35 protein-coding genes and 1 pseudogene are annotated in these 41642 nt (G+C 73.7%); 19 read left to right on the top strand and 17 right to left on the bottom strand.

From position 1 onward, the window contains the following. Window positions 1–655: 655 nt before the first annotated feature. From AB0883_RS26565 to AB0883_RS26555, 3 genes and pseudogenes are all read right to left on the bottom strand, one after another. The gene (locus AB0883_RS26565) at window positions 656–3652 is read right to left on the bottom strand and encodes an ATP-binding protein (protein WP_366644053.1); all 2997 of its coding nucleotides are present in this window, start codon (window positions 3650–3652) and stop codon (window positions 656–658) included. A gap of 632 nt (window positions 3653–4284) precedes the next feature. Then, window positions 4285–4671: pseudogene (locus AB0883_RS26560) on the bottom strand (hypothetical protein); the annotation flags it as partial. Between the two features lie 184 nt (window positions 4672–4855). After that, the gene (locus tag AB0883_RS26555; protein ID WP_148710088.1) at window positions 4856–5224 is read right to left on the bottom strand and encodes a hypothetical protein; all 369 of its coding nucleotides are present in this window, start codon (window positions 5222–5224) and stop codon (window positions 4856–4858) included. A gap of 206 nt (window positions 5225–5430) precedes the next feature. Here AB0883_RS26555 and htpG point away from each other — a divergent pair, with 206 nt between their 5' ends. The 12 genes from htpG (at window position 5431) to AB0883_RS26495 (ending at window position 19560) form a co-directional block, all read left to right on the top strand. Next, complete coding sequence (gene htpG, locus AB0883_RS26550; protein WP_366644052.1) at window positions 5431–7344, top strand: molecular chaperone HtpG; 1914 nt, start codon at window positions 5431–5433, stop codon at window positions 7342–7344. Between the two features lie 629 nt (window positions 7345–7973). Next, the gene (locus AB0883_RS26545) at window positions 7974–9245 is read left to right on the top strand and encodes a cytochrome P450 (RefSeq protein ID WP_366644051.1); all 1272 of its coding nucleotides are present in this window, start codon (window positions 7974–7976) and stop codon (window positions 9243–9245) included. 262 nt (window positions 9246–9507) lie between these two features. Continuing rightward, entirely contained in the window at window positions 9508–9978 is a 471-nt protein-coding gene (locus AB0883_RS26540; protein WP_366644050.1) for a helix-turn-helix transcriptional regulator, read from the top strand. Between the two features lie 253 nt (window positions 9979–10231). Next, complete coding sequence (locus AB0883_RS26535; RefSeq protein ID WP_366644049.1) at window positions 10232–12631, top strand: nitrate- and nitrite sensing domain-containing protein; 2400 nt, start codon at window positions 10232–10234, stop codon at window positions 12629–12631. A gap of 17 nt (window positions 12632–12648) precedes the next feature. Beyond that, a complete protein-coding gene (locus tag AB0883_RS26530) occupies window positions 12649–13053 on the top strand; it encodes a roadblock/LC7 domain-containing protein (RefSeq protein ID WP_121398599.1) in 405 nt (134 codons plus the stop codon). A 47-nt stretch (window positions 13054–13100) separates the two neighbouring features. Continuing rightward, window positions 13101–14294, top strand: coding sequence for an ABC transporter substrate-binding protein (locus tag AB0883_RS26525; RefSeq protein ID WP_366644048.1), 1194 nt, complete (start codon window positions 13101–13103; stop codon window positions 14292–14294). Then, complete coding sequence (locus AB0883_RS26520; RefSeq protein ID WP_366644047.1) at window positions 14291–15184, top strand: branched-chain amino acid ABC transporter permease; 894 nt, start codon at window positions 14291–14293, stop codon at window positions 15182–15184. The genes AB0883_RS26525 and AB0883_RS26520 overlap by 4 nt, the downstream gene beginning before the upstream one ends. Next, window positions 15181–16194: a branched-chain amino acid ABC transporter permease gene (locus tag AB0883_RS26515; protein ID WP_366644046.1), complete on the top strand. Its 1014-nt coding sequence runs from the start codon at window positions 15181–15183 to the stop codon at window positions 16192–16194. The genes AB0883_RS26520 and AB0883_RS26515 overlap by 4 nt, the downstream gene beginning before the upstream one ends. Continuing rightward, window positions 16191–16934, top strand: a complete 744-nt coding sequence (locus AB0883_RS26510) for an ABC transporter ATP-binding protein (protein ID WP_366644045.1) — start codon at window positions 16191–16193, stop codon at window positions 16932–16934. Before AB0883_RS26515 ends, AB0883_RS26510 begins: the two co-directional genes overlap by 4 nt. Next, window positions 16934–17758, top strand: coding sequence for an ABC transporter ATP-binding protein (locus AB0883_RS26505; protein WP_366644044.1), 825 nt, complete (start codon window positions 16934–16936; stop codon window positions 17756–17758). The genes AB0883_RS26510 and AB0883_RS26505 overlap by 1 nt, the downstream gene beginning before the upstream one ends. Beyond that, complete coding sequence (locus AB0883_RS26500; RefSeq protein ID WP_366644043.1) at window positions 17739–18548, top strand: methyltransferase domain-containing protein; 810 nt, start codon at window positions 17739–17741, stop codon at window positions 18546–18548. The genes AB0883_RS26505 and AB0883_RS26500 overlap by 20 nt, the downstream gene beginning before the upstream one ends. Before the next feature lie 79 nt (window positions 18549–18627). Next, entirely contained in the window at window positions 18628–19560 is a 933-nt protein-coding gene (locus tag AB0883_RS26495; protein WP_366644042.1) for a diacylglycerol kinase family protein, read from the top strand. A 70-nt stretch (window positions 19561–19630) separates the two neighbouring features. On the opposite strand, the gene AB0883_RS26490 is transcribed toward AB0883_RS26495, so the two are convergent. Then, window positions 19631–20443, bottom strand: coding sequence for a helix-turn-helix transcriptional regulator (locus tag AB0883_RS26490; protein WP_366644041.1), 813 nt, complete (start codon window positions 20441–20443; stop codon window positions 19631–19633). Between the two features lie 35 nt (window positions 20444–20478). Here AB0883_RS26490 and AB0883_RS26485 point away from each other — a divergent pair, with 35 nt between their 5' ends. After that, entirely contained in the window at window positions 20479–20868 is a 390-nt protein-coding gene (locus tag AB0883_RS26485) for a nuclear transport factor 2 family protein (RefSeq protein ID WP_366644040.1), read from the top strand. A 78-nt stretch (window positions 20869–20946) separates the two neighbouring features. Here AB0883_RS26485 and AB0883_RS26480 read toward each other — a convergent pair whose 3' ends face one another. From AB0883_RS26480 to AB0883_RS26450, 7 genes are read right to left on the bottom strand one after another with little or no spacing between them, the layout of a single operon-like run. Further along, entirely contained in the window at window positions 20947–21642 is a 696-nt protein-coding gene (locus AB0883_RS26480) for a putative N-acetylmannosamine-6-phosphate 2-epimerase (protein ID WP_366644039.1), read from the bottom strand. Then, complete coding sequence (locus AB0883_RS26475) at window positions 21639–22598, bottom strand: ROK family protein (RefSeq protein WP_366644038.1); 960 nt, start codon at window positions 22596–22598, stop codon at window positions 21639–21641. Before AB0883_RS26475 ends, AB0883_RS26480 begins: the two co-directional genes overlap by 4 nt. 2 nt (window positions 22599–22600) lie before the next feature. Next, window positions 22601–23443: a carbohydrate ABC transporter permease gene (locus AB0883_RS26470; protein ID WP_132239790.1), complete on the bottom strand. Its 843-nt coding sequence runs from the start codon at window positions 23441–23443 to the stop codon at window positions 22601–22603. Continuing rightward, window positions 23433–24380 carry a sugar ABC transporter permease gene (locus tag AB0883_RS26465; RefSeq protein WP_366644037.1) on the bottom strand — a complete coding sequence of 316 codons (948 nt, stop codon included), beginning with the start codon at window positions 24378–24380 and terminating at the stop codon, window positions 23433–23435. Before AB0883_RS26465 ends, AB0883_RS26470 begins: the two co-directional genes overlap by 11 nt. Window positions 24381–24392: 12 nt before the next feature. Further along, window positions 24393–25676, bottom strand: coding sequence for a sugar ABC transporter substrate-binding protein (locus AB0883_RS26460; RefSeq protein ID WP_366644036.1), 1284 nt, complete (start codon window positions 25674–25676; stop codon window positions 24393–24395). Window positions 25677–25699: 23 nt separating this feature from the next. Further along, complete coding sequence (locus AB0883_RS26455) at window positions 25700–27295, bottom strand: FAD-dependent oxidoreductase (RefSeq protein WP_366644035.1); 1596 nt, start codon at window positions 27293–27295, stop codon at window positions 25700–25702. A gap of 32 nt (window positions 27296–27327) precedes the next feature. Then, a complete protein-coding gene (locus AB0883_RS26450) occupies window positions 27328–28380 on the bottom strand; it encodes a LacI family DNA-binding transcriptional regulator (RefSeq protein ID WP_366644034.1) in 1053 nt (350 codons plus the stop codon). A gap of 497 nt (window positions 28381–28877) precedes the next feature. Between AB0883_RS26450 and AB0883_RS26445 the strand changes: the two genes are divergently transcribed. Both AB0883_RS26445 and AB0883_RS26440 read left to right on the top strand, forming a co-directional pair. After that, on the top strand, window positions 28878–30236 hold the full coding sequence (locus AB0883_RS26445) for a hypothetical protein (RefSeq protein ID WP_366644033.1): 1359 nt from the start codon (window positions 28878–28880) through the stop codon (window positions 30234–30236). Between the two features lie 168 nt (window positions 30237–30404). Continuing rightward, a complete protein-coding gene (locus AB0883_RS26440) occupies window positions 30405–31232 on the top strand; it encodes a DUF72 domain-containing protein (RefSeq protein ID WP_366644056.1) in 828 nt (275 codons plus the stop codon). Between the two features lie 153 nt (window positions 31233–31385). Here the strand turns inward: AB0883_RS26440 and AB0883_RS26435 are convergent, their stop codons facing one another. Next, window positions 31386–32351, bottom strand: a complete 966-nt coding sequence (locus AB0883_RS26435) for a zinc-binding dehydrogenase (protein WP_366644032.1) — start codon at window positions 32349–32351, stop codon at window positions 31386–31388. A gap of 329 nt (window positions 32352–32680) precedes the next feature. Between AB0883_RS26435 and AB0883_RS26430 the strand changes: the two genes are divergently transcribed. Further along, window positions 32681–33907, top strand: a complete 1227-nt coding sequence (locus AB0883_RS26430; protein ID WP_366644031.1) for a peptidoglycan DD-metalloendopeptidase family protein — start codon at window positions 32681–32683, stop codon at window positions 33905–33907. Window positions 33908–33992: 85 nt separating this feature from the next. On the opposite strand, the gene AB0883_RS26425 is transcribed toward AB0883_RS26430, so the two are convergent. After that, entirely contained in the window at window positions 33993–34781 is a 789-nt protein-coding gene (locus AB0883_RS26425; protein WP_366644030.1) for a class I SAM-dependent methyltransferase, read from the bottom strand. 45 nt (window positions 34782–34826) lie between these two features. Continuing rightward, window positions 34827–35594, bottom strand: a complete 768-nt coding sequence (locus tag AB0883_RS26420; protein WP_366644029.1) for a hypothetical protein — start codon at window positions 35592–35594, stop codon at window positions 34827–34829. Window positions 35595–35863: 269 nt separating this feature from the next. Between AB0883_RS26420 and AB0883_RS26415 the strand changes: the two genes are divergently transcribed. After that, on the top strand, window positions 35864–36916 hold the full coding sequence (locus AB0883_RS26415) for a hypothetical protein (RefSeq protein WP_366644028.1): 1053 nt from the start codon (window positions 35864–35866) through the stop codon (window positions 36914–36916). A 45-nt stretch (window positions 36917–36961) separates the two neighbouring features. Here the strand turns inward: AB0883_RS26415 and AB0883_RS26410 are convergent, their stop codons facing one another. Then, window positions 36962–38119 carry a citrate/2-methylcitrate synthase gene (locus AB0883_RS26410; RefSeq protein WP_366644027.1) on the bottom strand — a complete coding sequence of 386 codons (1158 nt, stop codon included), beginning with the start codon at window positions 38117–38119 and terminating at the stop codon, window positions 36962–36964. A 68-nt stretch (window positions 38120–38187) separates the two neighbouring features. Here AB0883_RS26410 and AB0883_RS26405 point away from each other — a divergent pair, with 68 nt between their 5' ends. Further along, on the top strand, window positions 38188–39387 hold the full coding sequence (locus tag AB0883_RS26405; RefSeq protein ID WP_366644026.1) for a citrate synthase: 1200 nt from the start codon (window positions 38188–38190) through the stop codon (window positions 39385–39387). Window positions 39388–39393: 6 nt separating this feature from the next. Here the strand turns inward: AB0883_RS26405 and AB0883_RS26400 are convergent, their stop codons facing one another. Next, window positions 39394–39885: an FBP domain-containing protein gene (locus AB0883_RS26400; protein WP_366644025.1), complete on the bottom strand. Its 492-nt coding sequence runs from the start codon at window positions 39883–39885 to the stop codon at window positions 39394–39396. 70 nt (window positions 39886–39955) lie between these two features. Between AB0883_RS26400 and AB0883_RS26395 the strand changes: the two genes are divergently transcribed. After that, window positions 39956–40543, top strand: a complete 588-nt coding sequence (locus tag AB0883_RS26395; RefSeq protein ID WP_366644024.1) for a WHG domain-containing protein — start codon at window positions 39956–39958, stop codon at window positions 40541–40543. On the opposite strand, the gene AB0883_RS26390 is transcribed toward AB0883_RS26395, so the two are convergent. After that, window positions 40540–41283 carry an N-acetyltransferase gene (locus AB0883_RS26390; protein ID WP_366644023.1) on the bottom strand — a complete coding sequence of 248 codons (744 nt, stop codon included), beginning with the start codon at window positions 41281–41283 and terminating at the stop codon, window positions 40540–40542. The genes AB0883_RS26395 and AB0883_RS26390 overlap by 4 nt on opposite strands. Between the last annotated feature and the right edge of the window lie 359 nt (window positions 41284–41642).

The raw sequence follows: 41642 nt of genomic DNA, 5'->3' as shown, positions 1-41642 counted from the left end.
GTACGCATGATTCGTCTGCACCTTTCGATCGGGGGCACGCGACACACACCAAGGGGGGCGGGTGCGCCACGGAAGAGGAAAGGTCGAGATATCAAAGGGGGCCTGCGGCCGAAGGAGCCGGCGGGCTCGTCCCTGCGGGGGATGCAACCCGCCGGGCCGGCCACCCATTCCCACGGCCACCCGGCTCGCGGTCCGCCTGGACGCGGCGGTCATCCGCTCGGTGGCCCGGGGATGTAACCACCGTGGGCGGCCGGTCATTCCGGCGCCCGGTCGTCCCGACGCGGGTACTCGGTGGTCCGCCGGGTGTAACCACGCCGGGCCGGTCCGCATTCCGCCGACCACCGGGCCGACGAGCGGCCGGGTCACGCGGCCACGACGGTTACAACGACCCGGCACCCCGACCCATGCCCACCCCACCCGTGGCGCCCGCCACCACAAACCCGACATAAACGCCTGATGGGCCCAATCCGTCGCGGCAAGGCGAATACGCGCCCCTCGTGATGAGGTGCGAAACGCCCAGACCGGCCACCAGCCGACACCACGCCCCGCATGGCCGGCCGGGGTGTGCGGGGGACGGGCGGCCGGACGCGGCCGGGCGGGCCACCCGCACGGCAGTGCCGCCGCGCGGGTGGAGCCGCGCAGTGCGGGAGGCGGGTCAGGTGGTGGGCGGCAGGCGGCGTTCGATGGTGACGGTGGTGCCCTCGGCGGTGGAGACCAGGCGGACGTCGCCGTACGCGTTCATCAGCGTGGCGCCCCGCCCCCGGTCCATGGCCGGACGACGGTCCCGCCAGGTGCCGAAGTCGCGCACCGAGATCAGTACCGCGCCATCGGTCACCCGCAGTCGTACCCGCACCTCCGGACGGGTGGGGCGTTGGGCGTGCTCGACGGCGTTGTTGACCGCCTCGGAGGCGGCCAGCAGGAGATCGGCCACGGTGTCCGGATCGACGTCCAGGTTCTCCAGCGAGGCCCGCACGTCCCGGCGCATCGCGGCGGCGGAGGTGGGCTGCGAGGGGTAGGTCCAGCCGGTGTCCAGCGCGGCCGGGTGCTCGGGGGCCGTCCGCCGGGTCCCGTTGTGCGCGTCCTCCCCGCTCCGACCGACCGACGCGCCGACTCCGGGCGCGGCAGGTGCGCCGCTCACCGGATCGCCGGCCACGTCCACGGAACCGGCACCCGGGGCCGGTGACCCGGCCGGGGCACCCGGTGTGTCCGGGGTGCCGCCGCCCACGGAGTCGGCCGAGGTCGCCGGGCGCGCCCCGGACGCCGGCTCGGGCGCGGTCCCGCCGGGACCGTCCGCGTCGGCCGTCGTGCCGCCGGGGCTGTCCGCGTCGCGTGCCGTGCCGCCGGGGCCACCCGGTCCGCGTGGCGTGCCGCCGGGGCTGTCCGCTGCGGGCGCCGTCTCGTTCCGGCGGTGCCCCCGGGTGCGGGCGCCGTGCAGGGCGGACCGGATCCGGGCGATCAGTTCGGCGGCGGCGAAGGGCTTGACGACGTAGTCGTCGGCACCCAGGTCGAGCCCCTCCACGCTGGCGTCCCCGCCGGCGCGCGCGGAGAGCACCACGACCGGCAGCGTCCGGGTGCCGGCCTGCCCGCGCAGCCGACGGACCAGCTCGAAGCCGTCGATCCCGGGCATCATCACGTCGGTGAGCACCAGGTCCGGCTGTTCCCGGCGGATCGCCTCCAGGGCCTGCCGGCCGTCACCGACCGTCTCCACCCGCCAGCCCTGCTCGCCCAGCAACCGGGCCAGGTACGCGCGCATGTCGGCGTTGTCGTCGGCCACGAGGATCCGCGCGTGCCGCAGGGCGTCCGCGCCACCGTACGCCGGCACCGGCGGCCCGGCCGGCGCGGACGCCCCCGCCTGCGCCGGGTCGGCCAGCCAGCCGACCGCCTCCTGGACGGCGGCCCGGGCGGCGTCCCCGACCCCGTCGACGTCGGCGGCCGGCCGGGCGGTCCGTCGCGCGGCGGACCAGGGCAGCGCCACCGTGAACGTCGTTCCCGTCCCGACCCGGCTCTCCACCCGTACGTCGCCGCCTTCGAGGCGGGCCAGCTCGCGGACCAGGGCGAGTCCGATGCCGGTGCCCTCGTGGCTGCGCGACCGGGTGCCCTGCACCCGGTGGAAGCGTTCGAAGAGCCGGGGCAGATCCTCCTCGGCGATGCCGATGCCCGTGTCGGCGACGGTCAGCCGCACCTCCTCGTCGTCGGCGGTCAGCCCGACCCGGATCCGGCCGACGAAGGTGTACTTCAGCGCGTTCGACAGCAGGTTGGTGACGATGCGTTCCCAGTTGACCGGGTCGACGGAGACCGCGCGGGGCAGCGGCGGGCAGTCGACCTCCAGGCGCAGCCCGGCGCGTTCGACGGCCGCCCGGAAGACGCTCGCCAGCTCGGCGGTGAGCCCGGCCAGGTCGACCTCGCGAGCGTGGCTGTGTGCCTGCCCGGCCTCCAGGCTGGAGAAGGTGAGCAGACTGTTGACGAGGGTGAGCAGCCGGGTGGCGTTGCGCCAGGCGGTGTCGACCCGGTCCCGCTGCGTCGCCGGCAGGGGATGCTCGTTGTCGTTGAGGGCGTCGGCCAGCGGGCCGAGCATCAGCGTCAGCGGGGTCCGGAACTCGTGGCTGACGTTGGTGAAGAAGCCCGTCTTGACCCGGTCCAGCTCGGCGAGCGCCTCGGCCCGCCGACGCTCCTCCTCGTACGCCTGCGCGTTGCGCACGGCGACGGCCACCTGCTGGGCCAGCAGCGCGTGGAACGACCGGTATGCCTCGTCCAGCCCTCGGCTCGGACTGACTCCGACCAGCAGCACCCCGAGGGGCTGGCCCGCCTCGGCGGACGGCAGCGGCAGGGCGAGGGCGGTGTCGACCGGGTCGCCCCACGGCCCCGCGGGCAGGGCGAGCCGCCGGTCGACGCCGGCCACCTCGGTCGTCGTGCCGGCTGCGGCGGCCGCCAGCCCCCACTCGTGCTCCTCGCCCGCCGGCAGCGTGCCGGGCAGGGCGGCGGCCACGGGACCCCCGCCGACGTGAGCGGCGCGGCGCAGCAGCTCGCCCTCGCGCAGGTAGATCGCGGCGAACGGGACGTCCAGCGGGTGCCCGCCGATGGCCTCGACGAGCCGCGCGCAGGTGCTCTCGACGTCGACGGTCCGCCCGTCGCCGCCGACGGACAGGTCGCGCAGCAGGCGCAGCCGGCGCTCGCCGACGACCTGTTCGGTGACCTCGCTGCACACGGTGAGCACCCCCACCGTGCGTCCCTCGTCGTCGCGGGCGGGGGCGTGCGAGACGCTGAAGTACGCCTCCTCGCGGTAGCCGGCGCGGTCGAGCAGCAGTTGCAGGGCCGGCACCCAGCTGGCGACCCCGGTCGCCATCGCCTCGTCGATCAGGGGGGCCAGCACGTCCCAGCCCTCGGCCAGGGTGACCCGCACGTCGCCGCCGAGCGCGTCGGGGTGCTTGTCGCCGATCAGGGCGGAGTACGCGTCGTTGTAGAGCTGGGTGAAGTGGTCCCCCCACAGCAGCAGCATCGGGTAGCGGGAGGAGAGGACCATCCGGACGGCGGCGCGCAGGCTCTGCGGCCAGCCGTCGACCGGGCCGAGTGGGGTGGCGGCCCAGTCCAGGCGCGCCATCAGCCGCCCGGTCCCACCGCCGTCGGCGAACAGGTCCCCCGTGGGCCGTGTCACCCTCGGTCGCACCCCATCGCAGCCCTCACTTCCGGGCCCCGACGACCCTTGCTGGCGTTACCCGAACATCCTGGCACCCGGCTTCAGCTGCACGCCCGCCGGCACCCCAGCGGGTGTCTGTACCCAGGCCTCCGCGTTTTCACACCTCGACCCACCAGGTCGGGTCGCAGGGGGCGGGACGGGGGTCAGCCCTCGGCGGCCGCCCGGCGGCGCAGCAGCTCGACCGCCTCGTCGACCAGGCCGCCTTCGGTGAGCAGCGTCAGCAGCAGCGGCAGGTGCCGCCAGTCGCCGCCGTCGACCGCCTGGCGCAGCAGGTCGATCGCCTCGTCGCGCCGGCCCCGGGCGGCCAGCATGGCGGCCAGCTCGTCTCGGGCGCGCGGATCACCCTGCTCGGCGGCGATCCGCCAGTACCGTTCGGCCCCGTCGGTGCGGCCCTCCTCGGCGAGCAGCGCGGCGAGCCGGGCGGCGGCGTGCCAGTCGCCGTGCTCGGCGCGGATCCGCAGCTCATCCGTCCGCCCCCGGTCCGCCAGCAGGTCGACCAGGACGCTGCCCGCCCCGTTCGCGCCGGCCCGGTCGAGGTCGCGCAGGTAACCGGTCGGGTCGGGCACCGCCACCAGCCCGGCGGACTCCGGGCCGAAGAAGCGGCTGCCGCCGAACTCCCGCCGGAGCTGGTCGTCGAGGTCGTCGGCGAGCGCGATCATGGCCCGCAGGGCCAGCAGCAGATGGGTGGGGGCGAAGTCCTGCCCGAAGACGGGGATGGACGCCCAGACGGTGTCGCCGGTGCAGTAGACGCGCCCGACCACGAGCCCGTTGGTGAGGTCGGAGAGCCTGCGGTACAGGGACTCGGTCGGGTCGACGCCGGTGAGCAGCGGGGAGAACACGTCGACCAGCGGCGGGTCGTCCTGCGCCCGTACGAAGATCATGGCCGAGCCGGCGCGGATGCCGACGTCGCCGTCGGCGTCGACGCGCAACTGGTCGGTGGTGACGCCGAGGAGGCCGGCGAGCACCGCCCTGACGCGGTGGGTCAGCTTCCCGCCGCCGTCGTCCCCGGCGTCGGGGCGGGGGAGCGGCCCGGTGCTGCGGGCGGTGACCGGCCGCGCGGCCAGCGCGGCGGCGAGCCTCGTCCGGGCCGGTACGGGAACGGCCGTGGCGGTGGTGGCCGGGCGGGCGGCCAGTGCGGAGACGAACCTGCCCAGCAGGTCCTCACGCGGCGTCATCGTGCTCGCCGCTCGTGCCGCTCGTGCCGTCTCGACCGCTGTCGGCCGGTCGTTCCGCCACCCGGACCTGGTCGAACATCTTGGCGATCACCAGCGGGGCCGCGACCCCGAACGTGAAGCTGGCGAAGGCCGTGGTGGCCAGGCCACCCGCCCCGGCCGCGGCGGCGAGGCCGGTGCCGGCCACGGTCCTGAGCAGCACCGCGAACACGACGATCGGGGCGTCCCGCCGGTCCCGCCACGGCCACTGCCACCGGCCCCCGGACTCGCTGGTCGGGCGCATCATCCCGGAGAGGTTCAGCGCCTCGGCCACCGCGCTGCCGACCAGTCCCCACATCGCGGCCATCCATAGAGACACATCCCTACCGTACTGACCGCCCGCCGCGGCGGTCGCACCAGCCCTCGGCTTCTCCCGGCGGCCACGTCGACGCCATCCCCGACGGTAGGGCGCGGGGGCAACGCGACGCCAGTCGACGCTCCGCGGTCCCGTCTTCTCGCCGTCGGCGACGGCTCGTATCCTTTCCGCGAACCTTCGGTGGGCTTTCGAGGATGAAAGGACACGGTGTGAGCAACCGGGCCGAGACGTTGGAGTTCCAGGCCGAGGCGCGTCAGCTGCTCCAGCTGATGGTCCACTCGATCTATTCGAACAAGGACGTCTTCCTGCGTGAACTGATCTCGAACGCCTCGGACGCGCTGGACAAGCTGCGCCTGGCGTCGATGGTCGACAAGGAGCTGGAGGTCGACACCTCCGACCTGCACATCGAGATCGAGGTCGACAAGGCGGCGCGCACGCTGACCGTGCGGGACAACGGCATCGGCATGTCCCGCGACGAGGTGGTCCAGGTGATCGGCACGATCGCCAAGTCCGGGACGGCCGAGCTGCTGCGCAAGCTGCGCGAGTCCTCCGACGCCGGGGCGCGGCAGGAGCTGATCGGCCAGTTCGGCGTGGGCTTCTACGCGGCGTTCATGGTCGCCGACCGGGTGGAGCTGGTGACCCGCCGGGCGGGGGAGAGCGGCGGCACCCGGTGGGAGTCGGCCGGTGAGGGCACGTACTCCGTCGAGTCGGTCGAACAGGCGCCGCAGGGCACCTCGGTGACCCTGCACCTCAAGCCCGCCGACGACGAGGACAACCTGCACGACTACACCGCCGAGTGGACGATCCGGGAGATCGTCAAGCGGTACTCGGACTTCATCGCCTGGCCGATCCGGATGACCGTCGAGCGCCCCGGCGAGGGCGACCAGACCAGCACCGAGACCCAGACGCTCAACTCGATGAAGGCGCTCTGGGCCCGGTCCCGCGACGAGGTCGACGAGGCCGAGTACAAGGAGTTCTACAAGCACGTCAGCCACGACTGGGCCGACCCGCTGGACATCGTGCACATGAAGGGCGAGGGCACCTTCGAGTACGAGGCCCTGCTGTTCATCCCGTCGCACGCGCCGCTGGACCTGTTCGCCCCGCAGGGCCGCCGCGGCGTGCAGCTCTACGTCAAGCGCGTCTTCATCATGGACGACTGCGAAGCGCTCATGCCGAACTACCTGCGCTTCGTCAAGGGCGTCGTGGACGCGCACGACCTGTCGCTGAACATCTCCCGGGAGATCCTCCAGCAGGACCGGCAGATCCAGGTCGTCCGCCGCCGGCTGGTCAAGAAGATCCTGTCCACCGTCAAGGACATGAAGGCCAACCACGCCGAGCGTTACCGGACCTTCTGGACCGAGTTCGGACCCGCCGTCAAGGAGGGCCTGATCGACGACACGGAGAACCGCGACACCCTCCTGGAGATCCTGTCGGTCGCCTCCACCCACGACCCGGCCGAGCCCACCGACCTCGCCGGCTACGTCGGCCGGATGAAGGACGGGCAGACCGACATCTACTACGCCACCGGCGACTCGCGCACGATGATCGAGAACTCGCCGCACATGGAGGCGTTCCGCGCCAAGGGCTACGAGGTGCTGCTGCTCACCGACCCGGTCGACGAGGTGTGGATCGAGCGTGTCGGCCAGTACGACGGCAGGACGCTGCGCTCCATCGCCAAGGGCCAGGTCGACCTGGACACCGAGGAGGAGAAGAAGGAGGCCGAGGCCGAGCGCGAGCAGCAGCGCAAGGACTTCGCCGACCTGCTCACCTGGATGGGCGCCACCCTCGCCGACTCCGTCAAGGAGGTCCGCCTCTCCTCCCGGCTGACCACCTCGCCCGCCTGCGTCGTCGGCGACGCCCACGACATCACCCCGACCCTGGAAAAGATGTACCGGGCGATGGGGCACGAGGTGCCGACGGTGAAGCGGATCCTGGAGCTCAACCCCGGGCACCCGCTGGTCACCGGCCTGCGCAAGGCACACGAGCAGGACGGCGCCGAGGAGTCGCTGAAGGAGACCGCCGAGCTGCTCTACGGTCTGGCGCTGCTCGCCGAGGGCGGGGAACTGGCCGACCCGTCCCGGTTCACCCGCGTGCTCGCCGACCGCCTCGCCCGTACCCTCTAGCACCACGCACGGGCCGGTCGGCGGAGCGCCGCCGGCCGGCCCGTGACCGGTCTGCTCCCACGCCCCGGCGGACCGCGGGCCGGCCCGTCGCCGGTCGCCGGAGCGGGCCGACCGCGTCGTCCTGCTCGACGGGCACACCGCCGTTCGCGTCGCGCCACGCGCGCGGACCCGAGTCGCCCCCGGAATCCGCCGCGTCCCACCGGGGAAAACTCCTGCCGGCATTCGGGCGGCCGTCCACGAACGCATCGTGAGCCACGTTTCTGTTTCTGGTACGCGTACGAGCGCCCGTCGGCCTTTCACGGCCACACCATCGGCCGATGTCGAACCGCCTTTCCGTCCGGCCGCCCGGGACACGCGGGACCGTGGCGCGACGGAGTGCCCGATGCCGGCGGCTGCGTCGTCTACCCTGTTCATCGCCGCGACCGGCGAGCAAGGAACACCCCGCAACTTGCAGGACGACGTGGTGCGTGCGTGACCGAAGGCGTGGAAATTGCGTATCGGCACATTGAAGAACGCTGATATTGACTTGCTCCCGGAATGGGCGCACCGTGAAGGCGTGCGGCGATAACCGGATCCTCGGAAGTCGTTCGGCAATTCCGTTCGTGGCCATGGCACTCCAGGAGGCGGTCATGCGATTGGATCCGTTCGCGGGGGCGTATCTCGTCGATCCGGCGCAGGTGTGGCGGCGGCTGCTCGACGAGCCCGAGAGGGTGCACCACGACCCGGATCTGGGGCTGTGGCTGATCACCCGGCACGCCGACGTCCGCCGCGCGTTGAGTGACGCGGAGGCCTTCGGCAACGCCCTCACCCTCGCTCCGATCTACGACGTCTGCCCCGAGGCGATGGAGTTCGTCGCCCGCATCGACGCGCCGCCCACCACCGCCGCCGCGGACCCCCCGGTGCACCCCCGGACCCGCCGGGCCCTGCGGGCGACCTTCGCCAACACCGCCGAACGCGTGGAGCGCCGGTACGGTGCGATCGTCCAGCGTCGGGTCGACGAGCTGGTGTCCCGGCTCGTCGACCGCCCCGACGGGCGGGCGGACCTCGTCGGCGAGTTCACCACCGAGCTGCCCCTGCTGGTCCTGCTCGACATCCTCGGCGTGCCGGAGGAGGACATCGGGCGGGTCAGGGCCTGGGGGGACGGTCAGATCGCGTTGCTCTGGGGGCGGCCGGAGCCGGCCGAACAGGTCCGGCTGGCCCGGGGTCTGTGGGAGTTCTGGTGCTACTGCGAGCAGTTGGTCGGCGCCCGGCTCGGCGGTGGCGGGTACGGCGACGACTACGTCAGTCAGTTGCTGGCGTACCGCGACGGCGACGACGAGGTGCTCACGCTGGCCGAGGTGTCGAGCATCGTGTTCAACCTCCTGGTCGCCGGGCACGAGACCACGGCCGGGCTGCTCGCCCACGCGCTGGACCAGGCGCTGTCGAGCCCGGACAGGTGGCGGGAGCTCAGCGAGGACCCGCGACGGATACCCGCGTTCCTGACCGAGACGCTGCGCTTCGCGCCCGCCATCGACGGTTGGCTGCGGGTGACCCGCCGACCCGTGACCCTGGACGGCGTCCCCATTCCGGCGGGTGCGCGCTGCCTGCTGCTGATTGGCGCCGCGAATCGGGATCCGGCGGTGTTCGCCCGTCCGGAACAGTTCGATCCGCACCGGCCCGACGCGGACGGGCACCTGTCGTTCGGGCACGGGCCGCATTTCTGTATCGGCGCGGCGCTGGCCCGGCTGGAGGCGGGGGTGGCGTTGACCCGGCTCTGCCGGGCGGCTCCCGGACTGCGCCTGAGCCCCGACCATCGCCGTTCGTACAAGGTCAACATCGCCTTCCGCGCGCACCGGAGCCTGCCGGTGGTCGTCGACGCGACGGTGCCGTCCGGTGGTCCGGCGGCGCCCGTCGCCGGGTGACCGGTCGCCTCGCCGCGGCGCCGATCCTCACCCCCCGGGCGGGTGCGCGTCGGCCCGTGCCGCGCGGTGCTCCGCCGGCTGTGCGCGGACCCGTCGGTTCGGTGGGGTGGGCCCGGTGGCCTCCGGCGGGCGGCTACCCTCCGAAGTCACGTCTTCACACCCGTCGGCTGATGGGTTAAGAATTGTCCCCTGCGAATACCCATTCATCGCCCAATGTCTATTGATGCCGACGCCGGCCGGTCGGCGTCGTGAAGGTGAACACATGGATCGCACGCCCCCGTCGAGCGCCGACCGCTCCGGTGCCATCCACCGGTTCCGCTCCGAGCTGCGCACCTGGCGTACCCGTCAGGGGTTGACCCAGCGGGCGCTCGCGGAGCGGGTGCGGTTCAGCCGCGAGACGGTCGCGGCGGTCGAGTCCGGTCGCCGGTACGGCAGTCACGAGTTCGCCGTCCGCTGCGACGAGGTGCTCGGCACCGGCGGTTGCCTGGCGGCGTTGTGGCCGCAGGTCGCGGCGGAGCAGTTGGCGGCGGACGGCCGCCGGGGCCCCCGGTTCACAGTGGCAGGGCTCGACCAGACCCCCGCGCCGCCGGCGGCGCGGCGGGACGCGCGCGACCCGGAGGCGGTCGTGGCCGCGATCGACGAACTGCGGGAGTTGATCGGCCAGGTGCTCGGCGGGCAGCCGGAGGCGGACCTTCCGCCGCACCCGTCAGGCGAGCGGTCCGGACGTCCCTGACCTGCCCGGGGTCGGGATCGCGGGGCGGGCCCGGCGCTGCTGACGCTGGGTACAGATGCCGGTACGGGCCGTTTGTACCACCGTCAGGTCTTCTCTGCGGGCGCGGGTTCCGGCGGAATGAGACGTGCAAATGGCAAGGTGCGCATTGGCCGTCCTGAATGAGTCGCGGGAGTCAATCTTGGCGTCGAGCACGAGGTCCCACGCGGCCCGACCCTACCCGAACGGCCGCCGCGGCTGGAAGATCGGCACCCGGATGCGCCTCATCGTGGCGGCCCCGCTGGTCGCCGTGATGGGATTCGCCGGGCTCGCGCTGACCGAGAGCGTCCGCCAGACGACCCGCGCGAGCGACCTCGGACTCCTGGCGCACCTCGGCGCCGACGCGGGAGACCTGGCCCACCGGCTGCAACGCGAGCGCGTCGTCGCCGCCGACCTGCTCAGCCGGGGCGCGGCCGAGCAACAGGAAGCCTTCGCCGACGCCACCGGGAGCACCGACGACGCCGTCGCCCGCTACCGCCGGCAGCGGGCGACGGTGCCCCCCGGACCCGCCGCCGGTCAGCCCGCGCTCCAGCGGATCGACCTGGCGCTGGAGGGCCTGCCGCCGCTGCGCGCGCAGGTGCGTACGGCGGCGCACGCCTCGGTGTCGGCGATGACCTTCAGCTACCGGATCGTGATCGCCGACCTGCTCAGCCTCCGCGAGAGCATCACCCTCGGCGCGGTCAACGCCCGGATCACCGACGGCATGCGTGCCTCGGCGGCGCTGTCCAAGGCGGCCGAGGCGGCCGGCCAGCAGCAGGTCGCCGTCCTGCGCGCGGTCGCGGCCGACCAGCTGACCCCCGCCATGCAGCAGGACATCACCGCCGCCCGGTCCGGCTTCACCGAGTCCAGCCTGTCCTTCCTGGCCCTCGCCCGGCCCGCCTGGCGGGGCTGGTGGGAACAGGCCGGCAGCGGCGAGGACGCCCTGCTGCTCCAGCGGCTGCAGGACGAGGTGTCCAGGACCCGCGCGGGGAGCCGGTTGCGGCTGGACCTCGGCGCCTGGGTCGCCGCGACCCAGCAGTGGTCCGTCCGCCTGGCCGAGCTGCGTCAACGGGTCGACGCGGCGGTGCTCGACGACATCCGGTCCGCCCACGCCGACCAGCGGCGGCGCACGGCCGTTGAGGCGGCGGCCGTGGTGCTGGCCCTGCTGCTCACGGCCCTGGTCACCTGGGCGGTGGCCCGGCAGATCACGCGGCGCCTCCGTCGGCTGCGGGACGCGGCGAACGCCGTCGCCTTCGAACGGCTGCCGCAGGTGGTGGCCCGGCTCCAACACCCGGACAGCTCGTCGGTGGACCCGGACGAGCTGGCCCGCCGGCAGTCCGAGGACGCGCTGGAGCCGTCGCGCGGCGACGAGATCGGCGAGGTGGGGGAGGCGTTCGCGGCCGTGCACCGCGCGGCCGTGCGTACCGCGGCCGAGCAGGCGGTCATGCGGGCCAACACGGCCGACATCTTCATCCACCTCAGTCGCCGCGAGCAGCGGCTGGTCGACGCGGTGCTGGCCCAGGTCGACAAGGTCGAGCGGGACGAGACCGACCCCGAGCGGCTGGACCAGCTCTACACACTGGACAACCTGGCCACCCGGATGGGACGGATCAACGCCAGCCTGCTGGTGCTGGGCGGAGTGGGGGTCGGGCGGGTACGCCAGCACGACGTGCCGCTGCAACAGGTGTGCCAGGCCGCGCAGAGCCAGATCGAGCACTACGCCAGGATCCGCCTCGGCATGGTCGACGGCGACGTCGCCGTCGCGGCCGACTCCGTCGACGAGGTCGTGCACCTGCTGGCCGAGCTGATGGACAACGCCACCGGCTACTCCGCGCCGGGTACCGAGGCGTGGGTGACGGGCCGCAGCCTCGGCGACCGGGTGATCGTCCAGGTCAGCGACGAGGGCGTGGGACTGTCCCCGCAGCGTCGGCAACAACTCAACGACCTGCTGGCCCGCCCGCCCGCCATCGACGTCGCGGCCGTGCGGGCGATGGGGCTGGTCGTCGTGGGACAGCTCGCCGCCCGGCTGGGCGTGGCCGTCCAACTCCGTCCGGGCCCACGCCGCGGCACCATCGCCGAGGCGGCGCTCCCGGGGGCGATCATCCGACCGCTGCCCCCGGAGGAGTTCCTGCTCACGCCCACCCGGCCGTCGCGGCGGGCGGCGCGGACCACCCTCGCGTCGCCGGCGTACGCCGCGGCTCCGGAACCGTGGGCCGGGAGCCCGGCGCAACCGTGGGCGGGCAGGCCGCCGGCCGAGCGGGCACTGCCGGTGGCACCGGTGTTCCGGCCCGCACCCGCGCCGACCGGGCGAGGTGACGAGCCCACCGAGGAACTCGTCATCTTCGAGGAGGTCAACCACTGGTTCCAGGCCGGCCACGACGACGCCACGAACGGCGCCGCGTGGGCCAGCCCCGCCGACGAGGCATGGCGGACCGCCGCCCGGGCCGACGCGCCCGAGGTGGTCGCCACCACCACGTCCGGTCTGCCGCGGCGTCAGCCGCAACAGCACCTCGTCCCGGGCGGCGTCGCCGTGCCGCAGCAGCGCTCCGCGCACCGAGACCCGACCCAGGTGGCCACCGCGATGGCCGCGTACGCGCGGGGCGTCGCCGGCCGCCGGCCCAACCTGATCAACAACTGACCCGACAGGGAGAGCACGTGACCGACCACCAGGATCTCGGCTGGCTGCTGGACGCCTTCGCCGAGCGCGCCACCGAGGTCAGCCATGCGATCGCGATCTCCAGCGACGGCCTGATGGTGGCCGCCACCAGGGGCCTCCCGCCGGACCGGGCGGACCAGTTGGCGGCGACCGGCAGCGGGCTGGTGAGCCTGCTGCGCGGCGCGGCGGCCTTCTTCGACGCCGGCGCGGTGATCTCCAACGTGACCCAGCTCGAGGGCGGATTCATGTTCTCGATGGCCTTCAACGACGGCGCGTCCCTGCTCGTGCTCGCCGACCCGCAGTGCGACGTCGGCAAGGTCTCCTACGAGATGACCGAGCTGGCGAACCGCATCGGCGACGCGCTGACCCCGGCGGCGCGGGCGGCACTCAGCCGCAGCCGCTGACACCCCGGCACCCCACGCCGGAACCCCCCATCCCTCCTGGAGAAGACATGTCGCTGACCATCCCCCGGCGCAGCCGTGCCCGCACCGCGGCCCTGCTCGCCCTCGTCCTGTTCGCCGCGACCGCCTGTGCCGACGGCGGGCGCGGCGCCGGCGCCGCCGGATCGATCAAGATCGGCCTGCTGGCGTCGCTGTCCGGCACGTACCAGGCGGTCGGCAAGGATATCCGCGCCGGCTTCGAGCTCTACCTGGCCACCCACGACGGCAAGCTCGGCGGCCGGCAGGTGGAACTCGTCGTCGCCGACGAGGGCAACGGCGCCGCGACCGCGGTGCCCGCCGCGACGAAACTGCTCAAGCAGGACCGCGTGGTCGCGCTCACCGGGATCGTCGGCGGTGGCTCGGTGGCGGCGGTCTATCCGCTGCTCAACGAGACCAAGGTGCCGTTCGTCGGCTCGAACGGGCGCCCGGAGCTCAAGGACGTGTCCCGGATCTGGCACACCTCGTACCTCTCCGACGAGCCCGGCGAGGCGATCGCCCGCCACGTGCGCGACAACGTCGAGGGCAGCGTCTACGCCATCGGCCCCGACTACCAGGGCGGCTGGGACGAGCTGCGCGGCTTCACCGACGCCTTCGTCAAGGAGGGCGGCAGGCTCGCCAACGCCGACGGCAAGACCACCTTCACCCCGTTCCCGACGACCACCAACTTCACCCCGTACTTCGCCCGGATCAAGGCCTCCGGGGCGGACGCCGTCTACACGTTCTACGCGGGCAGCGCGGCCGTCGACTTCGTCAAGCAGTACGCGCAGTCGGAGATCAGCGACCTGCCGCTCTACGCCGCCGGGTTCCTGACCGAGGGCGGGGTGCTCGACGCCCAGGGCGAGGCGGCCCGCGACGTCTACTCGGTGCTCAACTACTCGCCGGACCTGGACAACGCGGAGAACCGCGCCTTCGTGGCCGCCTGGAAGGCGAAGAACGACGGCTCCCCGACCACGTACGCCATGGCCTCCTACGACGCCGCGGCCGTGCTGGACCGGGCCATCGCGGCGGCCGGGGACGACCCGAGCCCGGAGAGCATCAACGCGGCCATCGGCCAGCTGGGCCAGATCGCCAGCCCGCGCGGCACCTGGCAGTTCTCGCCGAGCACGCACGCGCCGGTGCAGAAGTGGTACCTGCGCCAGGTGCGCCAGGACGGCCGGGCGCTGTCCAACACCGTCGTGGGTGACCTCGCCACCGTCGGCGGGTGAGCGCCGTGGCGGGCGGCATCCGGATCGACCCGTACCTGGTCCCGGCCCTGGACGGGGTGGCCTACGGGCTGCTGGTCTTCGTCGCCGCGGCGGGACTGGTGCTCTGCTTCGGCGTCGCCGGCATCCTGAACCTGGCGCACGGCACCCTGTACGCGATCGGCGGGTACACCGCCGCCGCGCTGCTGGACGGCGGCTGGCCGAGCCTGGTGCTGGCGCTGGCCGTCGGAACCGTCGCCGCCACCGCGGCCGGCGCGCTGGTCGCCGGCCTGCTCACCCGGGTCGCCGCGCGCAGTCATCTCACCCAGGCGCTGCTGACCTTCGGGGTGGCGCTGGCCGGGGGCAGCCTGCTAGCGGGGGCGTTCGGGCCGGACGACCCGCCGGTGCGCGTGCCGGCGGCGCTGGACGGGTCGGTGGTCGTGGCCGGGCACCGCTACGCGGCGTACCGGCTGGTCTTCATCGTCGTCGCCGCCGTGCTCGCCGGTCTGCTCCACGTCGCGGTGCGCCGCACCCGGGCCGGGATGCTGGTCCGCGCGGCCGTCGACGACGCCGAGATGGTCGCCGTGCTCGGCGTGAACCCGGCGTGGATCCGCGTCGGCGTGCTCGCCGTCGCCGGGGCGCTGGCCGGCGCCGCGGGCGTGCTGGGCGCGCCGATCATCGGTCCCGGGCCGGACACCGCCGACGCGGTGCTGCTGCTGTCGCTGGTGGTCGTCGTCCTCGGCGGGCTCGGGTCGATGACCGGCACGCTGCTCGCGGCCCTGGCGGTCGGGCAGATCCAGACCCTCGGGGTGGCGCTCGCCCCGTCGGCCGCCCCGTTCCTGCTCTTCGCCGCCATGGCCGCCGTCCTCGCGGTGCGGGCGCGGGGCCTGGCCACGGTCCGGAGGGCGACGTGAGGGACGAGGCGGTACGCGCGCTGCGGCGCGGTGTCGCCGTCCTCGTCCTGGCCGGCCTGGTGCTGGCGCCGTGGGCGGTCGACGACTACACCGTGGCGCTGCTGGCCCGTACCCTCGCGCTGGGCCTGGTGGGGGTGAGCGTCGCCCTGCTGACCGGCGTCGCGGGGCTGCCCACCCTGGGGCAGACCGCGCCCTACGCGGCGGGCGCGTACGCCAGCGCGGTCGTCGGCAGCCGGCTCTCCGACGTGGCGGTGGTGCACCTGGTCGTCGCGGCGGCGGCCGGGGCGGCGCTGGCGGCGGCGACCGTCCCGCTCGTGGTGTACGCCCGCGGTGTGATCGTCCTGATGATCACCCTGGCGATCGGCGAGCTGGTGGTGACCGTCGTGGGGCGGTGGCGGTCGGTGACCGGCGGCACCGACGGGCTCGCCGGGGTTCCGCCGGTGCGTCCCCTGTGGGGGCTGCCGGTGCTGGCCACCGACCGGGCGCGCTACCTGTACGCCCTGGTGGTCGTCGCCGTGCTGGTCGGCGCGGTGTTGCTGGTCCTGCGCACCCGGGTCGGCCTGCTGCTGCGGGCCGGCCGCGACGACGAGGCGCGGCTGCGGGCCAGCGGCCACCGGGTGCCGGCCCACGTGGCGGCCGTGCACGTGGCCGCGGGCGCGGTCGCGGGCGCCGCGGGCTCGCTGCTGGTGGTCGCGCAGCAGTTCGTCTCGCCGGCCGACTTCGGCTTCGACACCTCCGCCCTCCTGCTGCTCGGGGTGGTGGTCGGCGGCGTCGCGTCCGTGGGTGGCGCCCTGGTCGGTGCCGCGATCGTGATCGCCGCCCGGGACTGGTTGTTCGGCGTGCTTCCCGGGCACGCGCCCCTGGTGCTGGGGTTGGCGTTCGTGGCCACCGTCTACCTGCTGCCAGGCGACGGGCACCGGCCGGCGGGCGTGCGGGGCGGGCTGCTGCCGGGACTGCCGGCGGGCCCTCCCAACACGGAGCGGCCGGCGCCGACGGGGGCACGCGCATGACGCCGCTGCTGTCCGCCCGGGGCGTCACGGTCCGCTACGGGTCGCTGGTCGCGCTGGACGGGGTCGACCTGCGGATCGACCACGGTCAGCGGCACGCCCTGATCGGGCCCAACGGCGCCGGCAAGAGCACGTTGCTCGACGTGCTCGGCGGGGCGACCCCGGCGGGCGGCGGCCGGGTGCTCCTCGCCGGCCGGGACGTGACCCGGCTCGGCCCGGCAGCCCGGGCGCGGCGGGGCATCGGCCGGATCCACCAGCGTCCCGCCGTCTGGTCGACCCTGACCGCCACCGAGAACGTGGTGGTCGCCGCGCTGCCCCACGCGGTGCGGCCCGGCCGGTGGCGGCCGGGCGCGCGGCGGTGCGCCGCCGAGCGTACGGCGGGCGCGTGGTTGGAGCGGCTGGGCCTGCGCGACCTCGGCGCGACTCCCGCCGGTCAGCTCGCCCACGGGCAGCGCCGGCAACTCGAGATCGCCATGGCGCTGGCCGGTCGCCCGCGGCTGCTGCTGCTCGACGAGCCGGCCGCCGGCCTGTCCGTCGTCGAGGTCGGCCGGCTGGTGGAGTTCCTGCGGACCCTGCCGCGCGCCGTCGCGGTGCTGCTGGTCGAGCACCGGCTGGACCTGGTGTACGCGCTCTGCGACCAGGTGACCGTGCTGCGGGACGGCCGGACGGTGGCCACCGGGACGCCGGCCGAGATCCGCGCCTCCGGTCCGGTCCGGCAGGCCTACGCGGAGGGGGTGTCGTGATGCTGCGGACGGAGCGGCTCTGCGCCGGCTACGGCGGCGGGATCGTGCTGCACGAGGTCACCCTCGACGTGGCGGCCGGCACCGTGCAGGCGGTGGTGGGCCGCAACGGGGCCGGCAAGAGCACCCTCGTGCACGCCGTCGCCGGGCTGGTGCGGCCCTCCGGGGGGCGGATCGAGGTCGACGGCGTGCCGGTCGCCGGCCGGCAGCCGCACCGGATCGCCCGGTGCGGGGTCGGCCTCGTCCCGCAGGGCCGGCGGGTCTTCTCCCGGTTGACCGTGGCCGAGCACCTCGCCCTGGCGGCGGTGCCGTGGCGCGCGGCGACACCCGGGGGCGAGGGGTGGACCGTCGCGCGGATCCTGGAGCTGCTGCCCCGGCTGGCGGCCCGGCTGCGTCACCGCGGCGACCAGCTCTCCGGCGGCGAGCAGCAGATGCTGGCGATCGCCCGGGCCCTGCTCGGCCAGCCCAGGGTGCTGCTGCTCGACGAGCCGTGCGAGGGGCTCGCCCCCGGCCTGGCCGCCCGGGTACGCGACCTCGTCGGCACCCTCGCCGGCACCGGGCTCGCCGTGCTCCTCGTCGAGCAGCAGCTCCAGCACGCCGTCGAGATCGCGGACCGGATCGCGGTGCTCGAGTACGGCCGGGTGGTCTACGACCGCCCGGCGGACGAGGCCCGGGCCGAACCGGGCCGGCTGGCGGCGATGCTCAGTGTCGCCGCCGTCGCGGAGCTGCCGGCTCCCCGATCGGTGCCCGGGCCATGGGCCGATCCCGCGCACCTGACCCGACCACCTTCCACAGGGACGAGCGACGATGCCGACAGACATCCGTGACACCGAGTACACCTTCGACAACGGTTCCCCGGAGGCGGTGCCCCAGCTGCGGGCGCTGGAGTCCTTCCTGGATCCGATCACGGCGGCGCGGATCGGCGCCCCGGTGCTCGCCCCGGGCGCGGTGTGCTGGGAGATCGGCGCCGGCGGGGGCTCGGTCGCCCGGAGCATGGCCGAGGCGGTCGGCCCGACGGGGCGCGTGCTGGCGACCGACATCGACGTCGCCCGCCTCGCCCCCGCGGCCAACCTCGACGTCCGTCGGCACGACGTGCGCAGCGAGCCGCCGCCCGGCGACGCCTTCGACCTCATCCACGCCCGGCTGGTGCTGCTCCACCTGCCGGAGCGGCGGCGCGTGCTGGCCTCGCTGACCGGCGCGCTGGCCCCGGGCGGGTGGCTGGTGGTCGAGGAGTTCGACTGCACCGCCCCGCTGCGCGTGCTGACCGCGCCGAGCGACGACGCGGCGAAGCTCTTCGCCCACGTGACGGACGCGATGCTCGGCGTCCTGCAGAGCCACGGCGCGGACCTGGCCTGGGCGCAGGACGTGCACGGGCACCTCGCGTCGGCGGGACTGGTCGAGGTCGACACGGTCACCCACTCGCAGAGCTGGCCCGGCGGCTCGCTCGGCGCCTCGCTGTACGAGACGAACTCCCGGCAGCTGGAGCCGGAGCTGATCGAGGCGGGTGTGTCCCCGGGGCAGCTGGAGGCGTTCCGCCGGCTCCTGCGCGACCCCGGGTTCGTCGTGATGTCGTACCAGTTCGTGTCGACCCGGGGCCGGCGTCCGGCCCGCCGCTGAGGCCGACCGCCTCGCCGCGGACCGCACCGACCGGCCCGCGGGGCGTGGGAACCTCGCGGGCCGGGTATTCCCGGCGGTCATGAGCACGAGCAGCACGGTGAGCGACGAGCCGGCGACCGCCGCCCGGGTGGGCACGGTCGCGGTCGTCGCCCACCGGAAGAAGACCCTCGGCGGCGGCCTCGACGAACTGCGCGCGGAGCTGGTGGGCGCGGGCGTCGAGGACCTCCTCTGGTACGAGGTGCCGAAGAGCCGCAAGGCGCCGAAGAAGGTCCGCAAGGCGCTGAAGAAGGGCGCCGAGCTGGTCTTCGTGTGGGGCGGCGACGGCATGGTGCAGCGCTGCGCCGACACCCTCGCCGGCTCCGGCACTCCGATGGCGATCCTGCCCGCCGGCACCGCCAACCTCTTCGCCGCCAACCTGGGCGTCCCGGAGGACCTTCCCGAGGCCGTCCGCATCGGCCTGCACGGCCGGCGCCGCGCCCTCGACCTGGGCAGGATCAACGGGGAGCACTTCGCCGTGATGGCCGGTGCCGGCTTCGACGGCGACCTGATCCGCGAGGCGGACGGCACGCTCAAGGGCAAGCTCGGTCGCCTGGCGTACATGTGGACGGGGCTGCGGCACGTGCGCGGCGAACTGGTCCGCACGCGGATCACGGTCGACGGCGCGGACTGGTTCGACGGCGACGCGAGCTGCGTGCTGTTCGGCAACGTCGGCACGATCACCGGCGGCATCCCGGCGTTCGACGACGCCCGCCCCGACGACGGCTGCCTGGAGGTCGGCGTGTCCACGGCCGACGGCGCGGTGGACTGGGCGCGCACCCTCGGCCGGATGGCGGCCGGCCGCTCGGAGGAGTCGCCGTTCGTGCGGATCACCCGGGGCCGCAAGATCAAGGTCCGGCTCGCCGCGCCGCGCACGTACGAGCTGGACGGCGGCGCGCGAGGGGAGACCACCAGGCTCAAGGTGCGGGTGGTGCCCGGCGCGCTGACGGTCTGCTGCCCCGAACCCGTGTCCTGACCGCGGTGCGGATCGCCAGAGGCGGGCGCCGTCCGGGCTGCCAGCGCGCGTCGGACGGCAGGACGGTGCGCTACCCCGTGAAGTAGGCGGCGCTCTCCGGGTCCGCCGGGTAGTAGGACTCGATCGCGATCTCGTCGATCGTGATGTCCATCGGAGTGCCGAAGGTGGTGATGGTCGAAAACAGCCGCAGCTCGCGCCCGCCGATCCGGAGGATCATCGGGATGACCACGTCGCCGTCGACCCGTTGGCCCGTCGGTTCTTCGGGCCGAGGGCTCAGCAGCTCTTCGTAGAGCGCGGTGAGTTCCGCGTCGGGAGCGGTGGCGAGCTGGCGCGAGATCCGGTTGCGGAACACCGCACGCACGTCTGCCAGGTTGACGACCAGGGAAGCGAGCCCGCGCGGATCCAGGCCCAGGCGGACGAGGTTCACCGGTGGCCGCAACAGATCGGGAGCGACCTGCGCGAAGAACGGGTCGACCGCGCGGTTGGTCATCACGATGTTCCACCGGCGGTCGAAGACCAGCGCCGGATACGGCTCGTGCGCCTGGAGCACCCTGCGGACCGCGTCGAGGGCAGCCGACAGAGCGGTGCCGTCGAGCGGACGCTCCGCGTACCGGGGGGCGAAGCCGGCGGCGAGCAACAGGCGATTGCGGTCACGCAGCGGCACGTGGAGCTGATCGGCAAGCCGGAGGATCATGTCCGCGCTCGGCCTGGACTTGCCAGTCTCGACCAGGCTGACGTGACGAGCCGAGACATCCGCGGCGATCGCCAGGTGCAGTTGGCTGAGCCCCCGGCGTTGCCGCCACTGCCGCAGGAGTTCCCCGACCGTAGACACGATCATGAGCGTACTCATCGTCGCGCCGGGCGCCATGAAGTGCGAGTTCATCGACAACCGAACGGGTCGGGGAAACACTCGGGCCCATGACCAAGGAGAACAGGAGCATCGTCCAACGAGCGCTGGCGGGGCTGATCGAGACGGGCGACGTCGACACGCTCGCCTCGTTCCTCAGCGAGGAGTTCGTCCACCACCGGCCGGATTCGACAACCTCGACCAGGACGCAGTGGCTCGCCGCTGTCCGCGCCGCGCTGGGCCCGACCGCCGGCATGCAGGTCGAAGTCCTGCACCTGCTGTCCGACGGTGATCACGTCGTGGTGCACTCGCGACGCACGCTACCCGACGCGGGACCGGAGATCGTGGTCGTCGACGTCCTGCGTGTCGCCGACGGGCTCATCGCAGAGGTATGGGAGATCATCGAACCGGTGGCCCACGCCGCGGCCAATGCGTCGTGGTGGGAATCTGCTCATCATTGACCGGGGGTCTGGTCACGACGACGCGTGATCAGGTCGGGTGGTGCGACGACCGCTGGACCCGAGCCCGCTCCGGCGGCGTCAGGCGAGCCGGGCCCCCGCCGGGGTGGCCGGCACCAGGCGACGGGTGATCCACAGCGGCGAGGTGACCGCGTTGCCCATCACCACCGAGTGGGCACCCGCCGCGAACGCCTGCCCGATCTGCTCGGCGCTGCGGTAGCGGCCCTCGGCGATCACCGGCACGGACAGCACGCCGGCGAGTCGGGCCAGCAGCGTCAGGTCCGGCCCGTCGGTCGGCGGGCTGGCCGGGGTGTAGCCGGAGAGGGTGGTCGCGACCGCGTCCGCACCGTCCCGCACGGCGGCCACGCCCTCCTCGACGGTGGAGACGTCGGCGAGGATCAGCGCGTCGGTCCGCTCCCGGACCGCCCGGACGGTGTCGGCGAAGCTGCGCCCGTCCGGGCGGGGACGGTCGGTGGCGTCGACGGCGACGATGTGCGCGCCGGCCGCGGCGACGTCGAGCGCGTGCGCCGCGGTGGGGGTGATGAACACCCCGTCGACGCCCTGCTTGACCAACCCGATGATCGGCACGTCGACGGCGGCGCGGATCGCCCGGACGTCGGCGGTGCCGTTGGCCCGGACGGCCACCGCGCCGCCCCGTACCACCGCCGCGGCCACCCGGGCCTGGACGTACGGGTCGCGCATCGGGTCGTCGGGATCGTCGAGCACCGGCTGGCAGGAGACCACGAGGCCGCCGGCCAGCTCGTCGAACACGTTCACGCACTCGTCCTCTCGTCGGTGACCACGGCGGGGCTGTCGCCATCCAGCCGGCCGTGGCCCGGGGGGTGGTGGCCCGCCAGCCGGGCGGCGCCCACGACGACCGCGTCGGCGCCGAGCGCCGCCGGGATCAGGGGCACGTCCGCCCAGGCCACGGGCAGTTCGGCGGTGAAGGCGGCGCGGGCGCCGGGAAGCAGGGCGTCGGCCGCCCCGCCCGCGAGCACCACCGCCTGCGGGTCGAGCAGGGCGACCAGCCCCGCGAGCGCCCGGCCGAGGGCCGTGGCGGCGCGGTCCACTACCTCCCGGGCGGTCGGTTCGCCGGCCGCCGCCCGCTCGGCCACGGCCCGTCCGGTGATCCGCAGGCCGGTTCCGAGGGCGTACGCGGCGGACAGCCCCGTGCCCGAGGCGACACCCTCCAGGTGCCCGTACCGGCCGCATCCGCAGCGCAACCGCTCGGCGCCGGGAGCCGGGAGGTGCCCGACCTCGCCAGCCCCGCCCCGGGCGCCCGTGACGATCCGGCCGTGCTGGAGCATCGCGCCGCCCAGGCCCGTGCCGACGGCGACCAGCAGCAGGTCCCGCCGGTCCCGGCCCGCGCCGACCCAGCTCTCGCCGAGCGCGGCGGCGTTCACGTCGTTGGTGACCCGGACCGGTCGGGCCAGCCGCTCGGCCAACTCGTCGGCGACCGGCGTGCCGGACCAGCCGGGCAGGCTGTCGGTGGCGTACCGGATGGTGCCGGTGGCCGGATCGACCGTGCCGGCGGTGCCCACACCGACCGGGCCGGCGCCGCCCCGATCGAGCAGTTCCCGGGCGAGCCGCGCGGCGGTGTCCAGCACGGCGGCCGGGCCCGACCCGGCAGGGGTGGGTGCCAGGCGACGCCCGAGCACCTCCCCGTCGGGTCCGACCAGCGCCGCCGCCGTCTTGGTGCCGCCGATGTCGAGGCCCACCAGGGGAGCTGGCACCGTCATCCCTTGAGCCCGGTGTGCGCCAGACCCTCGACGAACTGCTTCTGCGCGATGACGAAGACCACCAGGACCGGCAGCGCGGTCATCGACGCCGCCGCGAGCTGGACGTTCCACATCGGGCCGCCGTAGGCGTCGACGAACTGGGTGAGCGCCTGCGGCAGGGTGAACTTCTCCGGCGAGGAGAGGAACACGATCGGTTCCAGGTAGAGGTTCCAGCTGTGCAGGAAGGTGAAGATGGCGACCGCGCCCAGCGCGGGCCGGGACAGCGGCAGGGCGATCTTCCAGAAGGTGGCGAACCGACCCAGCCCGTCCACCCGGGCCGCCTCCTCCAGTTCGCCGGGGAGGCTGATGAAGAACTGCCGCATGATGAAGGTCGCCAGCACGCTCGGCGCGCCGAGGATCGGCACCAGGATCAGCGGCCAGTGGGTGTCGACCAGGCCCAGCTTGAAGAACATCTGGAACAGCGGCACGATCGTCACCTCGCTCGGGATGAGCAGGCCGGCGAGGATCACCAGGAAGAGCACGTTCTGGCCACGGAAGCGGATCCGGGCGAAGGCGTACCCGGCCAGCGCCGCCACCGCCAGGGTGCCGACGGTGACCACCAGCGCGATGTAGAGGCTGTTCAGGTACTGCTGGCCGAACGGCTGCAACTCGAACACCCGCCGGTACGCGTCCAGCTCCGCGTCGACCGGCAGCAGTTTCGGCGGGAAGGCGAAGATGTCCGCCACCGGCTTCAGCGACGAGGTGACCATCCACCAGGTCGGGAAGACGAAGGGGACCGCCAGGACCATCAGCACCCCGTAGAGCACCAGCTTGGTCCGGCGCGACAGCTCACGACTCATGGTGGACCCACCTCTTACGCATCTGCCACTGCAGCACGGTGAGCGCGAGCACGATGACGAACAGGACGATCGACAGGGTGGCGCCGTAACCGAAGTGGTGGAACTGGAACGCCTGCTGGTACAGGTAGTAGACGAGCACCGTGGTGGAGGTGCCGGGGCCGCCCTGGGTGAGCACCGCGATCTGCGCGAAGACCTGCAACGAACCGACCACCGTGATGATCGACGTGAGCAGGATGGTCGGGCTGATCATCGGTACGGTGATCCGCCAGAACTGGCGCAGCCGGCTCGCCCCGTCCACCTCGGCGGCCTCGTACAGCTCGGCCGGCACGCCCTGGAGCGCGGCCAGGAAGAGCACCATGTTGAGGCCGACGTTCTTGAACACCTGCACCACGACGACCGAGAACATGGCGGTGCCCTCACCGCGCAGCCAGTTCGGCCCGTCCACGCCGACCGTGTCGAGCAGGCCGTTCACGCCGCCGTTGTCCTGCAGCAGGAACCCCCACACGATGGTCCAGGCGACCAGCGAGACGACCACGGGGGAGAAGAACAGGGTGCGGAACACGATCGTCCCGCGCAGCTTCTGGTTGAGCAGTACGGCGAGCAGCAGGGCCAGGCCGAGGTTGAACACCACCAGCCCGACCGAGAAGAGGCCGGTGGCCCGCAGCACCGAGCCGAGGTTGGTGTCGTCGGCGAGGTTCGCGTAGTTCTCGGTGCCGACGAACTCGAACGTGCCGGCCAGCACGTTCCACTCGTGCAGGCTGTACCAGACCACCAGGATCAGCGGCAGGATCACGAAGACGGCGCTGCCGAGCAGTTGGGGAGCGATGAACAGGTAACCGGTGAGCTGGTCGCGGCGGCGGCTGGTCCAGTACGGCCGCGACCGGTCCCGGGTGGGCGGGGCCTCGACCCCGCCCACCGTCGTGTCCGTCTGGGACATGGTCAGGCTGCCCTACTTCGCCAGCAGCGGCTGGATCTTGGCGCAGACACCGTCGAGGACGGCCTTGACGTCCGCGTCGGCCTTCCAGAGCGGGTCGAGCCCGGCGCGCACCTGCTGGCTGAGCTCGGCCTGCCCGGCGTGACTGGGCTTGACCACGCCGTTGGTGATGCCGTCGATGACGACCTTCTGCAACTGCTCGGGCTTGAGCGTCGGGTTCGACTTGGCCAGCGTCTCCGCGGTGAGCTGCGACTGGCGCGGCGGCGGGAAGAACTGGGCCAGCTTGGCCGAGTTGGTGGGGTTCGTCAGGAAGGCGAGGAAGTCCGCCGCCGCGTCCGCGTTCTTGCTCTTCTTCATCACGCCGACGCCGGCCTGACCGACCACGGCGTAGCTGCCCTTCGGCCCGGCGGGAAGCGGCACCAGGTCCCAGCCGAAGCCGTCCGGCTTCAGCAGCGAGGCACGGGAGATCTGGGTGACGGTCATGGCGGCGTCACCGGCGAAGAAGTCGGCGGTCGTACCCGGGCCGGGCAGCGCCTTGCCGGTGAAGATCGCCTTGTGCAGGGTGGTCATCGCCTCGACCATCTCCGGGGCGGCGAAGCCGCAGGACCTGCCGTCCTCGCTCCACGCCTGGGCGCCCCAACCCGTCCACACGGTCGACAGGTTGTCCCAGCCCTTGTAGTCGAAGTCGCGGATCACCAGGCCGGCCTTGCCGGTCGCGCCGGCGGTGGCGCCGGCGACGGTCAGCGCGGTGTCCCAGTTCCACTGCCCGGCCGCGATCAGCTCGGCCGGGGTCTTCTGCCCGGCCTTCTTGAGCAGGTCGGTGTTGACGAAGACCCCGAACGGCGAGGTGGAGAACGGGTACGCGTACAGCTTGCCCCCGTTCTGCCAGAGCTTCAGCGTGGCGGGGGAGATGTCCTCGTACTGGTAGCCCTCGGTCTTCTTGAGCTTGTCGTCCAGCGGCAGCAGCGCGCCGGAGGCGACGAAGTCGGGGGCCGAGTTCTCGAACACCCAGGCCAGGTCGGGCGCGTTGCCGCCGGCGATCTGCGTGGTCAGCGTCGTGGTGTAGTTCTCGAACGGCAGCGGGTCGAACGTGATCGCCGCGACGTCCGGGTGGGTCTTGCGGTACTCGTCGGCGATCTCGTTGAACAGCTTGAGGTGCGCCTCGTTGGCGGACCAGACGGTCATCCGCAGGCTGGCCGGACCCTTGTTCTCGGCCTCGTCACCGCCACCGCAGGCGGTCAGCGCGAGGACGCCGGCCAGTGTCGCCGCGACACCGCGCACAGCCTTTCCCAATCTCATGATCTTCTCCTAAACGGGGGTGTTCAGTAGCCCGCGATCTGAGGCCAGCGCAGTTCCACGCCGGCCGCCGAGAGGCGGTCCTGGAAGTCGGCCAGCAGGCGGGGGGTGCCGCGGACCGCGCGCGGGGACTCGCCCCGCGCCAGACAGAAGTCGGCGAGCATGCCGGCGACCTCGCCGACGTTCCACTCGACCGGGTGAAGCCGGTAGCTGCCGTTGGTGATGTGGGTGGTGCCGATGTTCTTGCCGGCCGGGAGCAGGTTCTCGACCCGCTGCGGGATCAGCGCGCCCAGCGGGATCTCGAACGGGCACGACCCGACGTCGATGTAGTTGTCGCCACCGGTGGAGGGGTGCAGGTCGATGCGGTACATCCCGACGCCGATCGAGTCCGGGTAGGCGACCGCGCCGTGCTCGCCGCGCACGGCCAGCGACAGGTCCTGCTCGACCACCGTGTACTCGGCCCGGATGCGGCGCGACTCCCGGATGTAGGGCGCCTGCGCCAGGCCGTCACGGCTGCCGGTCACGTCGCCGCGCAGGCGCAGGCCCGGGAAGCCGGTCCCGCCGTCCGGCCGGGGCGCCTCGGTCTGCATCCAGTAGAGCACCGAGTACGACAGCTCGCGGGCCTTGCTCAGGTGCCACGACGCGTTCGGCACGTCGATGACCGGACCCTCGAAGTAGTCGATCATCGGCCAGTTCACCAGCGTGATGTCGCTGTCGTACGCGCCGTCGGTGAAGTTGCGCCGGGCGGCGATGCGCCGGAACGTCCAGAGGTTGCCGTCGCCGGGGTTGAGCCGCTGGTCGGCGTTGACGGCCAGCGGGTCGTCGTCCGGGTTGGGGGTGAAGCTGCGCTCGACGATCTCCAGGGTGCGCGGGTGCGGCGACCGCCAGGACAGCAGCCGGTCGCCCCAGAAGTCGGGCTTGTAGTCGCGCCAGAAGTCGTAGTTCGCCGGCCGCTCGATGGTGTGGTCGCCGTCGACGTGGTCGAGGGCGAAGCAGACGGAGACGGCCTGCATGTTCATCGGCTGCGCCTCGGCCGGCGCGCTGGGCTCTCCGGTGTCGGCCTGCGACTCGAAGCCGGTGACGTACTCGGTGCCGGTCAGCGGCAGCAGCTCGCCGGTCTCCGTCGCGTCGAGGATGTACGGCGCGACGAGGTCGATCCGCTCGTCGCGGTCGCGGTGCGCGACGGTCACGCCGACCACCCGGTCCCCGTCGGTCTCCGCGGCGACCGGCCGGTACGGCTGGAGGACCCTCAGCCGGCCGGAGCCGAGGAACGGCGCCAGCATCTGCTCGATGACGGCGACGGCCACCCGGGGCTCGTGGCAGACCCGGCTCACCCAGCCGGCTCCCGGGTTGAGGTCGGTCCAGGCCCGCGACCGCTCGGTGAGCGGGTAGTGCCGGCGGTAGTAGTCGCGGATCCCGGTGCGCAGGGCCCGGTAGCTCGCGGTGGCTCCGAACTGTTCGATCCAGGAGTGCTCGTCCGGCGGGACGGCCTGGCTGGTGAGCTGTCCGCCGAGCCAGTCGAACTCCTCGGTCAGGATGACCGACCGGCCGGCCCGGGCCGCGGCGAGCGCCGCCGCCACCCCGCCCAGCCCGCCCCCGACGACGAGGACGTCCGCACGCATCTGTACCACTTGCTTCCTTCCGGGTTGCACGGTCACCGCTCAGCTGCGGTGGACCGCCGATCAGGGGTGCCGAGGGTGTCGCCCTCGACGAGTTCGCAGGGCAGGAGCCGCTGCTGGACGCCGACGGCGCTGCCGTCGATGACGCTGGCGAGCACCTCGACCGACTGCCGGCCCATCTCCTCGCGGGGGATGCGGAATCCGGTGAAGGCCAGGTCGGTGGGAACCGGGACCGTCGGGTCGCCGAGCGTCAGGATCGACAGGTCGGCCGGAACGCTCAGCCCTCGCCGCCGGGCGGCCTGCTCCAGCGCCACGGCCGTGGCGAAGTCCTCGACGAAGGCCACCGTGGTCCGGTCGGCCAGCAGGTCGTCGAGGATGGCCTCGGCGTCCCGGGCGACGGTCGTCAGGTGGCGGGCGCTCTCCGCGGCCGTCGCGGCCTCGACGAACCCGCGCCGCCGGTCCGCCGAGGACTCGGCGCTCAGGTCCGTGTTCAGGTAGGCCAGGCGCCGGTGGCCGCGGGCCAGGGCCAGGGCCACCAGCTCGCCCACCGCCGCCGCGTAGTCGGCACCGACGTAGGGCACCGGGCCGCCCGCGTCGTCGCGGCGCCCGACGGCGACGTACGGGAAACCGTCGCGGTTGAGCCGGTGCAGCTCCGCGGCGTCGATCTCGCGCCCGAGCAGGATGCAGCCGTCGGCGAGGCGGAGCCGGTTGTCCTGGTGGAAGATGCGTCGCCGCCCGTCGACCACCGGGGCGCTGGTGAACAGCAGCAGGTCGCAGCCGGCCCGCTCCGCGTACTCCTCGATGCCCAGCAGGAAGGGGTGGAAGAAGTCGCGGCTGCCGCTGGGGAAGGCGGGTTCGTAGGTGAAGACGCCGATGATCCGGTTGAACCGTGCGGCGAGCCGGCGGGCCACGGGATCGGCGGCGTATCCGGTCTCGGCGATTGTCCGCAGCACGCGGTCGCGGGTCTCGGGCGCGATGCGGACGTCGGCGTCGGCCCGGTTGTTGAGCACCAGCGACACGGTCGCCTGACTGACGCCGGCCAGCCGCGCGATGTCACGCTGAGTGACGCGTCGGGGTGTAGAGGGCACAACAGGTCCTTCCGGTGCGGCTAATGCGTATTAGCGCTCGGCGTTGGGGAGGAGCCTGGCGGGCCGACCGGGTTTGTGTCAAGGGTTGGGCGCAGAGATTTCGTGAAGATGAAGTCCCTGGAGTAATGCGGATTAGCTCGGGTCGATCGACGCGCCCTGCGGGGGGTGGCGGCTCCCGCCGGGGCCGACGGGCGGTCCCGCCGGGGCCTACGGCCGACCTCTTGACAGAACTCGTCCGGGTCGAGCAACATTCGAGAAGCATAGATGGTAATACGTATTAGCAATCGAGGCGGACGGCCCGCTCACCCTCGCGGTGGCCGGCCGTCTCACGCAGCGTGACTTGTGCCGCCCTGCGGCGGCGTGCCGCCGACGTCCACAGTCGTCACCGGTGGGGACCCGTCCCCGCCCCCTGAGCTTTCCGTCGACGGCCCCGTGCCCCGGCGGCCCGTACGGGCTGCCGGGGAGCCCCACCACCCACCGACAGAGCAGGAACAGCGATGACGAAAGCACCCGTCCGAGTGTCCGGTCGCGCCGCCGTGGCGGCAGCCGGCGCGGGCATGCTGGTGACCGCGCTGGCCGGTGCGGCTCCGGCCGCCGCCGACCCGGCCCCCGACTTCCCGCGCTTCACCTACGCGGGCACCGCGTTCGACAAGAGCGCCCTGACCTACAACCCGACCAACGAGTTCATCTTCCCGAGCGTGATCCGGGCCGCCGACTACTTCCCCAACCCGCTGGGCACCTACTACCTGTACTACGCGCCCCACGAGCGGCCCGGCGGGATCGCCCTGGCGTACGCGGACTCGATCAACGGTCCGTGGACCGAGTACCGGGCCAACCCGCTGATCGGCAACACCTGGCTGCCCCACTACTCCACGGTCAGCCACATCTCCTCCCCGCACGCGATCTGGGTCGAGGGGGAGCGCAAGCTGTTCCTCTACTTCCACGGCGAGAACTCGATCACCCGGTACGCCACCTCCGAGGACGGCATCCACTTCGACTACGGCGGGACGGCGGTCAGCCGCGACGACAGCACCGGCGGGGAGACCTCCTACGCCCGGGTGTTCGAGCACGCCGTGCCGCGGCTGGGCAGCCGGTACCTGATGCTCTTCATGGACAATCCGACCGCCGCGCCGCCCGGGCCGACCGGGCCGGTGTCCCGGCGGATCCGCTGGGCGGTCTCCCCGGACGCGCGGACCTGGACGATCCAGCCCGACCCGATCGTCACCCCGCAGGGCGTCCAGGGCCCGAACGCCTCGGGCCCGTTCTTCCTGCGCTGGAACGGCCGCAACCTGGTGATCTTCCACGCGGCCGACGGCAACATGCACGCCGTGGACGTCGGCGACGACCTCGACCGGGAGGTCCACCTCGGCGTCGTGCACGACTCGATGGCCGCCGCGCCGGACCTGGGGCGCTCGGCCGCGCCGACGTTCTACTTCGACGGGCGCACGGCGCACATGTACTACGAGGCCGGCGGGCGGCTGACCGCGACGATCGGCCACGCCGTCGCCACCCTGGACCAGCCGGTGCCCACCCGCGAGGTGGACTGCGTGGTGGACCGGCCGGTGCTGTGGCCGCCGAACCACCAGATGGTCGACGTCACCGTGACGGCGGACCTGCGCGACGGGGTCCTCGGCCCGTACGCGCTCAACCTGACGGCGGTCACCGGCGGCGACGCCACGGATGTCAGCGACTTCACCGTCGGCACCCCGGACACCAGCGGCCGGCTGCGGGCGGAGCGCGACGGAGCCGGTGGGGACAGGGTCTACACCCTGACGTACGCGGGCCACGACGAGATCGGGCGCCCGGTCGGCTGCACCGTGACGGTCACTGTGCCGCACGACCGGGGCCGCGACTGACCGGACCGGGGGCACCTGGGCGCCGGCCGTACCGCGGGTATGGCCGGCGCCCACGCCTTGGGCTCGCCCCCGCCGGCGCGGCCGGATACCGTACCCGCGGCGCGGGTCGACCCGGGTCGCGCCGTCGAGCGGTGGGAGGATCCGATGCGCCTGCACGTGGGGTGCGCCATGTGGACGCACAGGTCCTGGCAGGGGCGCTACCTGGCGCACCCGCTGCCGGCCCACGAGCGGCTGCGCGCGTACGCCGGCTGGTGCACGGCGGTCGAGGGGAACACCACCTTCTACGCCACCCCCACCCGGGAGACGGTCGCGTCCTGGGCGGGGCAGACCGACCCCGACTTCCGGTTCGTGCCCAAGCTGCCGAAGGTCGTCACGCACGAGCGGCGGCTCGCCGGCGCCGACGAGGAACTCCGGGCCTTCCTGGACGCCGTCGAACCCCTCGGTCCACGGGCCCACGCCCTCTGGATCCAGCTGCCGGGCTCGTTCGGCCCCGCCGACGTGTCCGCGCTGGCCCGCTTCCTGCGCGGGCTGCCCGCCGCCCACCGCTACGCCGTGGAGGTCCGTCACCCCGCGTTCTTCGACGACCCCCGGGCGGCGCGGACGCTGGAGGAGGCGCTCGCCACCGTCGGCGCGGAATGGGTGCCCTTCGACACGACCACGTTCTTCCGCGCCCCGCCGACCAGCGACGCGGAACGCGAGGCGTGGACCAGGAAGCCGCGCACGCCGCTGCGCACCCGCGCGCTGACCGACCGGCCGATCGTCCGGTACCTCGGCCGGGACGACCCCGCACGCACGATCGAGGGCTGGCGGCCTTGGCTCGACGTGGTGACCGACTGGCTGCGCGAGGGACGATCGCCGACGGTGTTCGTGCACACCCCGGACAACGCCGACGCGCCCGAGCTCGCCCGCCGGTTCCACGACGAGGTGCGGGCGCGGCTGCCGGAGGTCGAGCCGCTGCCGGAACCGGAGCCGGTCGGGCCGTCGACGCTGTTCTGAACGGACCCGATCCGTCGATCGCGCTCTCTCGACCGCCCGGAGCACCGTCGGCATGCGGCAGGTGGCCTACCGGATCGGGGACTTCCGCGACGAGACCGAGCGGCGCGCGCCCCGGGTCTTCCCGCACTGACCCGGCGACTGTGGCCCGCCGACTCAGGCCCCGTCCGGCTGGTTCGGGTCGATCAGCACCTTGGTGTGCTCGCTGCGTCCCGAGTCGAGTTCGTCGAGGACGTCCTTCAGCGACGACAGCCCGAAGGTGCCCGTGTGCAGTGCCGCCACGTCGATGCGGTGTGCGCCGATCGCGTGCATTGCGCCCACGAAGTCCTCGTGGTGGTAGGCCAGCGATCCGATCACCGTCAGTTCCCGGCTCTGCCAGTCGCCGTAGCTGACGCTCGAGTTCTCCAGCGGGTAGCCGAGCAACGCGAGCGTCCCGCCCCGGCGCACCAGCTCCGCCGACGGCTGGAACAGCGACGGAACGCCGCTGCACTCGTACACGACGTCGGCGCCCAAGCCCGCGGTGAGTTCGTCCAGCGCGGCCCGCAGGTCGGCGGGCTCGACCACGTGGGCGAAGCCGAGCTTGCCGGCCAGCGCTCGACGCGCCGCCGAGGGCTCCGAGATGATCATCGGCCCCGCCCCGGCGTTGCGCGCGTGTTGGGCGGTGAGCAGCCCGATCGGGCCGGCGCCCTGGACCAGGGTGGTGCTGCCGTACTGCGCCGCCACCCGCCGCACGGCGTGGAAGGTGACCGTGGCCGGCTCCACGAGCGCCGCCTCCACCGCCGAGAGACTCTCCGGAACCGGGATCACCCGCCGCGCCGTGACCTGCACCCGGGTGGCGAAGGCGCCGTGCGGCGGCGCGTCGGCGTCGACCCCGTTGGCCTCGGCGAACACGGTGTCGCAGTTGCGGGCGTGCCCGGCGACGCACTGGCGGCAGCGGCCGCACGCCGGCCCCACCGCGCCGACCACGCGCTGGCCGACCCGCAACCCGTCCACGCCGGCGCCCACCGCAGAGACCGAACCGGTCCACTCGTGCCCGAAGACCGCCGGCGGCAGCATGTGCCCGTCGGTGTAGCCGTGCACGTCCGTGCCGCAGATCCCCGTGTACGTGATGTCGACGGTCACGCGACCGGGCCCGGGCTCGGTCCCGGACACCTCTCCCGCACGCAGTTCGCGCGGACCGGCGACCGCAAGATAGCGACCAGCAGACATACGGGATCCCCCTCGGCGACAGCTCCAGTCTTCCACCCGACCCGCGCCGAGGGGCGTCGACCAGCAGATTCGTGCGGCGGGCGTCCCCGGTCCGGCGGGGCCCCGCCCGCCGACCGTGGATCTTCGGTCCCCGCGCCGAAACATACCTTCATTGCCGACGGGTCAACGTGTAGACAATCTTCCTCGTTCTGTCTATCGTCAGCACAACTTAGCGATGTCCTTCGATTTGAAAGAGGTCGTCAATGGTGCACATCAGACGATGGGCAGGCATCGCCACAGCCTTGCTGGCGACGGAACTCCTGGTCGCGGGCACCGCCGCGCACGCCGCGCCCACCCCGGACCCGGTCCGCGTGAGCGTGGAGGACGCCGTCGCCGCCAAGCTGCGCGCGCAGGTCCGGACCACGGAGGCGGAGCACGCCGGCAGCCCCGCGGCGGAGCACGCAGGCAGCCCCGCGGCGGAGCACGCCGAGAGCTCCGAGACCCGCGTGACCGTCACCCGCAGGAACGGCCAGTGGGCCTTCGGCACCGCGGTGGCCGTCACCACCCACGAGAAGGACGTCCACCCGACCGGCGCGATCTTCATCGCCCGTGCCGAGGCCGGTAGGTGGCGGGTGAACTTCGACGGCGAGGCCGGGTTCAGCGAACTGGCCGCCGAGTCGCCGCTGGTGAACAAGCAGGAGAAGGCGGTCTTCCAGCGCACCCCGAGCACCATGCAGGCGGGCGGCGACTACCGGACCGGGATGGCCCTGCCCTTCGCGGTCGGCCAGACCTGGACGCTGACCGGCGGCCCGCACGGCTGGGGCGGCTCCGAGACGCCGTACAGCTCGATCGACCTGGCCGGCGGTGACCAGGTTGTCCGCGCGGCGCGGGCCGGCACGGCGTACACGATGTGCACGGGGTGGATCCGGGTGATCCACGACCGGGGCTACTCCACCGACTACTACCACCTGTGGAGCAGCATCTCGGTCAACGGCGCCGCCGTCGGCCAGGGCGCCTACCTGGGCTACACGGGCACCGACGTCACCTGCGGCGGGGCGGCCTCCGGCCGGCACGTCCACTTCGGGCTGCGGCAGAACAGCGCCTACGTCTCCATCGGCGGGCACGGCCTCGGCAAGTGGGAGTTCGTCAACGGCGCCGGCCCCTACCAGGGCGGCGCGCGGCACGGCTCGGCCTGGGCCGGCGCCGGCGCCGGCCTCTACAACTACGGGGCGCTGGGCTTCAACCAGGCGGTGGTCGACGCCAACGGCGGGGGCTCGGTGAACAAGCGGTCCGGGCCCGGCACCGGCTACGCCGTGCGCGGATCGGTCGGCGACGGCGCCACGGTCACCGTCTCCTGCTCCGCCAACGGCACGTCCCACACCGGGCGGTACGGCACCACCGCGCTGTGGAACCGGCTGAGCGACGGCACCTGGATCTCCGACGCCTACCTGGCGAGCGGCGTGAACGGCCCGATCAACGGCTGGTGCTGACCGGCACCCGACCGTAGCGTCGACGCAGGGGTCCCGCCATCTCGGCGGGGCCCCTGCGCTTCGTGGCGGCCGGGCGTCGGACGGGTCAGCCGGGCAGGCCGAACTGGAGCGAGACGTGGACCCGCTCGGTGACCGCCTCCCGCCCGCCGAGGGCGTCGCGGACCTCGGCGGTGAACGCGGCCCGCTCCGGTGGCGAGGGCAGCAGGTCAGGTGACATCGCGGAGAAGACGCCGCCGACCATGTCGTGCACGGTGAGCGGCGCGGCGTACTCCACCGACGACTCCGCCACCCGGTAGCCGGCGGCGGCGAGGGCGTCCCGGTTGCGCCGGCGGCCGGCGGCGTCGGTCTGGCACGTCGCGGTGACGGGGTGCCCGAGCAGCCCTTCCAGGCATCCGCGCAGGGTCTGCGACCATTCGGCGTCCTGCGACCAGAGCGGGTCGCCGTTGGTGATCACGACGATCCCGCCGCCGGGGCGCAGCAGCGGCCGGGCGGCCCGGAACAGCGCCTCGCGGTCCATGAAGTGGATCGCGACGGCGACGGACAGGGCGCCGACCGCCCCGTCACCCAGCAGCCGGCCCAGGACGGGCAGGTCGGTGTCCGCGCCGAGCAGCCACGCGGCGTTGGTCGCTCCCGCGTCGAGGGCGGCCCGGCGGGCCAACGCCAGCATGTCCGGCTCCGGATCCACGCCGACGACCGCGCCCACCCGGGCGGCGAGCGGCAGGCTCAGCTGTCCGGTGCCGCAGCCGAGGTCGACGACCGTGTCGCCGTCGCCGAGACCGAAGGCCCCGACGACGGCGTCGATCACCTCCGGCGGGTACCCGCGCCGGTGTCTCGCGTAGTACGTGGCCACCTCGCCGCTGAAGCCCGTTCCCATGCCGCCAGCCTCCGGCCCTACGGCCCGGAAGGCGAGCGATTCTGCTCAGGGCAGCGCGATCCGGGCCGCCGACGGACCGTCGGGCCGTTCGGCTCGGCCCGGGGCCCCGACGAGGAGGGACTCGTGGCGACTCCACAGCCACCGCAGGTAGTGCTGGAGTTCCCCGAGGGTGGCGACCTGGTCGTCGTCCATGTAGGTCAGGATCCGTTTCACTTCCCCCGGTACGAGGTCGTAGGCGGTGGCCCCGGTCTCCGGGACGGGCGTGTCGGGGGAGACGGCCACGGGGACCGGGATGACGGGCAGGCGGAGGCTCTTCCTGTCCAGTGCCTTGAGGACCGTGAGGTAGGCGCGGGGCAGGTGGTAGGGGGAGACGGCGAGCGCGAGGCTCGCGATGCCGAGGCCCTGCGCCTGCTCGGCGATCCAGGCGGCCTGCCGGCCGGTGTGGGGGGCGGGTCCGGCCTGGAGGCAGACCCCCTCGCACCGACGGAGGCCGAGGCCGCGCAGGTGGTCGAGCGTGAGTTCGACGTAGGTCTCCTCGGCCGGGTTCCCGTTCGTCACCAGGAGGTGACGCAGGCCGGGGTTCGCCTCCCAACCGCGGATCGCGTGGCTGAGCCGCCACTCCTCTCCCTGGCCGGTGGCCACGGCGAGGGCGTCGACGCGGTCGGCGGCCGACGGGGGCAGCGTGAGGATCGCCGTGAGGGCCTTCACCACGTCCAGGAACTGCCCGGCGGTGAAGCCGGCGAGGTCCTCCTCCCCGACAAGCCGAGGGGTTCCTCCGTGGAGGTTCACCGCATGCTCCGCCCTCGTGCGCATCGAACGACGGTACTGCGTGGTCCCGGCACGGGTCGGCCGCAGTGGCTGGCCTTCGCCGGCGGGACCTGGGTGGCGCGGCCGGCCTGCGTGCCGATGGTGCTTCGCTCGGCCGGGCGGCAGGCGCAGGTGCGGATGGGCGTGGGAGCGCCGTGTGGCGGCGTGGACGGTCGGTAGTCCGGGATCGAGGGCCGAACCGCCCCTACCGGTAACAATGGGAAGTATCGACCGGCACCAGTTTCCTCATCGCGCGGCCGGTGGTTGTACGAGACGTGACGGCAGCCCCGTACTCCATCATGGCGGTCCCGGCGTCGGCGCAGCCTGCGTGGCGGATCAGGTGGGCGGAGCGCGAGAACGACCGGCGTCGGCGCGCGTACGACGCGCGGTCCGCGGCCTGGCAGCTGCGCCACGACCACCTGGTCCGGCTGCGGATCGAGGCGGCCGGGTTCCTCGGCTGTACGCAGCCGCGTGCCGGCCTGCCGGTGGCCCTCGACGACGACGAGGTCGTCTACCGGGTGCTGCCGGTCGCGGACCTGGTCGAGGTGGACGCACGGCACGGCACCGGGCTGCCCGCACCGGGCCTGACCGTCGCCACGGACGACGTCGCCGGCCGCGCGCTGCCCAGGGGCGCGCGGGTCCTCGACACCGGACTGGCCGTCGTGACCAGCCGCCGCGTCGCCTTCTCCTCGGAGCGCGGGCGGCGGCACGAGTGGAGGTACGCGGACCTGGTGGGGCCCGCGCACCACCGTGCGCTCCCGCTCACCCTGCTGCACGCCGCCGACGGGCGGCGGCTCGCCGGGCTGCGGGTGCCCGCCGCCGGGACCGTGAACTTCCGCTTCTACCTCACCCTCGCCTTCGCCGCCGCCACGGGCGGACGGGCCGCCGTCACCGCGCAGCTCGAGGCGCTCCTGGCCGCCCACCGGCGTGCGCGGCCGGTGCCACCGCCGCCGGTCCGCCCGGATCAGGCCCCGTCGAGCGGGCTGCGTGCCGAACCTCGCGCGGCCCTCGCCGCCGCCGTCGTCGCGGTGGCGTTCGTGACGCTGGCCGCCGCCGGCACGGCCGCACCCGAGCGGGTCGGCCCGCCGTACCGGGCGCAGGCCGCTCGGGGCATCACCCCCGGCGTGACGTCGGACCTTCTCGTCTCGACCGCCCCCGCCGCCGGGACGCCGGACCTTCTCGGCGCGACCGTCCCGGGCGTCCCGGGCGTCCCCGGCGGGCCGGTGGTGCCGAGGACGGGCGCGGCGAGGCCGGGGGCCGGTGCGCTGGCACCACCGGTGCGGTGGCTCGCCTGCCCGCGCGGCGGGGCCGCGCCCGTAACCGGGTGACGTCGTCGCGCCGGGCGTGCGACGCGTACGGGAACCGGACCGGGCCTAGGCCGGCGGCGGTGCGGCTGTGGTCGGCAGCGGTTGGGGCGCGCTGGCGCCGACGTAGCGCGAGTCCGGCCGGATGATCTTCGAGTCCTCGGCCTGTTCCAGCACGTTGGCGCACCATCCGATCACCCGGCTGGTGGCGAACGTCGGCGTGAACATCTCCCTGGGCAGCCCGCACAGGTGCATGACCACGCCGGCGTAGTACTCCACGTTGGTGTGCAGTTCCCGGCCCGGCTTCAGTTCCGCCAGCAGCGACAGGACCCGCTCCTCGACGGCCACGGCGAAGTCCACCAGATCGCCGCCGAGGGAGCGGGCGATCCCCTTGAGCAGGCGCGAGCGGGGATCCTCGGTGCGGTAGACGGGGTGCCCGAATCCCATGATCCGCTCGCCCTTCAGGATCCGCTCGCGCAGCCACGCGTCGGCCCGGTCGAGGGAGCCGATGGCGTCGAGGGTGTCGAGGGCCCGGCTGGGCGCGCCCCCGTGCAGCGGGCCGGAGAGCGCGCCGAGGGCGCCGCCGACGCAGGCGTAGATGTCGGCGCCGGTGGAGGCGACGACGCGGGCGGTGAAGGTGGAGGCGTTGAAGCCGTGATCGACGGTCGCGATCAGGTAGCGCTCGATCGCGCGGGCGTGCGCGGCGGACGGTTCCTCGCCGGTGATCATGTACAGGTAGTTCGCCGCGTGCGACAGGTCGTCGCGCGACTCGACCGGCTCCAGCCCCGCCCGCAGCCGGAACAGCGCGGCCAGCAGGCTGGGCGTGAGCGCGCAGAGCGCCATGGCCTGCGCCCGGCGCTGCGCCGGCGAGGTGTCGTACAGCGGGCGGGCCCCGGCGGCGAGGCCGGCGACGGCCAGCGCGGCGCGTAGCCCGCCCATCGGGTCCGGCGACGTCGACGCCGCGGCGATGTCGGGCAGCGCGGCGGCGACGGCGGGCGGGATGTGGCGCAGCGGCGCGATCTCGCGGCGCAGGGCCGTGGGATCGGCGGGCAGGCGACCGTCGACCAGCAGCGCCCAGACGTCCTCCAGGGTGCGCTGCTCCGCCAGGTCGATCGCGGAGTACTGCCGGTAGTGGTAGAAGCCCTCGGCGCCGCGGACGCGGCCGATCGTGGTGTCGGTGACCACGACGCCGGCGAGCCCGCGCGGAACGGTGATGGTGTCAGGCATGCGGGCAGCGTCACGCCGTCGAGCGGGCACGGTCAACGTTGATTCAGTCAATGTGAGACCATGCCCACATGTCCGGGGAACACCTGCTGACGACCGCCGAGGCGGCGCTTCGCCTGCGCGTCAAGCCGGAGACGATCTACGCGTACGTCAGTCGCGGGTTGATTCCCCGGGTCAAGGTTCCCGGCGAACGGATCAGCCGGTTCCGGCTGACCGACGTCGAGCGGCTGGCCGCCCGGACGCAGGCGACCCGGCCGGACCGCGACGCGGCCCCCGCGATGCGGACCGCCACCACGTTGATCGCCTACGGGCGGCTGCACTACCGGGGGCTGGACGTCGGCACGCTCGCGCCGGCGACCGCGTTCGAGGAGGTCGCGCACTGGCTGTGGACGGGGGAACGGCACCGGGGCGCCTTCGCGGCGTCCGCCGAGACCCTCGACAGGGCCAGGCTGGCGAGCGCCCACCTGCCGGCCCGGGCGCGGCTGTTCGACCGCCTGCCGGTGGTCGTCGCCGTCGCCGCCGCGATGGACCCGCTGCGCTTCGACCTGGCGCCCGCGACCGTGACGGCCCTCGCGCCGGCGCTGCTGTCCACCATGGTCGACGCCCTGCCCCTGGCCGGGCAGGCGCCCGCCGAGGAGCGGCTCGCGGCCCGGCTGTGGTCGCGGCTGACGGGCACGCCACCGTCCGCGGCCGGTCTCCGGGCGCTCAACGCCGCGCTCGTCCTGCTCGCCGACCACGACCTGGCCGCGTCGACCATCGCGGTACGCGTCGCGGCCTCGACCCGGGCGAACCCCTACGCGGCGGTGCTGGCGGGCCTCGGGGCGCTGGACGGGCCGATGCACGGAGCCGTCGGCAGCGGCGTCCACCGGATGATCGAGGCCGCCCGGCGGGACGGGGCGTCGGCCGCGATCGCCGAGTGGCTGCGGGCCGGTGACCTGCCCGGGTTCGGGCATCCGCTCTACCCGGCGGGCGACCCGCGTGGCGCGACCCTGCTCGACCTCGTCGCGGACCTGCCGATCGAGGGGGACCTGCGGCGGGCCGTGGACGACCTGACGGCCACGGCGCGGCGGCGGGGCGCCCTGCCCAACGTCGACTTCGCGGTCGCCGTGCTGTCGCACGCGGCCGGCATGGGGCCGGGCGCCGCCGAGGTGATCTTCTCGGTCGCCCGGACGGCGGGTTGGCTCGCGCACGTCAACGAGGAGTACGCCCAGCCGCCCTATCGGTTCCGCTGGAACAGCGGCTACACCGGGCCGCCCCCCGCCCTGCCGTGAGTGCGGTCAGGTGGTCACGGTGGCGATGAACGCGGCGACGTTCGCCACGGTCCGCTGGATCTTCTCCTCCAGGGTGAGTGACTCCTGCAGTCGTGCGCCGGCGCCCGCGTCCTTCTTTCCCCGCACGTACAGGGAGCAGGCGAGGTCGCTGCACAGGTAGGTGCCGACCGTGTTGCCCTGCTGCCCGGCCTTGCCCGCCTTCGGCGCGACCATCAGGGAGACGCCGCCGGTGGGGGCGGTCAGACACGTCGAGCACATGCCGCGCCGTGGTCGCGAGGGGGCGGGGCTGGGGCAGCGCAGCACGAGGGCCCTCGGGCAGCCGTCCAACTCGGTGACGAGGTAGGCGCGGTGGGGGGCCTGTGGATCTCGCCAGCCGAGGTAGTCCAGGTCGTCCCAGGGGCGCTCGGCCAGGTCGCGCGGGACGGACAGGCGCTTCGCCTCGCCCTTGGTGCAGTTCACGAAGGCGGTGCGGATCTCGCGTTCGGTCAGCGGCTTCATACGGCGGAGGCTAATTTGCCTAAAGCCATTAGGCAAATGCATAATAGGTTATGCCGATGGGTGGAGGAGCATGGCACGCGCAGGACTGACCACGGAACGCCTGACCCTGGCGGGGGCGGAACTGGCCGACGAGGTCGGCTTCGACCAGGTGACCGTCTCGGCGGTCGCCAGGCGGTTCGACGTCAAGGTCGCGAGCCTCTACTCGCACCTGAAGAGCTCCCAGGACCTCAGAACCAGGATCGCCCTGCTCGCCCTGGAGGAACTCGCCGACCGGGCCGCCGACGCCCTCGCGGGACGGGCCGGCAAGGACGCCCTGACCGCCCTCGCGAACGTCTACCGCGACTACGCCCGGGAGCATCCCGGCCGCTACGCCGCCGCCCAGCTCAGACTGGACCCGCAGACGGCGGCGGCGAGCGCCGGCGGCAGACACGCGCAGATGACGCGGGCGTTGCTGCGTGGCTACGACCTGACGGAGCCGGACCAGACGCACGCGGTCCGACTGCTGGGCAGCGTCTTCCACGGCTACGTGAGCCTGGAGCTGGGCGGCGGGTTCAGCCACAGCGCCCCCGACACCCAGGAGACCTGGTCACGGGTCCTGGACGCCCTCGACGCCCTGCTGCGGAACTGGCCCGCGCCTGACCGCGGCGCGACCCCCTAGAGCCGGTGCCTGACCCAGACGTTGGGCTCGACGTAGACGGCGTGGTCGTGCGCCACGTCGCAGTGCACCGGCACGAGGGCGCCCGGCACGTGGACCGGCCCGCTGGTGTCGAACGGCAGGCCCGTCCAGCGCCGCCAGTCGGCGAGGGTCCCGGCGATCGTCATCGACCGGGTGGCGACGCGCTCGATGCGTCCGCCCGCGCGGACGTGCACCCGCAGCCAGGGGTCGACCGGCAGGCCGTCCTCGCGGACCTGCGCCGCGTACTCCGCCATCGGCAGTTCGGGCCGGGTGTGCTTGCCGCTCGGCCGGACCGGCGCGACGAGCGTGTCGTAGCCCCGTTTCGCGACGGCCTCCCGCATGGCGGCGAGCATCACGGCGGACAGCCCGGTGCCGCGACGGTCGGGCCGGATGCAGATCTCCAACGCCGAGACGATGTTCGTCTCGGCGCCGGTCAGGCGGTTGATCGTGGAGCGCTGGATCACCCGGTCCCAGCCACCGTCGGGAAGCTCGGACTCCGTCCAGCGAAACGGCACCGCGTACGCCCGGGCGACCGCACGCGCGGGGTCGGTGGGGTCCACGGCGGCGAACACGAACTCGGGATACAGGTCGTGGGCGACGCCGTAGTACACCGCGCCCATCGGGTCCCACAGCATGAACGGCGGCCACGCCCCGTCGAAGTCCTCGTCGAGCGAACGGCCGAGGTCGGGGCGGTCCGCCAGGCTCACGATGTCGAGGGTCACGGCGGAAACGTAGAGCGCCGGGTCGCCCACGCGCACGCCAATTTCGGGGCCTGTGTGACGGGTCACGGCCGCCCCGACCGACCCGGCAGCCCTCACGACGGGCGCGAGGCGCCCGGCGCTGGCCGGTACGCGGGCGTTCGGTCTATGGTGACGCCGTGATCGCCCCCGGCCCCTCCCGGCAGCCCCGCACCGCGGCGTACCAGGAGTTTTCTGCCCCGTCGCGGACGACTGCGACGGCCGGGCCGCGGGCCCACCTCGCGGCGGGCGCGATCACCCGTCGCCTCGTCGCGCCGTCGGTCGCCCGCGTCCGCCGGGGCACCGTCGCGCCGATGGTCGCGCCGCTGACCCGGCGGGCGCCT

It is taken from the genome of Micromonospora sp. NPDC047812 (assembly GCF_040704175.1).
Classification (GTDB): Bacteria; Actinomycetota; Actinomycetes; order Mycobacteriales; family Micromonosporaceae; genus Micromonospora.
The sequence above is the reverse complement of the archived record's forward strand: the minus strand, read 5'-3'. Positions and strand labels throughout refer to the sequence as shown.

What these genes read in the sequence shown, in the direction of transcription:
- AB0883_RS26465 (WP_366644037.1), bottom strand. Translation starts at nt 24,380, where the DNA reads ATGTCCCAGACGGACACGACGGTGGGCGGGGTCGAGGCCCCGCCCACC.
- AB0883_RS26510 (WP_366644045.1), top strand. Translation starts at nt 16,191, where the DNA reads ATGACGCCGCTGCTGTCCGCCCGGGGCGTCACGGTCCGCTACGGGTCG.
- AB0883_RS26430 (WP_366644031.1), top strand. Translation starts at nt 32,681, where the DNA reads ATGGTGCACATCAGACGATGGGCAGGCATCGCCACAGCCTTGCTGGCG.
- AB0883_RS26505 (WP_366644044.1), top strand. Translation starts at nt 16,934, where the DNA reads ATGCTGCGGACGGAGCGGCTCTGCGCCGGCTACGGCGGCGGGATCGTG.
- AB0883_RS26400 (WP_366644025.1), bottom strand. Translation starts at nt 39,885, where the DNA reads ATGAAGCCGCTGACCGAACGCGAGATCCGCACCGCCTTCGTGAACTGC.
- AB0883_RS26405 (WP_366644026.1), top strand. Translation starts at nt 38,188, where the DNA reads ATGTCCGGGGAACACCTGCTGACGACCGCCGAGGCGGCGCTTCGCCTG.
- AB0883_RS26495 (WP_366644042.1), top strand. Translation starts at nt 18,628, where the DNA reads ATGAGCACGAGCAGCACGGTGAGCGACGAGCCGGCGACCGCCGCCCGG.
- AB0883_RS26445 (WP_366644033.1), top strand. Translation starts at nt 28,878, where the DNA reads ATGACGAAAGCACCCGTCCGAGTGTCCGGTCGCGCCGCCGTGGCGGCA.
- AB0883_RS26485 (WP_366644040.1), top strand. Translation starts at nt 20,479, where the DNA reads ATGACCAAGGAGAACAGGAGCATCGTCCAACGAGCGCTGGCGGGGCTG.
- AB0883_RS26535 (WP_366644049.1), top strand. Translation starts at nt 10,232, where the DNA reads ATGCGCCTCATCGTGGCGGCCCCGCTGGTCGCCGTGATGGGATTCGCC.
- AB0883_RS26545 (WP_366644051.1), top strand. Translation starts at nt 7,974, where the DNA reads ATGCGATTGGATCCGTTCGCGGGGGCGTATCTCGTCGATCCGGCGCAG.
- AB0883_RS26490 (WP_366644041.1), bottom strand. Translation starts at nt 20,443, where the DNA reads ATGAACTCGCACTTCATGGCGCCCGGCGCGACGATGAGTACGCTCATG.
- AB0883_RS26425 (WP_366644030.1), bottom strand. Translation starts at nt 34,781, where the DNA reads ATGGGAACGGGCTTCAGCGGCGAGGTGGCCACGTACTACGCGAGACAC.
- AB0883_RS26525 (WP_366644048.1), top strand. Translation starts at nt 13,101, where the DNA reads ATGTCGCTGACCATCCCCCGGCGCAGCCGTGCCCGCACCGCGGCCCTG.
- AB0883_RS26455 (WP_366644035.1), bottom strand. Translation starts at nt 27,295, where the DNA reads ATGCGTGCGGACGTCCTCGTCGTCGGGGGCGGGCTGGGCGGGGTGGCG.
- AB0883_RS26540 (WP_366644050.1), top strand. Translation starts at nt 9,508, where the DNA reads ATGGATCGCACGCCCCCGTCGAGCGCCGACCGCTCCGGTGCCATCCAC.
- AB0883_RS26470 (WP_132239790.1), bottom strand. Translation starts at nt 23,443, where the DNA reads ATGAGTCGTGAGCTGTCGCGCCGGACCAAGCTGGTGCTCTACGGGGTG.
- AB0883_RS26440 (WP_366644056.1), top strand. Translation starts at nt 30,405, where the DNA reads ATGTGGACGCACAGGTCCTGGCAGGGGCGCTACCTGGCGCACCCGCTG.
- AB0883_RS26420 (WP_366644029.1), bottom strand. Translation starts at nt 35,594, where the DNA reads ATGCGCACGAGGGCGGAGCATGCGGTGAACCTCCACGGAGGAACCCCT.
- AB0883_RS26460 (WP_366644036.1), bottom strand. Translation starts at nt 25,676, where the DNA reads ATGAGATTGGGAAAGGCTGTGCGCGGTGTCGCGGCGACACTGGCCGGC.
- AB0883_RS26410 (WP_366644027.1), bottom strand. Translation starts at nt 38,119, where the DNA reads ATGCCTGACACCATCACCGTTCCGCGCGGGCTCGCCGGCGTCGTGGTC.
- AB0883_RS26395 (WP_366644024.1), top strand. Translation starts at nt 39,956, where the DNA reads ATGGCACGCGCAGGACTGACCACGGAACGCCTGACCCTGGCGGGGGCG.
- AB0883_RS26500 (WP_366644043.1), top strand. Translation starts at nt 17,739, where the DNA reads ATGCCGACAGACATCCGTGACACCGAGTACACCTTCGACAACGGTTCC.